The sequence below is a fragment of the Methylobacterium sp. Leaf87 genome (genome assembly GCF_001422775.1).
Taxonomy (GTDB): domain Bacteria; phylum Pseudomonadota; class Alphaproteobacteria; order Rhizobiales; family Beijerinckiaceae; genus Methylobacterium.
The window spans coordinates 1-44,249 of record NZ_LMMI01000022.1 but is presented as its reverse complement, the minus strand read 5'-3'; the positions used below and the strand labels follow the sequence as shown (position 1 = coordinate 44,249).

The window sequence follows — 44,249 nt, the reverse complement described above, 5'->3', positions numbered from 1 at the left end:
GGTGCCCGTCAACGAGACCTTCGTGCGGCTCTCGCGCGGCAACCTCACCGCCACGGTGCCGCTCACCACCGTGGTCTCCAACCCGCGCGAGAACATCTTCCTGCGCCCCAGCGACGTCCTGACCCTGGTGCGCGATCCCCAGACCTTCCTGGCGGTGGGCGCGCTCGGCAACTCCACCGAGATCCCGTTCCAGGCCGAAGGCATCACCCTCGCCCAGGCGCTCGCYAAGGCGCGCGGCCTGTCCGACTTCCAGGCSGACCCGGCCGGCACCTTCATCTTCCGGTTCGAGCCGGCCGCCGTGGTGCGCCGGCTCAAGCCCGGCAGCCCGCTGCTGGGCACGCCGCTGGTRCCCGTGGTCTACCGGATCAACATGCGCGACCCCAACAGCCTGTTCCTCACCCAGGCCTTCCGCATGCGCAACCGCGACCTCGTCTACGTCTCCAACGCCCCCTTCACCGAGGTTCAGAAGGTGCTGTCGGTCTTCTCCACCGTCACCGCGCCCGTCGCCGCCGGTGCCTCCCTCTACGCCACCGCCCGCTGAGAGGACGATGCGAGCCGGAGCGGTCTTCCACGGGGCGATGGTCCGCGGCGGGTTCGCCCGCTGCGGAGCGCGGCACGAATCCAGACTTGCGTTCTCGTGCGGCTTCCCGCACGGGTCGGGCGGTCCAAGGGGTGCGAGCCCCGCATTGTCTTCGGTAGATCCGCTGAAACCTTCCTGAGGTCGAACGAGGCGTGAGACGGGGCGAGACGAGGTTCAGACGCGCGACCCGGCGCCTCGGGCTCGATGGGCGGTGGGCGGCCGGCCTCCTGCTGTTGAGCCTCGTGCCGGTGAGCCTCCTGCCGGCCGGGGCCGCGCGGGCGGACGTCGTCATCGGCGTCGCCGTGCCGCGCTCGGGCGCCTACGTGGCGGTGGGCGAGCAGGTTCTGCGCGGCGTCCAGGCTGCGGCCCGCGATGCCAACGCGAAGGGCGGCCTCGACGGCCAGACCATCGTCCTCGACGTGCAGGACGACGCCTGCGATTCCAACAAGGCCGTGGCGGTGGCCAACCACTACGCCGCGCAGGGCGTGCGCCTCGTGGTCGGCCATGTCTGTTCCAACGCCTCGCTCGCCGCTTCGGAAGTCTACGCCGCCAACGGCACCCTGATGATCACGGCGGCGTCCGTGGCCGCCAAGCTCACCGATCGCGGCCTGCCGACGATCTTTCGGGTCTGCGGGCGCGACGACGACCAGGCCAAGCTGTCGGCGACGATCCTGGCCGAGCGCTTCCGCGAAAAGAAGATCGCCATCCTCAACGACCTCACGCCGGGCTCGCGCAACCTCGCCGCCGCGACGAAGGAGAACCTCAACCGCATCGGCATCAACGAGGCCCTCGCCACGGCCTTCGCCTCCAGCGACGCCGACGACGCGGCGCTGGCCGACCGCCTCAAGGAAGCCGGCATCGCGGTGGCGTATTACGGCGGGGACGCCCGCGAGATGGGCCGTCTGGTGCGGATCGCGGCCGAGCGGGGCTACAGGCCGCAATGGTTCGGCACCTCGGCCATCGCCACCCAGGAATTCGCCACCATCGCGGGACCGGCCAGCAACGGCGTGCTGATGACCTTCTACCTCGACCCGCGCCGCAAGCCCGAGGCGGCAGCCGTGGTCGCCGCCTTCAAGGCCGAGGGCGTCGAGCCCGAGGGCTCGACGATCTACGGCTACGCCGCCCTCCAGGCCCTGGTGGCGGCGGGCAACTTCGCCCACAGCCAGGATTCCAAGCGCCTCGCCGCGACCCTGCATGCCGAGCGCTTCGACCTCGTGCTCGGTTCCGTCGGCTTCGATGCCAAGGGCGACGTCACGGCGCAGGGCTACGTTCTCTACGTCTGGAACGACGGGACCTTCGCTTACGCCAAATGATCCCGGCCCCGATGATTCTTCGCCAAATGACCCGGTACGGGATCGTTTCGGGCGCGTCCCCGTTCGTGAACCGATGGCCGGACGGGCCGCCCGCGCCGATTCTCCGGTGCGTGGATCGATTGTGAAGCGAGGCGTCATGCCCCCACCCCTCTCCGGACGCGCCCTCCCCCGGCGCGCCCTCCTCGCCGCCGGTCTCGGCGGTGCGGCGGCCGTCGCCGCGCCCGCCCTCGCGCAAGGGGCGCCGGAGCTGCGCTGGCGCCTCGCCAGCGCGTACCCCAAGGGCCTCGATATCCTGTACGGCGCTGCCGAGACCCTGGGCCGCCTCGTGGCCGAGGCGACCGACGGCCGTTTCCAGATTCAGGTTCAGGGACCGGGCGAGCCGGTGCCGGGGGACGGAATCCTCGATGCCGTCGCGGCCCGCACCGTCGAGATGGGCTATGCGCCCGCGACGCAAGGGGTGGCGAAGGACCAGACCTTCGCCCTCGCCACCGCCATCCCCTTCGGCCTCAACGCCCGGGGCCAGTCCGCGTGGTGGCTCGACGGCGGCGCCGCCGACCTGTTCGCCGAGATCTTCTCCCGCAACGGCCTCGTGGCCCTGCCGGGCGGCAACACCGGCGCGCAGATGGGAGGCTGGTTCCGCAAGGAGGTGAAGGCAACGGCCGATCTCCAGGGCCTCAAGCTGCGCATCGCCGGCCTCGGTGGCCAGGTCCTGGCCAAGCTCGGCGCCGTGCCGCAGGCGACGCCCGGTCCGGAGATCTACGGCGCCCTCGAAGCCAAGACCCTCGATGCCGCCGAATGGATCGGCCCCTACGACGACGAGAAGCTCGGCCTCCAGAAGGTGGCGCCGATCTACCATTATCCGGGCTTCTGGGAGGGCGGCGCTCTCATCCACGTCTGGTTCAACGCCGAAGCGTGGAAGGCCCTGCCGAAGGCGTATCAGACGATCCTGCGGTCTGCGGCCGCGCAGGTCCACGCCGAGGTTCAGGCCCGGTACGATGCGCGCAATCCCAAGGCCCTGCGCCGCCTCGTCGCCGCCGGGGCGCAGCTGCGTCCGTTCCCCCAGGAGGTGATGGAAGCCGCCTTGAAGGCGTCGACGGATGTCTACAACGAGATCGCGGGCAAGAATCCGGACTTCAAGCGCATCTACGAAGCGATGCGGACCTTCCGGAACGAGGAATACCTCTGGTTCCAGGTCGCCGAGTACACCTACGACAACTTCATGATCCGCGCCCGCGCGCGGGGATGACTTCACGATCCGCGCCCGCGCGGGGGGACCTGCATCGCGCCGAAAAAAAGGCCGCTCCGAAGAGCGGCCCGAAGTCTAGGGAGGAAACGCCCAAGAAGGGCAACGGGAGCGCGACGCCATCGCGTTCCCGCAATGCACAATCTGATCCTCCCGCTCGGAAATGCAAGGCCGTTGGGGCAGCACCCCTGTCGCTTTTCGTGCAACCCGACGCGTTGTAATCCGCCTGTCTCCAAAATGTCGCAGGCCCCCGGTGGCGTCCCTGCAACTTCGCCGAGCCTCATCGAGACGGGCGGGGCCAGCGTCAACGCCATGATACCAAGGGGTTTTTCGAGCGCGACAAAGACCGGTCCGCGGTGCGGATCTGGCCGAAGGCCGTGCTGATCCGCCGCCGCCGCGCGTGTCGCCGAGGCTCTACATTTTCAGCACCACACGGGACGCGGCGGGCACGATGACGATACAGGCAGGGCGAATCAGGGTGTTGAACGATGTGGAACCCCGCGCGGACGGGGCCTACGTCGTCTACCTGCTGCAGCAGGCGAATCGCGCCCATTTCAACCCGGCGCTGGAATACGCCGTCGCGGAGGCCAACCGCCTCGGCGTGCCGGTCGTCGCGTGCTTCGGCCTCCTCGACGGGGCCAACGGCTTTCCCGAGGCCAACGCCCGGCACTATGCCTTCCTGCTGCAGGGCCTCGCCGACGCCAGGGCCGGGTTCGACCGGCGCGGGATCGGCTTCTGCCTGCGCAAGGCCTCCCCCGCCGAGATCGCCATCGACCTCGCCCGCGACGCCGCCCTGCTCGTCCTCGACCGCGGCTATCTCGCCATCCAGAAGCGCTGGTACGAGGAGATCGTGGCGGCGGTGAAGACCCGCATCGTCCAGGTCGAGGGCGATGTCGTCGTTCCCGTCGAGGTGGCCTCGACCAAGCACGAATACGCCGCCCGCACCCTGCGGCCGAAGCTCAACCGCCTGTTCGACGACTATATCCTCGGCCTGTCCGAGCGCACCGTGAAGCACAGGGCCGGACGCGGCCTGCCGAAGGCCGAGATCGACATCGCCGACCCGGACGCGGTGCTGGCCGGCATGACCCTCGACCGGGACGTTCCCCCGGTCAAACGCTTCACGGGCGGCGAGACGGAAGCGCGGCGGCGCCTCAAGGCCTACCTCGCCGGCCCGTTCGCCACTTACGGGGCCGAGCGCAACAAGCCCGAGGCGGGCGCGGCCTCGCACATGAGCCCCTACCTGCATTTCGGCCAGATCTCGCCCGTGGAGATCGCGCTCGCCGTGCGCGCCGCCAGGACCGGCGGGGACGACGACAAGACCGCCTATCTCGAGGAGCTCATCGTGCGGCGCGAGCTCGCCATGAACCACGTCCACTACACGAAGGGCTACGAGTCCTACGCCGACGCGGTGCCCGAATGGGCGCGCAAGACCCTGGCCGAGCACGCCGACGATCCGCGTCCGCACACCTACACCGAGGCCGAACTCGCCGCGGGCGAGACCCACGACGTCCACTGGAACGCGGCCCAGGCCGAGATGCGCGAGACCGGCTACATGCACAACCACCTGCGCATGTACTGGGGCAAGAAGATCCTCGACTGGTCGCCCTCCCCCGAGGAAGGATTCAGGCGCACCCTGCGCCTCAACAACCGCTACTTCCTCGACGGCCGCGACGCCAATTCGTTCACCAACGTCGCCTGGGTCTACGGCCTGCACGACCGCCCCTGGGCCCGGCGCAAGGTCTTCGGGACCGTGCGCTACCAGAGCGAGAATTCCTTGAAGAAATTCGACGCCAAGGCCTACCTGAAGACCGTCGCGGAGCTGTGCGTGGCGGAAGGCGTGAAGGCGTGATGCAAGGCGTGATTCGAGAGGGGTGATGCAAGGCGGGCCGGCGCCGGGTATGCGCCTTGCCTGAGGCGCCGTGCGCCGCAACGCCGGATCCCCCACCCATGCCGTCCCGTTCCCGCATCCGCCCCGCCATCACACGTTTGCGCAGTGGGGCCGTCGATGCCTTCGCGGTCTGGCGGCGGCGGCTGCTGTTCCTCCTCGGCGGCATCGGCGTCGGCCTCGCCGCCGTCTTGATGGCCAAGCTCGCCGATGCGGCGCAGGAGGGATTCCGGATGATCCTGTCCCTGTCGCCCTGGATGGCCCTCGCGGTCACGCCCGTGGGGTTCGGCCTGTGCACCTACCTCGCCCGCACGGTGTTCCCGAATTCACAGGGCTCGGGCATTCCCCAGGTGATCGCGGCGCGCCACACGGCGACGGCGTCCCTGCGGCGGGCCCTGGTCTCCCTGCGCACGGCCGCGGGGAAGATCGTCGTGATGGCGCTCGGGCTGCTGTTCGGCGCCTCCACGGGACGCGAGGGCCCGACCGTCCAGGTCGGCGCGGCGATCATGGCCGCCGTCGGCCACCTCACCCCCAATCGCCAGCCCGGTCTCATCCTCGCCGGTGGGGCCGCCGGGGTTGCCGCGGCCTTCAACACGCCCATCGCCGGCATCGTCTTCGGGATCGAGGAACTCGGACGCGCCTACGAGGCCCGGACCGGCGGACTGATCGTGGCGGCCATCGTGGCGGCCGGCCTCACCGCCCTGGCGATCACCGGCAACTACACCTATTTCGGCACCACCGACGCGGCCCTCCCGTTCGGCCCCGGCTGGATCGCCGTGCCGGTGATCGGCGTCCTCGGCGGGCTGACGGGCGGCGTGTTCGCCCGCGTCGTCATCCTGTTCGCCCGCGGATTGCCCGGGCGTCCCGGCGCCGTCATCGCGCGCCGGCCCATCGTGTTCGCGGTGGCCTGTGGCCTCGGTGTCGCCCTGTGCGGCCTCGCCTCGGGCGGCGCCGTCTACGGCACCGGCTACGAGGAGGCCCGCACCCTCCTCCATGGCGCCGGTGGCGGCGCCCTCGATTTCGCGCCCCTGAAGTTCCTCGCGACCCTGTTCTCGGCCATCAGCGGCATTCCGGGCGGTCTGTTCGCGCCCTCCCTCAGCGTCGGGGCCGGCCTCGGCGCCGTGTTCCAGGGCGCCTTCCCGGGGGTGCCCGTGGCGGCCCTCGTCCTCGTCGGCATGGTGGCCTACCTCACCGGCGTGCTCCAGGCGCCCATCACGGCCTTCGTCATCGTCACCGAGATGACCCAGGGCCACGCCCTGATGATCCCCCTCATGATCGCCGCCCTCATCAGCGACGCCGTCTCGAAATCCATCTGCCCGGAGGGGCTCTACCATGCCCTGGCCGCGGGCCTGCTGGCGCGGGCGGAGAACCGTTAGGCCGGCTGATGCGGCCCGACGACCGGGCCGACCCCGGACGCCCGACCGAATCCGCGAGCTTGGCGGGAACGGAAGCGTGACCGCAGGGTTATCGCTCGTTCCCGCGTGCTGGAGTGCTGCGCATGACCCTGTTGAAATGGGCCCTCATCTGTTTCCTGATCTCCCTCGTGGCGGGTGGTCTCGGCTTCACCGGCATCGCCTCGGGCGCGGGCTCCCTGGCGCGCATCCTGTTCGGGCTGTTCCTCGTGGTGGCGATCGTCATCGTGGTCGTGGCCTTCGCCGTCGGGCAGGCGGTCTTCTGATCCCGTGGCGGGCGGCATGACCGGCGCGGCGCCGATGCGGGACCGGATCTGCCTCGTCACGGGCGCGACCTCCGGCATCGGCTTCGAGACGGCCCTCGGCCTCGCCCGAAGGGGCGCCCGGGTCGGCCTCGTCGGTCGCGATGCCGCCCGCACCCGTGACGCGGTCGGGACGATCCAGGCGGCGGTCCCGGGTGCACAGGTCGATGCCTTCGTGGCGGACCTCTCCGCACAGGCTGAGATCCGGCGTCTCGCCGGCGAAGTCCGGGCGCTTTATCCGCGCCTCGACGTGCTCGTGAACAACGCCGGCGCGATCTTCGACAGCCATCGGCTCACGGAGGACGGGATCGAGCGCACCTGGGCGCTCGATCATCTCGCCTATGTGTGCCTCACCCTCGAACTTCTCGACCTGCTGAAGGCGAGCGCGCCGTCGCGCATCGTCAACGTCGCCTCGGCGGCGCATACCCGCGGGCGCATCGCCTTCGACGACATCGGCCATGCGCGCGGCTTCTCCGCCATGACGGTGTATTCCCAGGCCAAGCTCGGGAACGTGCTGTTCACCAAGGCCCTCGCCCGCCGCCTCGACGGCACGGGCGTGACGGTGAACGCCCTGCATCCCGGGGTCATCGCCAGCGGGTTCGCCGGCGGCACCGGGGGCTGGTTCGGTTTCGGCTGGCGCCTGATCCGCCCGTTCATGGCTTCGCCGGTCGACGGCGCGGCCACGTCGATCCACGTGGCGAGCGCACCGGAGCTCGCGGGTGTGACGGGACTCTACTTCGCGCGCTCGCGTCCGGTGGCGACCTCGCGCCGGGCCGCCGATCCCGATCTGCAGGAACGGATCTGGCACCTGAGCCTCGACCAGCTCGGTCTGCCTTCGACGGCCGCGTCATCCGGAGCGGCGGGGACCGGACGGGTCTGAATGCATTCCGCGCATACCCATCCCCCCATTCGGGGGCGTTGTAGGGTGCAGTGCAAAATGGCATCTCAGTCACATGCACCGCAGCGATGGCGTCGCCGCGGTGTGCCCTTCTTGGGCGTTTCCTCCCTAGACTTCGGGCCGCTCCCTCACCGGGGCGGCCTTTTTTTGTCTTCGGTGGAGCGGCTTCTAGCCTCCCGGCCCCCTGGCGACAAGCACAATGATGCGCCGGCCGCCGAAGGGGTGGTGTTTTGTTGCGCAATTCTTCGTGCGGGCAGCCGATTCATGCTTCCGTGGGCACGAAGGCCCCCGACAGGGCCTCCGCGATGAGCGCCCGCGTCTCGGCCACGCCGTAGAGGGCGACGAACGAACCGAAGCGGGGGCCGCGCGCCTCGCCGAACAGCACGTTGTAGATGGTGGTGAACCAGGCCTGCGACACGCCGGGCCGTCCGTCCGGGCTCTTCGCCTTGCCCGAGAGGTCGGGAAAGTGCCGCCGCCCGACCTCGTACACGATGGCCTGGAGCCCTTCCGGATCGGTCGAGCCCTCATGCGCCGCCAGGGTCTCGGACAGGTCCGAGAGGGCGGCCGCTTCCGCCTCCGTCGCCGCCCGGTAGGTCTTCTGCGGCCGCACCACGTCCCGGAAATACGCGAGTGCGTGGCCGACCAGCCGGGCGAGGACCGGATGGGTCTGCGGGCCGACATCCGGATCGTAGCGGCGGATGAAGCCCCACAGCACTGCCGGATCTTCGGTGTTGGCCACCGCCGCGAGGTTGAGGAGCATGGCGAAGTTGAGCGCACCGCCCTTGCCGACCGCCTCGGCCGCCGGCGGCCGGCCGGCGTGCAGGTGCCAGACCGGGTTGCCGAGCTGCTGCGCGGGTTCCTGGCCGGGAAACTTCTCGAGGAAGCCGAGATAGTCGTCGACCTGGCGCGGGATCATCTCCACGAACAGGCGCTTGGCCTCGCGGGGCTTGTTGTACATGAACAGCGCCAGGCTGTCGGCGGTGCCGTAGACGAGCCAGTCGTCGATGGACAGGCCGTTGCCCTTCGACTTCGAGATCTTGCGGCCTTCACGATCGAGGAAGAGCTCGTAGTTGAAGCCCTCCGGCGGTTCGCCGCCGAGGGCGCGGGCGATCTCGCCCGACAGCTTCACCGAATCGATCAGATCCTTGCCGGCCATCTCGTAGTCAATGCCCAGCGCCACCCAGCGCATGGCCCAGTCGGGCTTCCATTGAAGCTTGGCATGGCCGCCGGTCACGGGGGTCTCGTAGGCCTCCCCCGTCTTCGGGTCGCGCCACACCAGGGTGCCGGCGCCAGACCGCACCTCGTCGATGGCCACCTGCATCACCTCCCCGGTCACAGGGTGGATCGGCAGGAACGGCGAGTAGCTCGCCGAGCGCTCGGCGCGCAGGGACGGCAGCATGATCGCCATCACGGCCTCGTAGCGGTCGAGCACCGTCAGCAGGGCCGTGTCGAACAGCCCGGCCTTGTAGCATTCGGTCGCCGAGCGGAACTCGTAGTCGAAGCCGAACGCGTCGAGGAAGCGGCGCAGCTCGGCGTTGTTGTGCGCGCCGAAGCTCTCGTGGGTGCCGAACGGGTCCGGCACCTTGGTGAGGGGCTGGTTGAGGGCCGCGATGAGCATCGGCTTGTTCGGCACGTTGTCCGGCACCTTGCGCAGGCCGTCCATGTCGTCCGAGAACGCGATGAGCCGCGTCGGCACGCTGTCCTTCGTCAGCACCCGAAAGGCGTGACGCACCATGGAGGTGCGGGCGACTTCGCCGAAGGTGCCGATATGCGGCAGGCCCGAGGGGCCGTAGCCGGTCTCGAACAGCACTTCGCTTTTTGGGTTTCGCTCGAGCCGTGCCAACAGCTTGCGCGCCTCCTCGAACGGCCACGCGGTGGCGGAGACGGCGGCCTCTATGAGGGCGGGGTCGAGGGCGAGCGGGGACGAAGTCGAGGACGACATGAGGCCGGGGTTCGGTTCCAGTGAGCGCCTTGGCGGAAGGGCGTCACCCTAAGCGGGATTGCGCCGGCAGGCCAACGCAATCCCGTCATCGAACCCCTGAAGCGTGCGGACCGGTTCCGGCGGCGGGCGCTTCAGCCGTTCTGCTGACGCGTGAGGCTGCTCGCGTCGCCGGACGTATCGGTCATGGGGCTCGTGGATCCGCTGACGTTGTCGCCGCCCGTGGCCGCGGCGCCCACGTCGTCGGCCAGGCGGTTGCCGACGTGGTCCTGATACTGCTCGGTCTGGACGTTCTTGCTGTCGAGGCCGCGCTCGTCGCTGTGCTGGGCCTTGTCGCGATTGCTCAGGACCATGTTTTCCGGGAGGATGCCCTCCGGGAGATCGGTCATCGCGCCCGTTCCGGAGCTCTTGCCTTGGGTGCCGGGCCCCATCTTGTGCTTGTTCGCGTTCGCCATGCTGCGCTCACTCTCTCATTCGGCTTCGCCCCGGGACGAATCCGCGCCGGGGCAGATCGCGTTGGGGGAACGATGTCAGTGCGACCGGGCGGGACTGTTGCCGTCCGCGTCGTGGGCGTGGTGACGGTCACGTTCTCCGCCGCCGCCCGAGACGTGGGACTTGGCATCGCTGGTCGGGCTGCCGGGATTCGAGCCGTCACGCGTCTCCGCTTGCGGCTTGCTCGCGTCCTGGTGACTGCTGCCGGGGCCGCCGTGATGCCGGTCGGCGGCAGGTGTCTTCTTCGAGGTGCTCATTACCGATCCTGCTGATGGCCCTGATGGGTGGTGTTCACCTTGGAATTGCCGGCCTGACCGATCGTGTCGGGGTTCCGGGTCTGGCCCGAACCCTTGGGCCCGGTGGCGAGGGGGGCGTCGGGTGCGCTTCCGGGCCCCTTGTCGGACTGGTTGGCCGGGGGGACGGGCGGTGCCTTGGTGGTCATGCGGCCTCCTCTGGGCATCGAACGGGTGATGAGGACTCAACCGGACTGTCGCGCGCCGGTTCCGGATGCACTGGTCTTCGCGGTCGCGCCGCAAGACTTCGCGGCGAACGGCGAAGGACCGGCTCCGCTGGCGATGCATCGCCTTCCGACAAGGCTGTTATGGCGAAGCTATGGTCCGGTAGAAGTTGCGGACCTGATCGCGCCTTGTCGGGCGATGACGTAATGTCGGCCGGTGTGAGCTTGCTGTAAGTCGTCGTTTTGAGGTGCGATACGCATCGGATGCGCGCGATACCCTTGGGATGCGCGCGATACCCTTGCCGGGAGCGAGTTCCCCGGGCAGAACGGTGCCGTTCGCGGAACGCCCTAGAACGGACTGACGGGGAAGAACCTGAGGTAGAGTTCGGCGTACTTGCCGTCGTCCCACACCCGTTGCAGGGCGTCGTCGAGGGCGCGGGCCAAGGCCGCGTCGTCGGGTCGGGTGACGAGGCCGATGCCCTCGCCGAAATAGCGGTTCTCGAGGTAGTCGCCGCCGACGAGGGCGCAGCACTGCGCCGATTCGATGCCGCCGACCCACAGGGCGAGGTTGAGGCCGTCGGCGAAGACGTACTCCACTTCGCCGCGCCGCAGGGCGCCCTCGGCGGCGGCGAGATCGTTGAAGTCGCGCGCCTGCGCCTTGGGGAAGAACGCCTTGAGGTAGGCCGCGTGGGCGCTGCCCGCGACCACGCCGACGCTGCGGCCGGCGAGGGCCGTGGCGGAGGGGACGGGCAGCGCCTTGTCCGTGCGCGCCGCGAACCGGCCCGGCCAGCGAAAGTACGGCCGGGTGGCCAGGAACCGCGCCCGCAGGGCTGGCGTGAGCGGGATGGCGGCGGCGACCACGTCGCCCTGCTTGTCGGCCAGCGCATCGAGCAGCGTGTCGAAGCGCCGGGCCTGGACCGTGCAGGTCAGGGCGAGTTTCTCGCAGACCGCGCGGGCGAGCTCCACCGAGAAGCCCGTGGGCGTGCCGTCCGGCCCGGGGAAGTGCAGGGGCGGGAACTCGTCGTCCGTGAGGAAGCGGACCGTGCGGCTCGTCTGGGGCGCGTCGATGCGCTCCTGGCGCGCGCGCGGGTTCCAGAAGTTCGGGATGGCGACCCCCTGTCCCGGCGCGGGAGGCGTCTGCGCGTCTGCGCGTCCCACCAGCAGGGCCATCGCCACGGCGAGGACCGCCGGAGAAATCCAGCGCGTCCTTGACCTCGGGGTTGTATTCGTGGTGCGCTGGTTGTGCGCGGACGCGGTCTGGCTCACGCCGTCTCCCTAGCACGTTCTCGAGCCGCCGGGAGACGCTCCCGTTGTCGATCCTCGGTTTACCCTTCGTGTCGCAGGCCGGCGTCTCGCCCCTGCCGCCCGACCTCGCCTTCCTCCTGGATCACGGTGTCGATCCGGCAGCCCTGGCCAAGGCCGCCGACCGCGCCCGCGCCTGGGGCACCGACGGAGCCTCCGCCCTTCTCGCGTCGGGCACCGTCACGGAGGAGGCCTATTACCGGGCGCTCGCGGCCGAACTCGGCACCCCCTTCCTCGCCGGCGCGATCCCCCTGGGGCCCGGCGCACGCTACCCCGAGAGCGTGGTCGCCGGCGTCGCCCCCCTGCTGCCGGGCGCGCCGGCCGCCTTCGTCCTGGCGCCGCGCGGCGCCGCCATCGCGGAAGTGCTGGGCGGGCGCAGCCCCATGGGTCGGATGCCGGCGCTGACCACGCCGCGCGCCCTGCGCGAAGCCGTCTTCAGCGCCAACCCCGCCGGCATCGCCGCCGCCGCGGCGGATTCCCTTCAGGTCCACCGGCCCGACTGGGCGCTGAAGGCCCGTCCCATGGGACCGACCCTCGCCATCGCCGGCCTGATCGCCGGACTCGCGGTGGTTGCCATGGTCGAACTTCCGCCCACCCTGGTCGTGGGCCTCTGGACCGCCGTCCAACTCGTGCTCCTCGCCATGGTGACCCTGCGGGTCGCCGCCGTCAGCGTCGAGGCGGAGGGCGTGGCGGCGGACGCGTGCCTGGCCGATGCCGACCTCCCCGTCTACACGGTGTTCGTCGCCCTCCACCGGGAGGCGGCCGTGGTCCCACGCCTCACCGCGGCCCTCTCGGCCTTCGACTATCCGGCGGCCAAGCTCGACATCAAGTTCGTGATCGAGGCGCACGATGCCGAGACGGCCGCCGCCCTCGCCGCCGCAGCCCTGCCGCCCGGGGCGGAGATCGTGGTGGTGCCGCCCGGCCTGCCGCGCACGAAGCCGCGTGCCCTCAACTGCGCCCTGCCCCTCGCCCGCGGTACCTGCCTCGTGGTCTACGACGCCGAGGACGTGCCCGATCCGGGCCAGCTCCGCGCCGCCGCCGCGCTGTTCGCCCGCAGCGACCCGAGGACGGCCTGTCTCCAGGGGCGCCTCGTCATCGACAACCAGCGCGACGGCCCGCTGCCGAAATGCTTCGCCCTCGAATACGCCGCCCTGTTCGATGTACTGATCCCGGCGCTCGCCGCCTGGAACGTACCGATTCCGCTCGGGGGCACGTCGACGCATTTCCGGACCCACATCCTCCGGGCCGTCCACGGCTGGGATGCGTGGAATGTCACCGAGGATGCCGATCTGGGCCTACGCCTCGCGCGGGCGGGCTACCGGGTCGGCGACCTGCCGAGCAGCACCTTCGAGGAGGCTCCGGCGCGGCCCGGCGCATGGCTGCACCAGCGCGCCCGCTGGATGAAGGGCTTCATCCAGACGAGCTTCACCCACGGCCGTCAGCCGCGCGAGACGTTCCGCCAACTCGGGGCGTTCGGGACCCTGGCCGCCATCGCCCTGGTGCCCGGTACCGTCGTCTGCGCCCTCGCCTACCCGTTCCTGATGGGGCACGCCGCCTACCGGTTCGTGTTCGCCGGGGTCGAACCCGTCGCGGGATTCTGGAGCAACCTGCCCACCGGCACGGCGGTGACGGTGTTCGTGTCCGGCCTCCTCGCCATGCTGCTGCCGGCCGCCCTCGGCTGCGTGCGCCGGGGCTGGTGGGACCTCCTGCCCTACGTGCCCCTGATGCCGGCCTACTTCCTCCTCGTCAGCGCCGGTGCCTGGCTCGGGCTCGTCGAACTCGTCCTCGCCCCCGACCGCTGGAACAAGACCGAGCACGGCCTGTCGCGCAGCTCCCGCAGCGGGGCGCTGCACCGAACCTGACCCTCAGCCCCAAAAGTGAACGCCGGTTTTCGGGAGAAGCCGATGCGGAGACAGAGCGCTCACAGCATCTTGGCGAGGTCGGCGGCGGCGGCCTCGGGCGGCTTGGTCAGGTTGAGGGCGTTGAGGAAGCGGTTCTGGCCATCCATCACGTAGACCAGGGCCGTGTGCTCCATGGTGTAGTCGCCGTCCTTGGTCGGCACCTTGCGGACATAGGCGCGGTAGCCCTTCACCGCCGCGGCGATCTCCTCCGGCGTGCCCGTCAGTCCGACGATGCGCGGGTCGAAGCTCGCCAGATAGGCTTTCAGGGCAGCGGGCGTGTCGCGCTCGGGGTCGACGGCGATGAACAGGGCCTTGGTGTCCTGGCCCTTCGGTCCCAGTGCACGGAGCACGTCGCCGATCTGCTGCAGGGTCGTCGGGCACACGTCCGGACAATGGGTGAAGCCGAAGAACACGAGATGGGTCCGGCCGGTGAAATCACGCTCGGTGACGCGGCGCCCGTTCTGATCCGTGAGGGTGAACGGTCCGCCGACGGTGCTGGTGGCGACGACGTTGGCCTGGGGCACCAGAACGAACACGGCGGCGACGCCCAGGGCGACGAGGCCGACGGCGAAAAAGATGAGCGGCAGAGCGCGACGCATGGGACACCTTGGCGGGGGATTCTCTGGGCGACCCTCGAGACCGATCCGGAACCCGAAGCCGCGAATCCCGAATCCGGAATTCTCAGGTCTGCAAGACCACGCGACCGGGATTCGGGCAACCGGCCCCGGCGTCGCGCGCGATATGAACGGGCTCGCTCCGGTCCCGACGCCGCGGATCTCCACAGGGTCACCACCGGAGCAGAAGGGCCCTGTGGGCGATGGTTCTTGGGGACGATGGGTTCTCGGGGACGATAGCTTCTTGGGTCGCGGTGCTTCACGTCTCCGCTGGCGGGGACTTCGCGATCATGGGGAATGCGGTTCGGAGCCCGATACGTTCGCCGTGGCCGAACTGAACGCCGCGCCGCAACTGGGCGCCCGTCAGATCGCGAGCTTGTCCGGCTCGGCCATCGCGGGGGCGGCCTGCGCACTCGTCCGACGCAGCGCCTCGCCGACCATGAGGAGCGCCGGCCCCTCGTGGCCCGAGGCCTCGACGCGGTCGGCGAGGTCGATGGCGCTGGCTTCCACCACTGTCTGGTTCGGCCGGGTGGCGTTGAACACGAGAAGCGCCGGGGTGCCGGGGGCGAGGCCCTCGGTCATGGCGCGCTCCAGCAGCACGCGCAGGGTCTTCTTCGGCATGTAGACCACCGTGGTCACGCTCGGATCGGCGAGGGCGCCCCAGTTCAGGTCCTCGGGCAGCGCCCCGCGCCGGTCGTGGCCAGTGACGTATTGCAGGCGCCGCGCCGCGTCGCGGTTGGTGAGCGAGATGCAGAGGGAGGCGGCCGCTCCCTGCGCCGCCGAGACGCCGGGCACGATGGAAACGGGGATGCCGGCCTCGCGGCAGGCGTCGATCTCCTCGCCGGCCCGACCGAACACCAGGGGGTCGCCGGATTTCAGGCGCACCACCTGCTTGCCGGACTTGGCGAGCTGCACCATCAGGGCGTTGATGTCGTCTTGGCGGCAGGAGGGGCCGTGCCCGGTCTTGCCCACCAGCATGGTGCGGGCCTCGCGGCGCGCGTAGTCGAGGATCTCGGGCGCCACGAGGTCGTCGTAGAGGATCACGTCGGCATTGCGCAGCGCCCTGAGCGCCTTGAGGGTGAGGAGTTCGGCGTCGCCCGGTCCGGCACCCACCAGCGTGACGGCCCCGCCCTTCGGCGTGGCCTCGGTCTCGCCCAGCAACTCGGCGAGATCGGTTGCGGTCGGCGCCCGGTCCGGCTCGGCGAAGGCGCGGTCGGTGAACCGCTCCCAGAAGGCGCGGCGGTCCGAAAAACCGTGGAAGCGGCCGGTGACTTCCTCGCGCCAGTCGCGGGCGGCGCCGATCCAGGCCTTGAAGCCGCGCGGCAGCATGCCCTCGATGCGGGCGCGCACGGTCTGGCCGAAGACCGGGGCGGCGCCCTCCGTCGAGATGCCCACCACCATGGGCGAGCGGTTGACGATGGCGCCGAACTTCACGTCGCAGAGATGCGGGCGGTCGACGGCGTTGACGATGGCGCCCGCTCGGCGTCCGGCGGCAACGAAGGCGATGCAGTCGGCCTCGTCCTCCATGGCGCCGATGACGAAGGCCGCGCCCTGGAGGTCGGCCTCCGCCCACTGACGCGCGTGCAGGGTAACGGAGCCGGCGACGATTTCGCCCGGCACGGCGCGAAGTTCCTCGCTCGGCTCGGGGGCGTAGACGTCCACGTCCGCCCCGGCGGCGGCCAGCAGCTTCACCTTCCAGGGCGCGCCGCCGTTGGAGCCGGCCAGCACCGCGCGTTTGCCCTGCAACGGCACGAAGACCGGCAGGACGGCCAGGGGCTCGAGGCCGGCGGCATTGGCGCCGCGGGCGGATTCGGGACTGGCGGGGCGGGTTTCGCGGGGCTGGCGAGGTGTGCTCATGGATCTCGGATCGGGGTCCTTCGTACCCACAAAGTGAGCCTATGCTGCGTTGCGCGCAAGCGCCTGCGGCAGCAGCTTGCGGATCTCGGGGATGCACGAGCCGCAATTCGTTCCGGCCTTGCAGGCGACGCCGACGGCTTCGACGGAGCCGGCGCCGGCCGCGATCACGCCCGCGATCACGTCGAGGCCGACGCCGTGGCAGGCGCAGATCGTCGGACCGGCCGAGGCCGTCTCGGCCCGGCCCGAGAGCAGGGCGCGGCGGGCGGCGGGCTCGATCTCCTCGGCGGCGAAATACGCCTTGGCCGCCTCCCAGCTCGGTCGGGCCTCGCTCGGGGCGAGCGCCAGGCAGGCGACCAAGCGAACTCCGTCATAGACGGCGCAGCGGTAATGCCCCCGCGCGTGGTCGGCGTACTCGGCGAGTTCCAGGCCCTGGAACAGGCCGCGCATCATCAGGGCGACGGCGCGCGAGCTCTCCTGGGTGGCGAAGTGCAGGCCGGACCCGCCCTCCACCGTGGCGCGCGCCCACCACCAGCCGGCGGGCGGGGTATGCGCCTCGCGGATGAGCAGGAAGCCGCGATTGCGGTAGGGCGCTGGGCTCAACGCGGCCGGCGTCGCCTTGAGTTCGGGCTGGCCCGAGACCGGGTCCGGCACGCCGCGCACCAGGGCACCGACGCGGGCATCCGACGCGGTGGCGTCGCTCCAATGGAAGGCGGCGAAGAGATCGCCCCGGCGCACGCCCTCCGTGACCATCGCCTCGAGGATCGCGGTGCCGTGGGGCGTGGAGACGCGGGCGAGATCGCCCTCCGCGACGCCGAGCCGCGCGGCGTCGTCGGGGTGGATCTCGACGAAGGGCACGGCGCGGTGGGCCGAGAGGCGCTGGCTCTTTCCCGTGCGCGTCATGGTGTGCCAGTGGTCGCGCACCCGGCCGGTGTTGAGGACGAAGGGGTGTTCCTCCGTGACGGGCTGGGCCAGGGCGGGCGCCTGCACGGCGACGAAGCGGGCACGCTTGTCGAAGGTGTAGAACTGGCCGTCGGCGAACAGGCGGGCCCGGCCCTTGCCGCGCTTCGGCAGGGGCCATTGCAGGGGGGGCGTTCCCGCATAGGTCGCATCGGGCATGTCCGCGAGGGCGCCGATGTCGAAATCGCGGGTGCCGTTGTTCTCGTAGGCCGACAGGGCCGCGTGCTCGCGGAAGATCGCGGCCGCGTTGGGATAGGCGAAGGCCTCGCCGTGGCCGAGGCGCTTGGCCACGTCCGCGATGATCTGCCAGTCGGCCCGCGCCTCGCCGGGCGCCTTGAGGAAAGCGCGCTGGCGCGAGACCCGGCGCTCGGAATTCGTCACCGTGCCGTCCTTCTCGCCCCAGGCCAAGGCCGGCAGCAGCACGGTCTTCTTCCCCGTCGCCCGGGCGGTGTCACTGTCGGCCACGGCCTCGGAGACCACGTAGAGGTCGAGGCCCTTCAGGCTCTCGCGGATGGCGTCGGCCCGGGGCATGGAGACGACGGGATTGGTGCCCATCACCCACAGGGCCTTGATCTTGCCGCGCGCCACCGCCTCGAACAGGGCCACCGCCTTCATGCCCTCGCCGGTGATGATGTTGGGCGCCTTCCAGAACCGGCGGACGCGGTCCACCTCCTCGGGGGCGAAGTGCATGTGGGCGGCGAGCATGTTCGCGAGCCCTCCGACCTCGCGCCCGCCCATGGCGTTGGGCTGGCCGGTGAGGGAGAACGGCCCCGCGCCGGGCCGACCGATGCGACCGGTGGCGAGATGGCAGTTGATGATGGCGTTGCCCTTGTCGGTGCCCTGCGCCGACTGGTTCGCCCCTTGCGAGAAGGCCGTGACCACGCGCTTCGTACCGGCGAACAGGGCGAAGAACCGGGCGACATCGGCCTCGGCGAGGCCCGTCGCGGCGGCGGTGGCGGCGACGCTCGGGGCGATGGCGGCGGCGCGCTCCAGGGCGCCGTCGAAGCCGCTGGTATGGTCGGCGACATAGGCCGCATCGACGGCGCCGGTGGCGGCGAGATGCACGAGCAGGCCCGAGAACAGGGCGGTGTCGGAGCCGGGCGCGAGGCCGAGGAACAGGTCGGCCTCCTCCCCCGTCTGGGTGCGGCGGGGATCGACCACCACGAGCTTGGTGCCGCGCTTGGCGCGTGCGTCGATCATCCGGCGGAACAGGATCGGGTGGCACCAGGCGGTGTTGGAGCCGACGAGCACGATGACGTCGGCCTCGTCGAGGTCCTCGTAGCAGCCCGGCACGGTGTCCGAGCCGAAGGCGCGCCGATGGGCGGCCACGGCGCTCGACATGCACAGGCGCGAGTTGGTGTCGACGTGGGGGGTGCCGAGGAAGCCCTTCGCGAGCTTGTTGGCGACGTAGTAATCCTCCGTGAGGAGCTGGCCCGACAGGTAGAAGGCGATGGATTCCGGCCCGTGCTGCGCGGCGATCTTCTGCAGGGACCCCGCGACGGTGCCGAGCGCCGATTCCCAGCTCGCGCGCGCGCCGTCGACCTGCGGATGGAGCAGGCGGCCGTCCAGGGAGACGGTCTCGCCCAAAGCCGAGCCCTTGGAGCAGAGGCGGCCGAAATTGGCCGGATGCGCGGTGTCCCCGGCGATGCCGACCCCGCCCTGCCCGTCCGGCGTCGCGAGTACGCCGCAGCCGACGCCGCAATACGGGCAGGTGGTTTTGACGGGGGCGGGCGCCTGGACGTGCGCGTTCATGGCGTGATCCTCGGCGGGGTTTTTTGTCAGCATGGATGGGAGCAAGAGTCGGGCCTGAAGCGCCGGCCAGCCCTCCTCCCCCTTGTGGGGAGGAGTTGGAGGTGGGGGGGTCGGGTGCCCCTCATGCTGCGGGGTCTGGCGGAACCGCCCCCACTCCTAACCTCTCCCCACAAGGGAGAGAGGGACGCGCCCGTTCTGAAGAGCGCCAGATATGCGGAGTTCGATAGCCCACGGCGCCGGGAGGGTTTTGCCTCTCAGTACACGTCGGCCTGATACCGCCCGGTCTTCTTCAGATGGGCGAGGTAGGCCACGGCCTCGTCGGGGTTCTTGCCCCCGTGTTGGCTGGCGACGTCGATGATCGCCCGCTCCACATCCTTGGCCATGCGCTTGGCGTCGCCGCAGACGTAGAAATGGGCACCGCCCTCGAACCACTTCCAGAGTTCGGCGCCGTTCTCGCGCATGCGGTCCTGCACGTAGGTCTTTTCGCCGCCGTCGCGGGACCAGGCCAGGGACAGGCGGGTGAGCAGCTTCTTGTCCTTCAGGGCGTTGAGCTCGTCCCTGTAGAAGAAGTCGCTCGCTTGGCGTTGGTGGCCGTAGAACAGCCAGTTGCGGCCCGGCGCCTGCGTGGCGTCGCGCTCGCGCAGGAAGGCGCGGAACGGCGCGATGCCGGTGCCGGGGCCGACCATGATCACGTCCTTCGACCGGTCGTCGGGCAGGGCGAAGCCATGCGCCTTCTGGAGGTAGACCTTGACCTTCATGCCCTCGGGGATGCGCTCGCCGAGATGGGTCGAGGCCACGCCCAGCCGCAGGCGCGAGCGGTGGCTGTAGCGGACCGCGTCCACCGTGAGGGAGACCCGGCCGGGATCGGCCTTCGGCGAGGACGAGATCGAGTAGAGCCGGGGCTGCAACTCGTCGAGGGCTTCGAGGAACACCTCGGCGTCGGGCCGCGCGCCGGGGAACTTGTGGAGCGCGCCGAGCACATCGAGATGGGCGGCGTCGCCGTCCGGATCCTCGCCGGCGGCGAGCGCCTGGGTCTTCTTGCGCGCCTCGCCCGAGGTGAGGAGGGAGAGGAGCTGGTAGAGCCCGTCGGGCGCGCCGCCCAGCGCATAGTCCGTGAGCAGGCAATCCCGCAGGGTCTTGCGTCCGATCCTGCGCTCGGGACGGGCCCCGAGCTCGGCGATGACCGCGTCGACCAGGGCCGGGGCGTTGGCGGGAAACAGCCCGAGGGAGTCGCCGACCACGTACTCAATGGGCGTGTCGGTCAGATCGATCTCGACGTGCCAGGTTTCCTTCTCGCCCCCAGGCGCGTTCAAGCGGAGCCGAGACAGGAACGTCGCCTCCACGGGGTTCTCGCGGCAGAAGCCGAGGGGGCCGAGGGTCGGTTCGGCCTTGGGCGCGGCGTCGCCGGCGGTCTTCGGGGCGGCCCCGCCGCCGGCGCCGAACTCCTCGTCGAGCTTCTTCAGCATCCGGAGCGTGTCCTTGCCGCCGGGCTGGCACAGGTTCAGGCGCTCCTCGCTCTTGAGGAAGATGGCGTTGGCGTAGTCGGCGCAGTTGTAGCCGCACTGGCCGCAATCCTGCTGCGCCATGGCGGCCATGAGCTTCTGCGCCTCGGGCCGTTCACGCGCGAGCTCCATCCGGTCGGGCAGGGGCATCGACGGGTCGTGCCACGGCGCGTCGTCGTTGTCGGCGAGCTTTTGGCCGCCGCCCATGTCGCCGGGGGCCAGCGCCGTGGCGCCCTCGACGGCGGGGCCCAGAAGGGCGGCGAAGTAGCCCGACAGCCACGAGCGCTGGTCGGGGTTGAACGGGGCGTTCTCGGGGATGAGAACCAGCGGGGGCGTGACGTGCTCGCTCATGCGGCTGCCTTCAGGACGGGTTGCTCTTCGGCACTGTGGCGCAGGGATTCGGGACCGGTGCGCAGGGTGAAGGCCTGGAAGCTCTCCTGCGGGCCCTCGCGGCTGCCGAGGTAGCTGCGTAGGAGCGCCTCGATCCGGGCCGGGCAATCCTCGGCCTTCACGGCCTTCCAGATCTCGGTGCCGATCTTTGGGCTGTCGCCGAAGCCGCCGCCGACGACGATGTCGTAGCCCTCGACGGTGTCGCCCTCCTCCGAGACCACCACCTTGGCGCCGATGAGCCCGATGTCGCCGATGTAGTGCTGGGCGCAGCTATGGTGGCAGCCCGTGAGGTGCACGTTCACCGGCACGTCGAGTTCCTTGAGGTTGGCCTCGATGTAGTCGGCGATGACGAGGGCGTGGCCCTTGGTGTCAGAGGCGGCGAACTTGCAGCCCCGGTTGCCCGTGCAGGCGACGAGACCGGCGCGGATGCTCGACGCCTCCGTGGTGAGGCCCAAGGCGGCGACCCGTGCCTGGACCTCGGCCACCTTCGCGTCGGGAACCCCGGAAAACAGGAAGTTCTGCCAGACGGTCATGCGGATGGCGCCGTCGCCGCATTCGGTCGCGATGCTGGCCAGATCCCGCATCTGGTCGGTGGTGAGCTTGCCGACGGGCAGGATCACGCCGATCCAGTTGAGGCCGGGCTGCACCTGGGCGTGCACGCCCACATGTGCGAAGCGGTCCATGGGGCCGCGCGGGGCGACATGGGCGGGATCGACGCGGTCGAGTTTGCGGCCGAGTTCGTCTTCGACGGCGGCGAGGTACTTGTCGAAGCCCCAGGCGTCGAGGACGTACTTCATCCGGCTCTTGTTGCGGTTGGTGCGGTCGCCGTTCTTGATGAAGACTCGCAGGATGGCGTCCGCCACCCGGTTGCAATCCTCGGGCTTCAGCACGACGCCGGTGTCGCGGGCGAGATCGCGGTGGCCCGAGATGCCGCCGAGCACGAGGCGCATCCAGATGCCGGGCGCCACGGCGGCGCCGTCGAGAACCCGGATGGCCTGGAAGCCGATGTCGTTGGTCTCCTCCAGCACCGGCATGACCCCGCCGCCGTCGAAGGCGACGTTGAACTTGCGCGGCAGGCCGAACAGCGAGCGGTCGTTGAGGATGTGGTTGTGCCAGGATTTGGCCAGCGGCCGGGTGTCGAGCAGTTCCTGGGCGTCGATGCCGGCGACCGGCGAGCCGGTGACGTTGCGGATGTTGTCGGCGCCCGCGCCGCGCGCGGTCAGGCCGAGGTCGATGAGGCCGTCGAGGAAGGGCTGGCCGTGCTCGGGCGTGATCTCGCGGACCTGGAGGTTCGCCCGGGTGGTGACGTGGCTGTAGCCGCCGCCATGGGCGTCGGCGAGATCCGCGATGCCGGCGAACTGCCAGTGCTGCAGGATGCCGTTGGGGATGCGCAGGCGGCACATGTATGAGTTCTGGGCCGGGGCCACCCAGAACAGGCCGTGATAGCGCCAGCGGAAATTGTCCTCCGGTTTCGGGGCCTTGCCGGTGGCGGCCTCCGCGATGAGGCGGTTGTGGCCGTCGAAGGCGTTCTCGGCGCGCTTCCACTTCTCCTGGTCGCAGAGCTTGCCGCCGGCCTTCACCGTGGCGTCCTGGGCCTTGATGTGGATGGCGTCGGGCCCAGTGGGTTCGGCCGGGGGGGCGCTTGCCTGCCCGAGGGCGAGGCCGCCGGTGAGGCGGGCCGCGGAGATGCCGGAGGCGAAACCTTCGAGGTAGCGCTTCTGCTCGGCGTTGAAATCGTCAGCCATGAAAGCCTCCGTCAGGCTGCGAGGGGTTGGGGGGCGGTTCGCCCGAACATCAGGTCGTCGCGATGCGCCGCGACGGAGGCGCCGGTGCGGATGAGGTCCTTGCACCAGCCCTGCTCGGCGATGTCGCCGACGAACACGGCGCCGAGCAGCCGGTCGTCGGCGACGATGAGCTTGCGGTAGAGACCGAGGCCGGGATCGCTCATGAGGATCGTCTCGGAGCCCTCCGGCGCCTCGATGGCGCCGGCCGAGAACACCGGCAGGCCCGAGACCTTGAGGCTGGTGGCGAGCGACGTGCCCGCATAGGCCGCCTCCTCGCCGACGAGGTGGCGGCTCAAGGTCTCGGCCTGCTCGTAGGCGGGCTCGACGAGGCCGTAGATCTGGCCGCGATGCTCGGCGCATTCGCCGAGCGCGAAGATGCGGGGATCGGACGACTGCATCCGGTCGTCGACCTTGATGCCGCGGCCCACCGCGATCCCGGCATTCTGGGCCAGGGCCACGTTGGGACGCACCCCCACGGACATCACCACGAGGTCGGCGGGCAGCACGGTGCCGTCCGACAGGATCAGGCGCTCGACTTTTCCGTCACCCTCGACGGTGGCGGTGTCGGCCTTGAGCAGCACCTTGACGCCCCGCGCCTCCATGGCGCGCTTCACCAAGCCGGCGGCGGCGTGGTCGAGCTGGCGCTCCATCAGCCGGTCCATGACGTGGAGAAGCGTGGTGTCGACGCCCAGGCGCGCGAGGCCGACGGCGGCCTCGAGCCCCAGGAGGCCGCCGCCGATGACGATGGCGCGGGCGTGCTCCACGGCCGCCTTGCGGATGGCCGTCACGTCCGCGAGATCGCGGAACGTGAGGACGCCGGGCAGGTCCATGCCGGGCTTCGGCAGCCGGATCGGCACGGAGCCGACCGCGAACACGAGCCTGTCGAAGGGCAGGACGTGGGTCTCGCCGACCATGACGAGGGCGTTCTCGCGGTCGACCTGCGTCACGGGGGCGCCGGTGATGAGGCGGATGCCGTGGCTCTCGTACCAGTCGAGGCCCCGGAACGCGCAACCGGCCTCGTCGACTTCGCCGCCCAGCAGCGACGACAGCAGGACGCGGTTGTAGGCCGCCTGCGGTTCGGCGCCGACGACGGAGACGTCGTAGCGCCCCGGCGCCCGCTCGGTGAGGCGCTCCAGAAACCGCAACGACGCCATGCCGTTGCCGATGACGACCAGCCGATCCTTCATCGCCGCGTCTCAGGCCGCCATGGCCGGCTTGGCGTGCCGGGCATAGAGGAACTCGAGGACGGCGGCGCGGGCGTGGGTGTAGGTGGCGTCCTCCACGAGATCGAGGCGGCGGCGCGGCCGCTCGAGATCGACGGTCAGGATCTCGCCCACCGTGGCGGAGGGGCCGTTGGTCATCATCACGATGCGGTCCGAGAGCAGCACCGCCTCGTCGACATCGTGGGTGATCATGATCACGGCGTTCTTCAGCCGCGCATGGATGTCCATGAGCGAGTCCTGGAGATGCGCCCGGGTGAGCGCGTCGAGGGCCCCGAACGGCTCGTCGAGGAGCAGGACCTTCGGCTCCATGGCCAGCGCCCGGGCGATGCCGACGCGCTGCTTCATGCCGCCCGAGATCTCGCTCGGGCGCCGGTCGGCGGCGTGGGTCATGTTCACCAGCGCCAGGTTGTGGTCGATCCAGGCCCCACGCTCGGCCCGCGATTTCTTGCCCTTGAAGACCTTGTCGACGGCGAGCGCCACGTTCTCCCGCACCGTCAGCCAGGGCAGGAGCGAGTGGTTCTGGAACACCACGGCGCGGTCGGGGCCGGGGCTGTTCACTTCCTTGTCCTCGAGCAGCACGCCGCCGGTCGAGGCCTTGAGCAGGCCGGCGACGATGTTGAGGACCGTCGACTTGCCGCAGCCGGAGTGGCCGATGAGCGAGACGAACTCGCCCTTGTCGATCTTCACGCTGACGTCGCGGAGGACCTCGTTGGTGCGGCCGCCGCGGGTGAAGGAGATGCCGACGTTCTCGATGCTGAGATAGGTCATGGGATGATCCTCAGGCCGTCGCGGTGCCGCGGGTGACGAGATTGCCGACGAAGGCGACGAAGCGGTCGAGGATGAAGCCGATGATGCCGACATAGACGAGGGCGACGATGATCTCGGAGATGTGGGAGGAGTTCCACGCGTCCCAGATGAAGAAGCCGATGCCGACGCCGCCGATGAGCATCTCGGCCGCCACGATGGCGAGCCAGGACAGGCCGACGCCGATGCGCAGGCCGGTGAAGATGTACGGCGCCGCCGAGGGCAGCATGATCTTGGAGAAGAACTCCAGCGGGTTGAGGCGCAGCACCGCCGAGACGTTGCGGTAATCCTGCGGGATGTTGCGGATGCCGACCGCCGTGTTGATGATGATCGGCCAGATCGAGGTGATGAAGATCACGAAGATCGCCGACGGCTGGCCGTCCCGGAAGGCGGCGAGCGAGAGCGGCAGCCAGGCGAGCGGCGGGATCGTGCGCAGCACCTGGAAGATCGGGTCGAGGCCGCGCATGGCCCATTCCGACTGCCCGATCAGGGTACCGACGAGGATGCCCACCACGGTGGCGAGGGCGAAGCCCAGGGCCACGCGCTGGATGCTGGCGGAGATGTGCCAGAACAGGCCCTTGTCGGTGCCGCCGTTGTCGTAGAACGGGTGGGCGATGATGTCCCACGCCTCGGTGACGACGCGCGAGGGCGGCGGCAGGCCGGCGCCGGGGCGCGAGCACAGCAGCTCCCAGATCACCAGGAAGGCGATGAGCACCACCACGGGCGGGATCAGGTTTTTCGCGATGGTGTTCAGGGTGGCCATCGTGACGAACGGCGCGCGCTTGGGCTTGGCGGCCGCCTTCGCGATGGCGGGGCTGGCGGCGATGGTGGAGGTGTTGGCCATCACGCGGTCCTCTTGATGCCGAGGCTGGACAGGTAGGCGGCGGGATCGGCCGGATCGAAGACCTTGCCGTCGAAGAACGTTTCCTTGCCGCGCGACGTGGAGGTCGGGATCGCGGCGACGCCGAGGGCCTTGGCCGCTTCGCGCCAGATGTCCTCGCGGTTCACCTTGGCGATGAGGGCCTTGGTGTCGGTCTGCGCATCGAACTTGCCCCAGCGGATGTCCTCGGTGAGGAACCACAGGTCGTGGGACTGGTACGGGTAGGAGGCGTTGTCGGCGAAGAACTTCATGATGTGCGGGCTGTTCTCGACCATGCGGCCGTCGCCGTAATCGATGGTGCCCTTCATCCGGCCGGCGACGTCGGCCACCGGGATGTTGATCCACTGGCGCTTGGCCACGATGGCGGCGAACTCGTCCCGGTTCTCGGGCTTGTCGCACCACATCTGCGCTTCGAGCACCGCCATGGTCAGGGCTTTGGCGGCGTTCGGATGCTTCTCGACCCAGGAGGCCCGCATGGCGAAGGCCTTCTCGGGGTGGTCCTTCCAGAGTTCGCCGGTGGTGAGCGCCGAGTAGCCCAGGCCCTGCTGCACGAGCTGCGCGTTCCACGGCTCGCCGACGCAGAAGCAGTCCATGGTGCCGACCTTCATGTTCGCCACCATCTGGGGCGGCGGCACGACGATGGTCTCGATGTCCTTGTCGGGGTCGATGCCGCCGGCGGCCATCCAGTAGCGGATCCAGAGGTCGTGGGTACCGCCCGGGAAGGTCATGGCCGCCTTCACGGACTTGCCCGAGGCCTTCTTCTTCTCGACGGCCGCCTTGAACACCTTGGAATCGAGCCCGACCTTCTGGTCGAGGTATTCCTTGGCCACGGAGATGCACTGGCCGTTGACGTTGAGGCGCGCCAGGATCTGCATCGGCACCGGGACGTTGTTCTGCGTCACCCGGCCGGCGGTGATGAGGTAGGGCATCGGCGAGAGGATGTGGGCGCCGTCGATGCCGTTGCCCTCGGAGCCGAGCACGAGGTTGTCGCGGGTGGTGCCCCAGCTCGCCTGCTTCAGCACCTCCACGTCGGGCATGCCGTGCTTGGCGAAGAAGCCCTTCTCCTTGGCGACGAACAGCGGACCGGCATCGGTGAGGGCGATGAAGCCGAGCTTGGCTCCCTTCACCTCCGGGCCCGCCCCCTGCGCGAAGGCGCCGCCCGGGAAGGCCGTCCGGGCGAGTGCCGCCAGGGAGAGGGTCGCGGCGGCCCCCTTCAGGACATTGCGCCGGCTGTTGCGAAAACCATCACTCATCGAAACCGGAATCCTCGCCAGGACTGCAAAGCGCCAAAACAGAAAGCCGCCGACCAAGCACATCCGTCGGACGCATAACGGTGCGTGCCTTGGGGAGACTCGGGTCAGCGGCTCTGCCGACGGATAAGGCCCGTCGTCGTTGACGGGCCTCCAGCTCCTAGCAGGAGGCGTGCCAGGACGAAGGGACGGCCTCCGTGCGTGCGTCCCGGCGATCCTGTCGGGGATCCTGCGCGCGACCTAAGCGGATGCCAGTTCTGGAATTTTTCGAGTTTGTCTCAGGCCCCTCCGTAATGGTCGGGCGAGACGGGCCCGAGCGCGACCCACGGCCTCACGGACCTGTGATTCCACGTGCCGGAACCATATCGTCCTCCAACTCGGTGGAGAGCCTCTCTCCCGCACTGCACAATCCGCGTGCAGAATGCCGGTGGCACGGGCATGTGCTCGCCCAGTGCGAGCCGCATCAATCCGGCAGAGCGTCGTCGTACAGATCCGGGCGATAGAGGGCGTGGGCGCGCTCGCTCACATCGGGCGTGGCGACGATCTGGCCGGCCTCCGTCATTCGGTCGAGGAGCCAATCGACCTGGGCGGGCCTCGGCCGCTCGGCCGTCTCGCCGAACAGGACGAAATCCGGCGCGTCCCGTCGCGTGCCGTCGGGATCCACCACCACCGTGCCGGCCAGGGCGCGGCGGACGAGGGCGGGCGCGATGGCGAGGTGGTCCGGCCGCGCGAGCAGGCGTGCGAGTTCCTCGTGGTTCTCGTGCCGCGCGCACCAGCGGCCGGCCCGGTGCACCGCCCGCACCAGGGCTCCGCAGGTCGGCGCCGCGTAGGCGGGCAGGGCCAGCACCTTCTCGGGGCAGTCCGGTGCGAGCGCACAGCCGAAGGCCGCGATCCGACCGTAGCCCTCCTCCACCGCGAGGCTGTTCCAGGGACTTCCCGCGCAGAAGCCGTCGATGTGGCCGTCCCGCAGGGCTTCGGCGATGCGCGGTGGCGGGATCACCACCATCCGCACCGTCCCATCGAGGTCGAGGCCGCCGCGCGCGGCGAACAGGCGGAGCTGATAGGTGTGGCTCGAGAACGGATGCACGGTGCCGAGGGTCAACGGAGCCCCCTGCCCCGCGCGCGCGCGGGCCACCCCGGCGAAGGCCGAGGCCACCGTGTCGAGGCCCTCGTCCCCCGGTCCGTCGCGCATCATGTCGGCCCAGAGCGGCCGCGACACCGTGATGGCGTTGCCGTTGAGGTTGAGGGCGAGGGGCACGGCGAGGCGCGTCTCGGGTCCGCTGATCCCGAGGCTGCTGGCCAGGGCCAGGGGCGCCAGCATGTGGGCGCCATCGAGGTGGCCGAGGGCCAGCCTGTCGCGCAGGGTCGCCCACGAGGGCTCGCGGACGAGATCCACCGCCAGCCCCTCGGCCGCGGTGAACCCGCGCTCCACGGCGACGATGAGTGCCGCCGCATCGACGAGGGGAACGTATCCCAGAGCGAGTCTCATCTGACCACGGCTCTCATCCGAGCAGATCCGCCGCCGTGACGATGGCGCGGGCGATGTCGGCGATCTTGCGCTTCTCGTTCATGGCTTTCCGCCGCATCAGCCGGTAGGCCTCCTCCTCGGGGAGGCCCTTGGCCGTCATCAGGATGCCCTTGGCCCGCTCGATGAGCTTGCGGTCGGCGAGTTCGCCCCGCGCCTCCAGCAGTTCGCGCTGCAGCCGCGCGAAGGCGTTGAACCGCAGGATCGCGACATCGAGGATCGAGCGGATGCGCTGCGGGTGCAGGCCGTCGACCACGTAGGCCGAGATGCCCGCATCCACCGCCGCCTGCATCATCGGCACGTCCGAGCGGTCGACGAACATCGCCACCGGCCGCTCGACGTGGCGCGACAGGCCGGACATCTGCTCGAGGATGTCGCGGCTCGGGCTCTCGACATGGATCACCACCACGTCGGGGTTCAGGGCGGCGACGCGGGCGGGAAGATCGGCGGTGTCTGGCAGGATCACCACGCGGGCGATGCCGGCCGCCGCCAGGCCCTCTTCGAGGATCGCCGCGCGCGCCGGGCTCGGGTCGATCACGGCCACGGTGAGGGACGGCTCGGTCATCGGTGTCCGAAAGCGGGGCTGGGTGTCCGAAGCGAAGGGCGCGGGGTCCGACATTGGGGGAAGGCCGCCCTTCCGCTGATCGCACGGCCTCACGATTCTCGGCAAGGCGAGGTTTTGGGCACGGGCGGTTCGTCGTGTCGGCAACGGCCTCGGCCCGAAGCAGCGGGGAGCGGGACGCATCGCGCCCGGCGTGGTTTACCTTTGCGAAAGGAAATAGCCCAGCTTCCGCCGTAAACGGCGCCGCTAATGGGGTTTCGAAGACGATGGATTGCGAGGACGCCGGCATGACGGAGCGAAGCCAGTGCGGGTGTGCCAATGACGGCCTCGCCATGGATGCGACCTCCGGCGTCACCCCGCCCCTGCTTCCCACCCTCGTTATGGCCCTCGTGCTCGGCGCGGCCTCGCTGTTCTGCCGCGAACCGGAGGTGCCCGCCCCGGCCCCCACGACCCTCGCGGCGCGGATCGCTTCGGCGCCCGCGACCCTGGTGTCCGAGGCCGTTCCCGCGACGCCCTTCGTGCCCGCCGCCCTCACCTTTCCGCGCCAGTTCCCCCTGATGGTGGCGGCGCACGTCGCCGCTCCGGCACAAGGCACTCCCCCGGCACAAGGCACCGTCGCGGCGCCCGCCGTCGCGCAGCACCGGCCCTCCGGGCCCCGTGTCGCCGCCCTGCGTCGGCCCGCCCCCGCCAAGGCCATTGCCGCCCCCGCTGCGGCGCAGCACGCCGATCCCGTCGGGACCGTGGCGCAGGCGGAGGTGCCCGTCGAGGAGGGCGGCCTCCTGCCCGATCTCGCCCTGCCCTTCGCCCCGGCGATCCGGGCCGTGGGCCGGGCTCGCGATTTCGTCGGCGTTCAGGGCGCTGCGGCGCGCACGCAGGCCTCTGCGCTGGGCGGCGCGGTGGTGGACTTCGTCGGGACCCTGCGCTGAACGCAGTCCGGTTTCACCCCGGTTTCGCCGCCCGGCTTCGGGCAATCGCCGAATGGACCCTGGACCCTGCCCCCTCGGGGGACTAGGTGGACGCCATCGATGGTGCGGCGCCACGCGGCGGGGCCCATCGAGAGGTGGCCGCGACGAGGGCGTGAATGGCGGGACGGATCGAGGATTACGCGCTCGTCGGTGACGGCCGCACCGCTGCCCTGATCGGGCGCGACGGCAGCGTCGACTGGCTGTGCTGGCCCCGGTTCGATTCCGCCGCCTGCTTCGCCGCCCTCCTGGGCACCGAGGATCACGGCTTCTGGAAGCTCGGCCCCGCCGACCCGGCGGCGAAGACCTCGCGGCAGTACCGGACCGGCAGCCTCGTCCTCGAGACCGAACACGAGACGGAGGCCGGATGCGTCCGGGTGACCGACTACATGCCGGCCAACGACGGCTCGCACCTCGTGCGCATCGTCGAGGGACTGCGCGGCGACGTCGCCATGCGGATGCATCTCGCCGTACGGTTCGATTACGGCTTGGCCGTGCCGTGGGTGTCGCACAACGAGCTCGGGGACCTGCGCGCCATCTCGGGGCCGCACAAGGTGGTCCTGCGCACCCTCGTGCCGCTCCACGGCGAGGGCCAGACTACGGCGGCCGATTTCACCGTGGCGGCGGGCGAGAGCGTCGCCTTCACCCTGAGCTACGGCCCCTCGCACGAGGACGACCCCCCGCCGGTGCAGCCGCGCAAGGTGCTGTTCGAGACCGATCGCCACTGGCGCGACTGGTCGAACCGCTGCGCCCGCGGCACGCCGTGGGACGCCATCCTGCAGCGCTCGCTGCTGACCCTGAAGGCGCTGATCTACCATCCCACCGGCGGCATCGTCGCCGCGCCCACCACCTCCCTGCCGGAGGACCTCGGCGGCGTGCGCAACTGGGATTACCGGTTCTGCTGGCTCCGCGATTCCACCTTCACCCTCATCGCGATGATGGATGGCGGCTACCTCGACGAGGCCCGCGCCTGGCGCGACTGGCTCGTGCGGGCGGTGGCCGGCAACCCCGAGCAGGCCCACATCCTCTACGGCATCGCCGGCGAGCGCATGCTGCCGGAGATCGAACTCGACTGGTTGCCCGGCTACGAGAACTCGAAGCCCGTGCGCATCGGCAACGCGGCCGTCGAGCAGTTCCAACTCGACGTGTACGGCGAGATCTTCGACGCCCTCTACCAGGCGCGCCAGCGCGGCCTGCTCGGCGATGCCGATGGCTGGCGCGTCGGCCTGGCGCTCCTGCGCCACCTCGAGAAGGTCTGGAGCACGCCGGACGAGGGCATCTGGGAGGTGCGCGGCGGGCGCCGGCACTTCGTCCATTCCAAGGTGATGGCCTGGGTGGCCTTCGACCGGGCGATCCGCTCCCAGGAAGAGGGCGAAACCCGCCCAGGGGCGCCGGTGGAGCGCTGGCGCGAGATCCGCGACCAGATCCACGCCGAGGTCTGCGAGAAGGGCTTCGACACGGAGCTGAACAGCTTCGTGCAGTCCTACGGTTCGAAGCGCCTCGACGCGAGCCTGCTGCTCATCGCCCATATGGGGTTCCTGCCCCAGCACGATCCGCGCGTCGTCGGCACCGTCGAGGCCATCGGCCGGACCCTCATGCGCGACGGCTTCGTCCTGCGCTACGACACCGAGGACCAGACCACGGACGGCCTGCCGGGCGACGAGGGCGCCTTCCTGCCGTGCAGCTTCTGGTATGCCGACAACCTCATCGGGCTCGGCCGCTGCGAGGAGGCCAGGGCCCTGATCGAGAAACTCATCGGCGTCTGCAACGACGTCGGCCTCGTCTCGGAAGAGTACGACGTGAAGGCCAAGCGCCTCGTCGGCAACTTCCCACAGGCGTTCAGCCACGTCACATTGGTGAACACCATCCTGAACTACAGCCGCGCCAACGGGCCGGCCCGGGAACGCAGCGCGGGCGCGGAGGATGGAACCGGGTCCGAGGGGGCATGCTTCCAGGGGGACGAGGCCGGCGAGGCCAAGGTCGACCAAACCAAGGTCGACGAAATCAAGGCGGTCGAGATGTCGGCCTGACGGCCGGCACTATGGGAATCGAGGTGGGCGGGTCCGGCGTCGCGTCGGCGACCCCCCACGGGACGAGGGCCGGATCCGCGGCGCGGGCGGCCCAGGCGACACGAAGGAAGACGTGAGATCATGAGCGGAGCCGACACCAAGCCGAGCGAGGCCCTGAGCCCCATCGACAAGCTCAGCATCGATACCCTGCGCACCCTCGCCATTGATGCCGTGCAGAAGGCGAATTCCGGCCATGCCGGCGCCCCGATGGCGCTCGCGCCCGTGGCCTACACCCTGTGGAACCGGTACCTGCGCTACGATCCGGCGCATCCGCACTGGCCCAACCGCGACCGCTTCGTGCTCTCGGCGGGCCACGCCTCGATGCTGCTCTACGGCCTGCTGCATCTCGCCGGCGTCGCCCAGACCGACGGCGGCAACGAGCCGGCGGTGTCCCTCGACGACATCAAGAACTTCCGCCAGCTCGACAGCAAGACGCCGGGCCACCCGGAATACCACTTCACCACCGGCGTCGAGACCACCACCGGGCCGCTCGGCCAAGGGGTCGCCAACTCCGTCGGCATGGCCATGGGCGGGCGCTTCCTCGGCGAGACCCTGAACCGGCCCGACCTGCCGCTGTTCGACTTCAACGTCTACGCGATCTGCTCGGACGGCGACCTGATGGAGGGCGTCGCTTCCGAGGCCGCCTCCATCGCCGGGCACCTGCGCCTGTCGAACCTGTGCTGGATCTACGACAACAACACCATCACGATCGAAGGGCATACGGAACTGGCCTTCTCCGAGGAGGTCGCGACACGCTTCCTCGGCTACGGCTGGCAGGTGCTGCGGGTGGCCGACGCCAACGACGTCCACGCGATCTCGGGGGCCCTGGAGACCTTCCTCCAATCCAGTGACCGGCCGACGCTCATCGTCGTCAACTCGATCATCGGCTTCGGCGCCCCGAAGAAGCAGAACACCTCCAAGGCCCATTCCGACGCGCTGGGCGAGGAGGAGGCCCGGGGAGCCAAGCGCGCCTATGGCTGGCCCGAGGACGCGCAGTTCCTCGTGCCCGAGGGGGTGCGCGAAAACTTCCAGGCCGGCATCGGCGAGCGGGGCGCGGCGCTCTTCGCCGACTGGGAACGGTTCATGGGGCAGGCCAAGGCCGCCGAGCCGGCGCTGGCCGAGGAGATCGACGCCCTGCACGCCGGCCGCCTGCCCGCGGGCTGGGACCGCGACATCCCGGTCTTCCCGGCCGACGCCAAGGGCATGGCGACGCGCGAATCGTCGGGCAAGGTCCTCAACGCCATCGCGAAGAACGTGCCCCACCTGCTCGGCGGTTCGGCCGATCTCGCCCCGTCGAACAAGACCAAGCTCGAATTCGAGGGCGCCGGCACCCTGACGCCGTTCGAGCCGGGCGGCCGCAACATCCATTTCGGCGTGCGCGAGCATGCGATGGGGTCCATCGTCAACGGCCTCGGCCTCGTCGGCCTGCGCGCCTACGGCGCCACCTTCCTGGTCTTCGCCGACTACATGCGCCCGCCCATCCGCCTCGCGGCCCTGATGGAGCTGCCGGTCTTCCACGTCTTCACCCACGATTCCATCGGGGTCGGCGAGGACGGGCCGACCCACCAGCCGGTGGAGCAGCTCCTCACCCTGCGGGCGATCCCCGGCCTCGTCACCCTGCGCCCGGCCGACGCCAACGAGGTCGCGGAAGCCTACCGGGTGATCATGGGCTTGAAGGACCAGCCGGCGGTGCTGGCCCTCTCCCGCCAGCCCCTGCCGACCCTCGACCGCTCGCAGTATGCGAGCGCCGCCGGAACCGCCAAGGGCGCCTACGTGCTCGCCGACTGTGAAGGCACGCCCGACGTGATCCTCATCGGCACCGGTTCCGAGGTGCAACTCTGCGTCGGCGCCTACGAGGCCCTCAAGGCCGAGGGCGTGAAGGCCCGCGTGGTCTCGATGCCGTCCTGGGACCTGTTCGAGCGCCAGGACGAGGCCTACCGCAACTCCGTCCTCATCCCGGACGTGCTGGCGCGGGTCGCCGTCGAGCAGGGCTCGGTCATCGGCTGGGACCGCTACGCCGGTTCCGCCGGCACGATCATCGGCATGCACACCTTCGGCTCCTCGGCGCCGATCAAGGACCTGCAGGCCAAGTTCGGCTTCACCCCCGAGAAGGTGCTTCAGGCCGCACGCGACCAGATCGCGCGGCACAAGAAGTAGGGTTCGGGGGTTTCTCGAAGGTGGGATGCGCTCCCCTCGTTGGAGGGGCGCGCATCCCGACACGATGGCTGAACGGCGCTCCCCCGCGTGAGCGCCACGCACCGCGACGGACGACGAGGAGTTTCCATGAATCCGCTCAAGGCTCTCTTCCCCGAACAGGGCCAGGCCGTGTGGCTCGACTTCGTCGCCCGCGGGTTCGTCCTCGACGGCAAGCTCAAGGCCCTGGTGGACGAGGACGGCCTGCGCGGCGTGACCTCGAACCCGTCGATCTTCGAGAAGGCCATCGGCGGCTCGCAGGAATACGATGCCGCCCTCAAATCGGTGATGGACCAGGGGGACGCCCGGGTCATCGACCTCTACGAGGGCTGCGCCATCGCCGACATCCAGGCGGCGGCCGACGTGCTTCGGCCGGTCTACGAGGCGAGCGACGGGGCCGACGGCTACGTCAGCCTCGAGGTCTCGCCCTACCTCGCCCTCGACACCGACGAGACCCTGGCCGAGGCCCGGCGGCTCCACAAGACGGTGGCGCGCGACAACCTGATGGTGAAGGTGCCGGCGACCCGTGAGGGCATCCCGGCGATCCGGGCGCTGACCGCCGACGGCATCAGCATCAACGTCACCCTGCTGTTCTCGGTGGAGACCTACGAGGCCGTGGCCCGCGCCTTCATCGACGGCCTGGAGGAATTCGGCGCCAAGGGCGGCGACGTCTCGAAGGTGGCGAGCGTCGCGAGCTTCTTCATCAGCCGCATCGATGTGGCCGTCGACAAGGCCCTCGACGACAGGATCGCCGCCACGGAAGGCGCGGATGAGAAGGCCGCGTTGGAGGCTCTCAAGGGCAAGGTCGCCATCGCCAACGCCAAGCTCGCCTACCAGCGCTACAAGGCGGTCTTCGCCGAGCCGAAATGGCAGGGCCTCGCTGCCAGGGGCGCGAAGGCGCAGCGCCTGCTGTGGGCGTCGACGGGCGTGAAGAACAAGGCCTATTCCGACGTGCTCTACGTCGAGGAGCTCATCGGCCCAGACACCGTCAACACCATGCCGCCGGCCACCATGGACGCCTTTCGCGATCACGGCACCGTGAAGGCCGCCATCGAGACCGACGTTCCTGGGGCCAAGGCCGTGATGGACGGTTTGGCCCGTGCCGGCATCGACATCGAGACGGTCGGCGACCAGCTCGTGGACGAGGGCGTGCAGCTCTTCATCGACGCCGCAGACAAGCTCCTCGGCGCGGTCGCGGGCAAGCGCATCGACTTCCTCGGGCCCAAGCTCGACGGCCAGACCCTGGTGCTCCCCGAGCCCATCGCGGCGGAAGCCAAGAAGGCCGTGGAAGCCTGGCGCGCGTCCGGCGCCATCCGCCGCCTGTGGGCCCACGACAAGACCGTGTGGTCGAATGCCGACGAGGACACCTGGCTCGGCTGGCTGCGCATCGTCGAGGACGAGCTCGCCCGCGTCTCCGACTACGCCGCCTTCGCCGACGACGTGCGCCAGACCGGCTTCACCGACGTGGTGGTGCTCGGCATGGGCGGGTCGAGCCTCGGCCCCGAGGTGCTGGCCGAGACCTACGGCACACGCGAGAGCTTCCCACGCTTACGCATCCTCGATTCCACCGACCCGGATCAGGTGCGCGAGACCGAGGCCGCGATCACCCTCGAGACGACGCTGTTCATCGTCGCCTCGAAGTCCGGCTCCACCCTGGAGCCCAACGTCTTCCGCGACTACTTCCTCGGCCGGATGAAGGCGGCGGTGGGCGAACGCGCCGGAGCGCATTTCGTCGCCGTGACCGATCCCGGCTCGGCCATGGAGGCGGCGGCCAAGGCCGACAACTTCCGCAAGATCTTCTACGGCGTGAAGCAGATCGGCGGACGCTACTCCGTGCTCTCGGCCTTCGGCCTCGTGCCAGCGGCGGCTTCCGGCATCGACGTGAAGGCATTCCTCGACACCGCCCGCACCATGGTCCGCTCCTGCGGACCGGCCGTGCCGCCGGCGCAGAACCCCGGCGTCCTCCTCGGAACGGCGCTCGGGGCCGCCGCGCTCGCAGCCGGGCGCGACAAGGTCACGTTCATCGCCTCCCCGGGGATCGACACCTTCGGCGCCTGGGCCGAGCAGCTCATCGCCGAATCCACCGGCAAGGACGGCAAGGGCCTGATCCCCATCGACGGCGAGCCCGTCGACGTGCCGGCCGTCTACGGCCTCGACCGGATCTTCGTGTACCTGCGCCTCGACAGCCGGGCCGACGCCCGTCAGGACGAGGCCGTGCGCAACCTCGAGCGCGAGGGCCATCCCGTCGTCCACATCACCCTGGCGAACGAGGAGCAGCTGCCGCAGGAGTTCTTCCGCTTCGAGATCGCCACGGCGGTGGCCGGCGCGATGCTGGGCATCAATCCGTTCGACCAGCCCGACGTGGAAGCGAGCAAGATCGAGACGAAGAAGCTGTTCGACGCCGCCGAGGCGAGCGGGTCCCTGCCCGCCGAGACGCCGCTCTTCTCCGACGACACCCTCGCGCTCTACGCCGATGCGAAGAACGCCGAAGCCCTGCCCCAGGCCGGCGAAGGTCTCGACGCGGCGTTGAAGGCGCACCTCGCCCGCACCAAGGCCGGCGATTACGTCGCCCTGCTCGCCTACGTGGCGCGCAACCCGAAGCATCACGCGATCCTGCAGGATGCCCGCGTCGCGCTGCGCGACAAGACCCGGCTCGCCACCTGCCTCGAATTCGGCCCGCGCTTCCTCCACTCCACGGGGCAGGCCTACAAGGGCGGGCCCGACACTGGCGTCTTCCTCCAGATCACCGCGGACCCGTCGGAGGACCTGTCGATCCCGGGGCGCAAGCTCGGTTTCGGCACCGTGGTGGCGGCCCAGGCGCGGGGTGATTTTGCGGTGCTCGCCGAACGGGGCCGCCGGGCCCTGCGGGTCCACATCAGGGGCGGCGACGTCGAGGCCGGCCTGAAGCGCATCGCCGCCGCGCTGAAGGCGGCTTTGGCGTAGGGCGGGCAGTTCGACGTTCCAGCGCTGCGTCATTCCGGGTCCGCCTCTGGCGCCCCGGAATGACGGCGCCGGTGATGAAGAGCCTTCTATTGGTTGTTTCGGCGCGGGGCCTCGGCGCCCCGCGTTCCTCACGCGACGGAGATCACCCATGCAACTCGGCATGATCGGCCTCGGCCGGATGGGCGGAAACATCGTCCGCCGGCTGCTGCGCGACGGGCACACGGCCGTGGTGTTCGACCAGAGTCCGGAGGCCGTGGCGGCCCTCGTCGCCGAAGGCGCTACCGGCGCGGCGAGCCTGGAAGAGTTCGTCGGCAAGCTCGATGGGCCGCGCACCGCCTGGGTGATGCTGCCGGCCGGCGCCGTCACGGAGGGCACGGTCGCCACCCTCGCCGGCCTCATGGCCGCCGACGACGTGATCATCGACGGCGGCAATTCGTTCTACAAGGACGACATCCGCCGCGCCGCCGACCTGAAGCCGAAGGGCATCCATTACGTCGATGTCGGCACCTCCGGCGGCGTCTGGGGCCTGGAGCGCGGCTATTGCATGATGATCGGCGGCGACGCCGCGGCCGTCGCGCGCCTCGATCCGATCTTCAAGACCTTGGCGCCGGGCCCCGGCACCATCCCGAAGACCCCCGGCCGCGAGGGGCGCGATGCCCGCGCCGAGGACGGCTACATCCATGCGGGCCCGAGCGGCGCCGGCCACTTCGTCAAGATGATCCACAACGGTATCGAGTACGGCCTAATGCAGGCCTATGCCGAGGGCTTCGACATCCTCAAGCATGCGAACTCGACGGACCTCCCCGAGGGCCAGCGCTTCGACCTCAACATCGGCGACATCGCCGAGGTGTGGCGCCGCGGCAGCGTCGTCTCGTCCTGGCTCCTCGACCTCACGGCCGGGGCACTCGCGGGTGACGAGAGCCTGTCGAACTTCTCGGGCTTCGTTGCCGATTCCGGTGAAGGTCGCTGGACCCTCAATGCGGCCATCGAGGAATCCGTGCCCGCCAACGTCCTCTCGGCGGCCCTCTACGCCCGCTTCCGCTCCCGCGAGGATGCGAGCTACGCCGACAAGCTGCTGTCCGCCATGCGCAAGGGGTTCGGCGGACACCAGGAGCCGAAATAGGGGCCGCACCGCATCCCCTTCGATCGACGCGCCGAGACCTTCCGAAACGAGGAGCCGCGATGATCCCCCTGCCCGACGATGCAGACCTTCTCGCCGATGCGGACGCCGTGGCACGGGCGGCGGCGGACCGGTTCGTCGCCCTCTGCGAAGCATCGCCCGAGGGGGCCATCGCCGTCTGCCTCTCGGGCGGTTCGACGCCGAAGCGCCTCTACGCCCTGTTGGCTCGCCCCGAGTATGCGGACGCCCTCCCCTGGGCGCGCCTGCACTGGTTCTTCGGGGACGACCGGCACGTGCCGTGGGACGATCCGGAGAGCAATGTCCGCGCCGCCCAGGACGCATTCGGGGATGCGCCGATCCCGCCCGGGCACCTCCATCCCATCCCCACGGGGGGTGCCTTGGAGGCCGACGCCGCCACCTATGAATCGGTACTGAAGGCGTTCTACGGAGCCGAGACCCTCGATCCCGACCGCCCCCTGTTCGACCTCGTTCTCCTCGGCCTCGGCGAGGATGGGCACACCGCTTCGCTGTTCCCGGGCAAACCGGCCGTCGAGGAAAGCGGCGCCTGGGTCGCTCCGGTGCCGGAGGCGGGCCTCGCCCCGTTCGTTCCCCGGATCACCCTGACCTTCCCGGCCCTCGCATCCGCGCGGCATGTTCTGGTGTTGGTCACGGGGGCGTCCAAGCGACGACCGCTCGAGCGCCTCGCCGATGGCGAAGACCTGCCGGCGGCCCGCATCGCCGGACCGGTGACGTGGCTCCTCGATCGCGCCGCCGCCGACGCCTGACGATCAGTTCGAGGTCGCGACGATCCACGGCGAGATGATGCGCATGGACGCCGTCTCGGCCTGGACCGGGGCGACGGCGGTCGGCGAAACCTTGCGTGCCTGGGCCGTCATCCGCCGGGCTTCCGCGGCCGGGATCGCTCCGGCGGGCATCACCATGGCGGAGAGCAACGTCCGGGTATGCCTGTCGATGAAGGCGGACCGCCCGATGCTCTCGAAATCGCGCGCCGCGTGGCGCTTGTCCGGATCGCCGGTGAACACCTTCACGCCGTCCTTCAGAACGACGATGTCGCCGGGTCGCAAGGTCGGATCCTTCATGAACGCGGCGGCGGCACCCGCGCTCATGTCCAGGGGCACTTGGCGGTCGCCGACGTGGAGCTTGAGCGGTTCTGCCTTCGGCAGGGCGGCGTAGCGCGTCATCGGGCGTGGCCGCCTGTTCAGGGCCCGGGCGGCACGGCGGACATCCGTCTGACGCGCGCCCAGGGTGTCCGGTGCGGGCACGGGTTGCACCGCCGCGGGCGGGCTCGGCTGGAACAGTCGTTGGAACAGGCCGCCCAATCCGTCATCGGCCGCGAAGGCGGGCCTCGGCAGGGCGAGGCACAGGCTGGCGAGGAGGGTGGCGGCAGCGGCGCCACGCACGAAAGGCCGGGCTCGGGTCATGGGAATTCGGCTCTCGTTGTCAATCCCCGCTGCACGCTGGGATGAGCCGTTAACGGATCCTCAATCTGAACAGTTCCCACCGATTCGTGGGGTTTGTCGCGAATGCTTAGGATCGTCTGAGGCCGATCGGGCGAATTCCTCCGGCGGGTCGGGAGGGCCGACGGCCGGACTCCGGATATAGCTCTTCCCGCCACCGATAGACCCTCGATGCATCCGTCGTGAGGCGGGAGCGCAAGGCGGCATGCAAGGCCACACCGACGACTTTTTATTGGAACATGGGAAACGATTGGCATCTGACGACTTGAACGTCCCTGTGACTCATCTCTCCCGGCGAATGGATCGCCGCGATGGGAGAGATCGCCCCGGGAGCAAGCGGTCCGTGAACGAAACCAATTCCCTTCTCTATTGCGGTGCCGCCGCCTTCGATCCCGTGACCTACGGCGTCGCCCAGGGCCTGTCCGAGATGTTTCCGCCCGTGGAGCACCCGGCGGGACTCGCCGGCGACGAAGCCATGCCGCAGGACGTAGAGGGATCGGACGCCGCATCCTGATCCGCTCGGACGCCCGCCGCCGCGCTCGGGTGCTCGGCACAGCAAAGCCACCGTATCGGGAAGGATCAGGTTCATTCGGCGGGGGACGGTTTTTCGTATCCAAGTCGGATTAGGCCCGATCGCTACGGTGAGCCGGCGAACGACGTCCGGTCAAGCGCATGCATCGTAGCGATCAAGACTGACCCAATCGCTTTGCAAGCGGAACGATTGGGCGATCCCGTTGATTGATTGGGTCCTCAGCTCAAGGAGAATACCGTGAACCGGACCCTGCAAACCCTCGCTATCCTGACGGTCCTCGGCGCCGGCCCGGCCTTGGCCCAGACCACCGTGACCGGAACTCCCGCCCCCGACGCCAAGTCCAGCGCCACGTCCGGCGGCCAGGAGGCCGTGACCCGGCCGAACACCGACAAGCCCGATGCCACCAAGCCCGGAACGGCCCACGCCGCCACGGGTGCGAAGCTCGAAGAGGGCGCGAACAGCTTCACCGAGGCCCAGACGCATCACCGCCTCACGGAAGCCGGGTACAAGGACGTCAAAGGTCTGACCAAGGACGAGAAGGGCATCTGGCGCGCCAACGCGATGCTCGACGGCAAGCCCGTCAAGGTCGGCGTCGATTTCAAGGGCAACGTCGCCGCGCAGTAAGCGCGACCTCGACCAATCCTTCACGATCCGAACAGGAGTCCACCATGGCACACCAGACCATCACGGCCCTCTACGACAATTACGATGATGCGAGCGCCGCCGTCGCCAAGCTCGAAGCGCAGGGCATTCCCCACAGCGACATCAGCATCGTCGGCAGCAACGAGGGCGATCGCCACAGCGGACGCGTCGGTACGCACGCGACCACGACCGGCCACACCGACACGACGGAGAGCGCGGCCACCGGCGCCGGTACCGGCGCGACCGTCGGTACGGTCCTGGGCGGTGCCGCCGGCCTCCTCACCGGTCTCGGTCTGCTCGCCATACCGGGCGTCGGCCCCGTCGTCGCGGCCGGCTGGCTCGTCGCCACCCTCACGGGTGCCGGAATAGGCGCGGCAGCGGGCGGTCTGGCCGGTGGTCTCACCGGTGCGGGCCTGAGCGAGACGGATGCGCACACCTATTCCGAGGGCGTGCGCCGCGGCGGCACCCTCGTGACGGTGCGCGCGGACGAGACCCGCTCGGCGACCGTCATGGACGTTCTCGAGGAGCATGGCTCCATCGACATCGACGAGCGCGCTCAGGGCTGGCGCGCCGAGGGTTGGACGGCACCGCAAGCCGCTTCCGCCGCGCATCCGAGCGCACTTCCGAGCGCTGCCGACGGACGGACCCGCGTTCGGGCATACCCGTCGAACCCCGTCTAAGGTTCGCGCCGCTTCGGTGAAAGACAACGCCCCGCGATCCGTCGCGGGGCGTTTTTCGTGACCGAACCCCCGGTCGCGCCACGCACGCGAAAGAACCGCACCGCACTTCGTGCGATCCGGATGCTGACAGGGCTGCAAGGAGAAAGATGGGTCCCGGAGCCGAAGCCCCGGGTTCTGTTTCGACGGTTACCCTACCGCAAGATGCTTACGCCGCGAGGCGGGCATCCATGACAACGTTATCGTTGGCATTTAGAGTTTTGGTCAGATGCCTGGAATAGGGGTTACCTACGCCAAACCGGTCGAAACCTTACCGACAGTCGCATCGTATCCCACCGAAGTGAGACTGAACTCGCGATCCCTTTACCGCCCAGTCGATCCTATTTCGCCCCCATCAGAAGCCCAACGCTACCCGGATGTCCCGCGATGGGCTTTTGGTGGAGGCGCCGGAGTACTGCCCTCCGGGTCCTGAAACGTTATTATGAACCGGTCATCAACCGCACTTGGAATATAGGTGATGCCTCGCCCCGGGTCCAGTCCGGGCTGCACCAAAACGATGCCCGCGGTCCGCTCCCGCCCTATGCCGTCTCATCTTGGCCGGCGTACCAGTCCGCGTAAGGCGTGTTGCGCGCGAGGCGGCGGTTGAGATCCGGCGCCCCATCCGTCCACCAGACCGGCCCACGCTCGCCGAGACCTCGCTTGGCGCGATCGACGGCCGCTCGGGCGTCCGCGACGGCGGCCGCGTCGTCGCCCTTTCGGCCGGCCTTCACCGCACGCCGGGCATCCATGAGACCGTGCACGAGACGATCGCGGACATCTGCGGGCAGATCCGGCCGGGCCCGCCGCCAAAGCCGTCCCCGCACGACGATGTAGCGACCGTCCGGCGTCTCCAGGACCCGACGGTCAGGCGCGGGCGTGACGCTGTTCATCGATGAGCGCCTCGACGGCCGCGATGGTATTCTCCAGATCGGCGATCCGGCGCAACATGCTGTCGGGTGGCAACATGGCGACTTTCGCAGCGTCCAGGATGAGATCGCGCTGAGCATTCTTCAGGCGGTCGAGAAGAGCTTCCAAGTCTGACATGGGCTCGCCTTACGGCATCGCTCGGCAAAGTGGAATCCGATTCTGGCGAAAGCCGACCCGGCCAACGACTGCCTGCGGACTTGTCCGCAACGTCGTTCGCCGATCCGGTTCATCGGACGACGTTTCGCCGGAAGCGTCGAAGCCAGTCTCGGAAAGCGCTCGGAATTCGCATCGGTCGGAAACAGAGATCAGAGGTCGCAAGGCTCGGGGGACCGTTCGATGAGGACCGCAATCGCATCGAGCAGCGCCGTGTCCTCGCCGGCCATCGCGTCCATGGCTCTCATGCGGCGTAGGACCGTACCGGCGATGGCTTCCTCCACCGTGGCTTCCGCGAACGCGTAGTAGATCGTCGCCTGCTCCCCGTCGCGATGGCAGCGGCCCTCGATCTGTGCGACCTGGATCGCGCTGTGGCGCATGTCGTGGATGACGAGGGCACGCACCGCCTCGCCCCCCGCCATCTCGTTGCGGTGGAGCGAGATCGATTCCGTGACGGTGAAGACCATGACGTCGCGTGCGCCGGACTGGAATGCCACCCGTTCGCTCTCGTTCGTCCCGGCGTCCCGCGTTCCGTCGATGCTGCCCACACGCCAGCCGCGTCGGGCTAGAATTTCGTTGAGGGCGGCGCCCGTTTCCAGGAAGGCGACGGAGATCGCCACAGCCTGGCCGGCTTCGAGCAAGGTCTCGACGAAATCCGCCGTGCCGTCGACGCGCAGAAGGCTGGCCTTCTGCCGAAAGCGCAGATCGGCCGCCCACCCGGCCGGGCGGCGGCCGCTCCCGCCGAGCAGGCCCCAGGCCCGGCGAAACTCCCGCCAGTTGGCATCGTAGAGCCGGCGCGCCGCTGGATCGAGGGCGGTGGCGGCGAGCTCACGCTGCACCTCGGGCCAACCGGCGATGTCGCCCGGACGCCGGCGCAGGCCGATGGCCTTCGATCCCCCATAGAGAAGATCCGCCATCACGGCGCAGTCGCGCGCATTGGCGGTCCAGCTCCAATTGACCCACCGGCCCTTCGCCCCACCGATGCCGAGGCTTCGCAGGAGGATGCGGAAGTCGGCCAGGGTCTCGCAGGGCGAGCCGGCGGCAGCCCCGAGGAGTCGGCCGAGATAGGACAGTTCGTGCGGCGCCTGACCCGCGGTGGCACTGAGATAGACCGTGAAGGTGGCAGCTTCCGCGATCTGGCGGCAGACCAGGCTCTGTTGGGCCGTCGGATTGCGCAGGCGGTGGCTCTCGTCGAAGACGACGAGGGGCCAGGTCCGTTTCAGGACCCCGCGTTTGGCGAGTTCGTTGTTCTTCGCCCGTGTCGACCGTTTCGTGCTCGTGGCCGGGGGAGCCATGAGCGATTTGGTGCGCTCGTAATTGATGAGCGTCACGGCCTTTGGCGCCAGGCCCGCCTGCGCGATGGTCCGCCGCCATTGCGGCATGGCGCCCTTCGGGCAGACGATGAGGATCTCGGATTCAGGCATGCGCGCCAGGGCGCTCCACACCGACAGGGTCTTTCCCAGCCCCGTCATGTCTCCGAGCAGGAAACCGGGTTTCCTGTCGGCCCGCGCCTCTAGGATGGTCCGAGCCGCCTCCTCCTGATGCGGACGAGGAACGAGGAGGTCTGGCGACTCGGCAATGGGACGGGCTCCTTGGCACAGCGAAAAGCCCCCGACCGTGAGGTTGGGGGCTTTTGGTTTGTTGTTGTGATGTTGGTTGCGGGGACAGGATTTGAACCTGTGACCTTCAG

36 protein-coding genes, 1 other RNA gene and 1 pseudogene are annotated in these 44,249 nt (G+C 69.8%); 18 read left to right on the top strand and 20 right to left on the bottom strand.

The genetic code is table 11. The annotated features are described in order from the left end of the window. From ASF22_RS12405 to ASF22_RS12375, 7 genes and pseudogenes are all read left to right on the top strand, one after another. A pseudogene (locus tag ASF22_RS12405) lies at nt 1–541 on the top strand (sugar transporter); the annotation flags it as partial. Nucleotides 542–807: 266 nt separating this feature from the next. Further along, nucleotides 808–1,893, top strand: a complete 1,086-nt coding sequence (locus ASF22_RS12400; protein WP_056264711.1) for a branched-chain amino acid ABC transporter substrate-binding protein — start codon at nt 808–810, stop codon at nt 1,891–1,893. 136 nt (nt 1,894–2,029) lie between these two features. After that, complete coding sequence (dctP, locus tag ASF22_RS12395; protein ID WP_056264708.1) at nt 2,030–3,139, top strand: TRAP transporter substrate-binding protein DctP; 1,110 nt, start codon at nt 2,030–2,032, stop codon at nt 3,137–3,139. Nucleotides 3,140–3,587: 448 nt separating this feature from the next. Then, nucleotides 3,588–4,985: a deoxyribodipyrimidine photo-lyase gene (locus ASF22_RS12390; RefSeq protein WP_056264704.1), complete on the top strand. Its 1,398-nt coding sequence runs from the start codon at nt 3,588–3,590 to the stop codon at nt 4,983–4,985. A gap of 98 nt (nt 4,986–5,083) precedes the next feature. Further along, a complete protein-coding gene (locus ASF22_RS12385) occupies nt 5,084–6,397 on the top strand; it encodes a chloride channel protein (RefSeq protein WP_056264691.1) in 1,314 nt (437 codons plus the stop codon). Between the two features lie 122 nt (nt 6,398–6,519). Beyond that, nucleotides 6,520–6,699, top strand: a complete 180-nt coding sequence (locus ASF22_RS12380; protein ID WP_056168587.1) for a DUF1328 domain-containing protein — start codon at nt 6,520–6,522, stop codon at nt 6,697–6,699. A 34-nt stretch (nt 6,700–6,733) separates the two neighbouring features. Continuing rightward, complete coding sequence (locus tag ASF22_RS12375) at nt 6,734–7,615, top strand: SDR family oxidoreductase (protein WP_056264701.1); 882 nt, start codon at nt 6,734–6,736, stop codon at nt 7,613–7,615. 280 nt (nt 7,616–7,895) lie between these two features. Here ASF22_RS12375 and ASF22_RS12370 read toward each other — a convergent pair whose 3' ends face one another. From ASF22_RS12370 to ASF22_RS12350, 5 genes are all read right to left on the bottom strand, one after another. Beyond that, nucleotides 7,896–9,575: a lysine--tRNA ligase gene (locus tag ASF22_RS12370; protein WP_056264688.1), complete on the bottom strand. Its 1,680-nt coding sequence runs from the start codon at nt 9,573–9,575 to the stop codon at nt 7,896–7,898. 131 nt (nt 9,576–9,706) lie between these two features. Then, nucleotides 9,707–10,027 carry a hypothetical protein gene (locus ASF22_RS12365; RefSeq protein WP_056264685.1) on the bottom strand — a complete coding sequence of 107 codons (321 nt, stop codon included), beginning with the start codon at nt 10,025–10,027 and terminating at the stop codon, nt 9,707–9,709. Between the two features lie 75 nt (nt 10,028–10,102). Beyond that, nucleotides 10,103–10,321 (bottom strand): hypothetical protein, encoded by a 219-nt coding sequence (locus tag ASF22_RS12360; RefSeq protein ID WP_056168577.1) that lies wholly within the window; start codon nt 10,319–10,321, stop codon nt 10,103–10,105. Next, nucleotides 10,321–10,506, bottom strand: a complete 186-nt coding sequence (locus ASF22_RS12355; protein WP_056168573.1) for a hypothetical protein — start codon at nt 10,504–10,506, stop codon at nt 10,321–10,323. The genes ASF22_RS12360 and ASF22_RS12355 overlap by 1 nt, the downstream gene beginning before the upstream one ends. Nucleotides 10,507–10,869: 363 nt before the next feature. Continuing rightward, nucleotides 10,870–11,691: a transporter substrate-binding domain-containing protein gene (locus tag ASF22_RS12350; RefSeq protein WP_082483679.1), complete on the bottom strand. Its 822-nt coding sequence runs from the start codon at nt 11,689–11,691 to the stop codon at nt 10,870–10,872. Between the two features lie 140 nt (nt 11,692–11,831). Here ASF22_RS12350 and ASF22_RS12345 point away from each other — a divergent pair, with 140 nt between their 5' ends. Beyond that, nucleotides 11,832–13,685, top strand: coding sequence for a glycosyltransferase family 2 protein (locus ASF22_RS12345; RefSeq protein ID WP_082483678.1), 1,854 nt, complete (start codon nt 11,832–11,834; stop codon nt 13,683–13,685). Nucleotides 13,686–13,744: 59 nt separating this feature from the next. Here ASF22_RS12345 and ASF22_RS12340 read toward each other — a convergent pair whose 3' ends face one another. The 11 genes from ASF22_RS12340 to ASF22_RS12290 all read right to left on the bottom strand — a co-directional run bounded on the left by ASF22_RS12340 (nt 13,745) and on the right by ASF22_RS12290 (nt 28,827). After that, nucleotides 13,745–14,323 (bottom strand): SCO family protein, encoded by a 579-nt coding sequence (locus tag ASF22_RS12340; protein ID WP_056168470.1) that lies wholly within the window; start codon nt 14,321–14,323, stop codon nt 13,745–13,747. A 378-nt stretch (nt 14,324–14,701) separates the two neighbouring features. Continuing rightward, nucleotides 14,702–16,195 (bottom strand): siroheme synthase CysG, encoded by a 1,494-nt coding sequence (gene cysG, locus ASF22_RS12335; RefSeq protein ID WP_056264681.1) that lies wholly within the window; start codon nt 16,193–16,195, stop codon nt 14,702–14,704. Between the two features lie 39 nt (nt 16,196–16,234). Further along, nucleotides 16,235–18,904, bottom strand: a complete 2,670-nt coding sequence (locus tag ASF22_RS12330; protein ID WP_056264678.1) for a nitrate reductase — start codon at nt 18,902–18,904, stop codon at nt 16,235–16,237. A 254-nt stretch (nt 18,905–19,158) separates the two neighbouring features. After that, the gene (locus ASF22_RS12325) at nt 19,159–20,757 is read right to left on the bottom strand and encodes a sulfite reductase subunit alpha (RefSeq protein ID WP_056264675.1); all 1,599 of its coding nucleotides are present in this window, start codon (nt 20,755–20,757) and stop codon (nt 19,159–19,161) included. After that, the gene (locus ASF22_RS12320; RefSeq protein ID WP_056264672.1) at nt 20,754–22,541 is read right to left on the bottom strand and encodes a NirA family protein; all 1,788 of its coding nucleotides are present in this window, start codon (nt 22,539–22,541) and stop codon (nt 20,754–20,756) included. The genes ASF22_RS12325 and ASF22_RS12320 overlap by 4 nt, the downstream gene beginning before the upstream one ends. Nucleotides 22,542–22,552: 11 nt before the next feature. Next, nucleotides 22,553–23,767: an FAD-dependent oxidoreductase gene (locus ASF22_RS12315; RefSeq protein ID WP_056264669.1), complete on the bottom strand. Its 1,215-nt coding sequence runs from the start codon at nt 23,765–23,767 to the stop codon at nt 22,553–22,555. 9 nt (nt 23,768–23,776) lie between these two features. Beyond that, a complete protein-coding gene (locus tag ASF22_RS12310) occupies nt 23,777–24,571 on the bottom strand; it encodes an ABC transporter ATP-binding protein (protein WP_056168452.1) in 795 nt (264 codons plus the stop codon). 10 nt (nt 24,572–24,581) lie between these two features. Further along, on the bottom strand, nt 24,582–25,451 hold the full coding sequence (ntrB, locus tag ASF22_RS12305; RefSeq protein WP_056168449.1) for a nitrate ABC transporter permease: 870 nt from the start codon (nt 25,449–25,451) through the stop codon (nt 24,582–24,584). Beyond that, the gene (locus ASF22_RS12300; RefSeq protein WP_056168446.1) at nt 25,451–26,740 is read right to left on the bottom strand and encodes a CmpA/NrtA family ABC transporter substrate-binding protein; all 1,290 of its coding nucleotides are present in this window, start codon (nt 26,738–26,740) and stop codon (nt 25,451–25,453) included. Before ASF22_RS12300 ends, ntrB begins: the two co-directional genes overlap by 1 nt. Nucleotides 26,741–27,200: 460 nt before the next feature. Beyond that, nucleotides 27,201–28,226, bottom strand: coding sequence for a CmpA/NrtA family ABC transporter substrate-binding protein (locus tag ASF22_RS12295; protein ID WP_056264666.1), 1,026 nt, complete (start codon nt 28,224–28,226; stop codon nt 27,201–27,203). 13 nt (nt 28,227–28,239) lie between these two features. Then, nucleotides 28,240–28,827, bottom strand: a complete 588-nt coding sequence (locus ASF22_RS12290) for an ANTAR domain-containing protein (protein ID WP_056168611.1) — start codon at nt 28,825–28,827, stop codon at nt 28,240–28,242. Nucleotides 28,828–29,111: 284 nt separating this feature from the next. On the opposite strand from ASF22_RS12290, the gene ASF22_RS12285 reads away from it, so the two are divergent. The 6 genes from ASF22_RS12285 (at nt 29,112) to pgl (ending at nt 38,896) form a co-directional block, all read left to right on the top strand. Further along, nucleotides 29,112–29,750: a hypothetical protein gene (locus ASF22_RS12285; RefSeq protein ID WP_156647690.1), complete on the top strand. Its 639-nt coding sequence runs from the start codon at nt 29,112–29,114 to the stop codon at nt 29,748–29,750. A gap of 155 nt (nt 29,751–29,905) precedes the next feature. Next, nucleotides 29,906–31,816 carry a glycoside hydrolase family 15 protein gene (locus tag ASF22_RS12280; RefSeq protein WP_082483677.1) on the top strand — a complete coding sequence of 637 codons (1,911 nt, stop codon included), beginning with the start codon at nt 29,906–29,908 and terminating at the stop codon, nt 31,814–31,816. Nucleotides 31,817–31,936: 120 nt separating this feature from the next. Then, nucleotides 31,937–34,012, top strand: a complete 2,076-nt coding sequence (gene tkt / locus ASF22_RS12275) for a transketolase (protein WP_056168438.1) — start codon at nt 31,937–31,939, stop codon at nt 34,010–34,012. 126 nt (nt 34,013–34,138) lie between these two features. Continuing rightward, entirely contained in the window at nt 34,139–36,991 is a 2,853-nt protein-coding gene (locus ASF22_RS12270; protein WP_056264660.1) for a bifunctional transaldolase/phosoglucose isomerase, read from the top strand. Between the two features lie 148 nt (nt 36,992–37,139). After that, complete coding sequence (gnd, locus tag ASF22_RS12265; protein WP_056264657.1) at nt 37,140–38,114, top strand: phosphogluconate dehydrogenase (NAD(+)-dependent, decarboxylating); 975 nt, start codon at nt 37,140–37,142, stop codon at nt 38,112–38,114. Nucleotides 38,115–38,173: 59 nt separating this feature from the next. Then, entirely contained in the window at nt 38,174–38,896 is a 723-nt protein-coding gene (gene pgl, locus ASF22_RS12260) for a 6-phosphogluconolactonase (protein ID WP_056264648.1), read from the top strand. Nucleotides 38,897–38,899: 3 nt separating this feature from the next. Here pgl and ASF22_RS12255 read toward each other — a convergent pair whose 3' ends face one another. Next, on the bottom strand, nt 38,900–39,553 hold the full coding sequence (locus tag ASF22_RS12255; protein WP_082483676.1) for a hypothetical protein: 654 nt from the start codon (nt 39,551–39,553) through the stop codon (nt 38,900–38,902). A 379-nt stretch (nt 39,554–39,932) separates the two neighbouring features. Between ASF22_RS12255 and ASF22_RS23820 the strand changes: the two genes are divergently transcribed. The 3 genes from ASF22_RS23820 (at nt 39,933) to ASF22_RS12245 (ending at nt 41,443) form a co-directional block, all read left to right on the top strand. Beyond that, nucleotides 39,933–40,103: a hypothetical protein gene (locus ASF22_RS23820; protein ID WP_156647689.1), complete on the top strand. Its 171-nt coding sequence runs from the start codon at nt 39,933–39,935 to the stop codon at nt 40,101–40,103. A 255-nt stretch (nt 40,104–40,358) separates the two neighbouring features. Beyond that, the gene (locus ASF22_RS12250) at nt 40,359–40,745 is read left to right on the top strand and encodes a hypothetical protein (RefSeq protein WP_056168604.1); all 387 of its coding nucleotides are present in this window, start codon (nt 40,359–40,361) and stop codon (nt 40,743–40,745) included. Between the two features lie 44 nt (nt 40,746–40,789). Further along, on the top strand, nt 40,790–41,443 hold the full coding sequence (locus ASF22_RS12245; RefSeq protein ID WP_056168426.1) for a general stress protein: 654 nt from the start codon (nt 40,790–40,792) through the stop codon (nt 41,441–41,443). 163 nt (nt 41,444–41,606) lie between these two features. On the opposite strand, the gene ssrA is transcribed toward ASF22_RS12245, so the two are convergent. Both ssrA and ASF22_RS12240 read right to left on the bottom strand, forming a co-directional pair. Beyond that, nucleotides 41,607–41,980, bottom strand: a transfer-messenger RNA (tmRNA) gene (gene ssrA / locus ASF22_RS23090). A gap of 38 nt (nt 41,981–42,018) precedes the next feature. Then, nucleotides 42,019–42,369 (bottom strand): hypothetical protein, encoded by a 351-nt coding sequence (locus ASF22_RS12240; protein ID WP_056264645.1) that lies wholly within the window; start codon nt 42,367–42,369, stop codon nt 42,019–42,021. Here ASF22_RS12240 and ASF22_RS23815 point away from each other — a divergent pair. Next, nucleotides 42,356–42,520: a hypothetical protein gene (locus ASF22_RS23815; protein WP_156398795.1), complete on the top strand. Its 165-nt coding sequence runs from the start codon at nt 42,356–42,358 to the stop codon at nt 42,518–42,520. The genes ASF22_RS12240 and ASF22_RS23815 overlap by 14 nt on opposite strands. Nucleotides 42,521–42,711: 191 nt before the next feature. Here the strand turns inward: ASF22_RS23815 and ASF22_RS12230 are convergent, their stop codons facing one another. Next, nucleotides 42,712–44,139 carry a DEAD/DEAH box helicase family protein gene (locus tag ASF22_RS12230; protein ID WP_056264643.1) on the bottom strand — a complete coding sequence of 476 codons (1,428 nt, stop codon included), beginning with the start codon at nt 44,137–44,139 and terminating at the stop codon, nt 42,712–42,714. Nucleotides 44,140–44,249 lie beyond the last annotated feature (110 nt).

Coding starts and splice junctions, on each gene's coding strand:
- ASF22_RS12285 (WP_156647690.1), top strand. CDS start 29,112: ATGACGGAGCGAAGCCAGTGCGGGTGTGCCAATGACGGCCTCGCCATG.
- ASF22_RS12290 (WP_056168611.1), bottom strand. CDS start 28,827: ATGACCGAGCCGTCCCTCACCGTGGCCGTGATCGACCCGAGCCCGGCG.
- ASF22_RS12245 (WP_056168426.1), top strand. CDS start 40,790: ATGGCACACCAGACCATCACGGCCCTCTACGACAATTACGATGATGCG.
- ASF22_RS12380 (WP_056168587.1), top strand. CDS start 6,520: ATGACCCTGTTGAAATGGGCCCTCATCTGTTTCCTGATCTCCCTCGTG.
- ASF22_RS12310 (WP_056168452.1), bottom strand. CDS start 24,571: ATGACCTATCTCAGCATCGAGAACGTCGGCATCTCCTTCACCCGCGGC.
- ASF22_RS12385 (WP_056264691.1), top strand. CDS start 5,084: ATGCCGTCCCGTTCCCGCATCCGCCCCGCCATCACACGTTTGCGCAGT.
- ASF22_RS12360 (WP_056168577.1), bottom strand. CDS start 10,321: ATGAGCACCTCGAAGAAGACACCTGCCGCCGACCGGCATCACGGCGGC.
- ASF22_RS12295 (WP_056264666.1), bottom strand. CDS start 28,226: ATGAGACTCGCTCTGGGATACGTTCCCCTCGTCGATGCGGCGGCACTC.
- ASF22_RS12240 (WP_056264645.1), bottom strand. CDS start 42,369: ATGAACAGCGTCACGCCCGCGCCTGACCGTCGGGTCCTGGAGACGCCG.
- ASF22_RS12255 (WP_082483676.1), bottom strand. CDS start 39,553: ATGACCCGAGCCCGGCCTTTCGTGCGTGGCGCCGCTGCCGCCACCCTC.
- ASF22_RS12325 (WP_056264675.1), bottom strand. CDS start 20,757: ATGAGCGAGCACGTCACGCCCCCGCTGGTTCTCATCCCCGAGAACGCC.
- ASF22_RS12280 (WP_082483677.1), top strand. CDS start 29,906: ATGGCGGGACGGATCGAGGATTACGCGCTCGTCGGTGACGGCCGCACC.
- ASF22_RS12340 (WP_056168470.1), bottom strand. CDS start 14,323: ATGCGTCGCGCTCTGCCGCTCATCTTTTTCGCCGTCGGCCTCGTCGCC.
- ASF22_RS12355 (WP_056168573.1), bottom strand. CDS start 10,506: ATGACCACCAAGGCACCGCCCGTCCCCCCGGCCAACCAGTCCGACAAG.
- ASF22_RS12350 (WP_082483679.1), bottom strand. CDS start 11,691: ATGGCCCTGCTGGTGGGACGCGCAGACGCGCAGACGCCTCCCGCGCCG.
- cysG (WP_056264681.1), bottom strand. CDS start 16,195: ATGAGCACACCTCGCCAGCCCCGCGAAACCCGCCCCGCCAGTCCCGAA.
- ASF22_RS12320 (WP_056264672.1), bottom strand. CDS start 22,541: ATGGCTGACGATTTCAACGCCGAGCAGAAGCGCTACCTCGAAGGTTTC.
- ASF22_RS12370 (WP_056264688.1), bottom strand. CDS start 9,575: ATGTCGTCCTCGACTTCGTCCCCGCTCGCCCTCGACCCCGCCCTCATA.
- pgl (WP_056264648.1), top strand. CDS start 38,174: ATGATCCCCCTGCCCGACGATGCAGACCTTCTCGCCGATGCGGACGCC.
- dctP (WP_056264708.1), top strand. CDS start 2,030: ATGCCCCCACCCCTCTCCGGACGCGCCCTCCCCCGGCGCGCCCTCCTC.
- gnd (WP_056264657.1), top strand. CDS start 37,140: ATGCAACTCGGCATGATCGGCCTCGGCCGGATGGGCGGAAACATCGTC.
- ASF22_RS12300 (WP_056168446.1), bottom strand. CDS start 26,740: ATGAGTGATGGTTTTCGCAACAGCCGGCGCAATGTCCTGAAGGGGGCC.
- ASF22_RS12330 (WP_056264678.1), bottom strand. CDS start 18,904: ATGAACGCGCACGTCCAGGCGCCCGCCCCCGTCAAAACCACCTGCCCG.
- ASF22_RS12375 (WP_056264701.1), top strand. CDS start 6,734: ATGCGGGACCGGATCTGCCTCGTCACGGGCGCGACCTCCGGCATCGGC.
- tkt (WP_056168438.1), top strand. CDS start 31,937: ATGAGCGGAGCCGACACCAAGCCGAGCGAGGCCCTGAGCCCCATCGAC.
- ASF22_RS12270 (WP_056264660.1), top strand. CDS start 34,139: ATGAATCCGCTCAAGGCTCTCTTCCCCGAACAGGGCCAGGCCGTGTGG.
- ASF22_RS12365 (WP_056264685.1), bottom strand. CDS start 10,027: ATGGCGAACGCGAACAAGCACAAGATGGGGCCCGGCACCCAAGGCAAG.
- ASF22_RS12390 (WP_056264704.1), top strand. CDS start 3,588: ATGACGATACAGGCAGGGCGAATCAGGGTGTTGAACGATGTGGAACCC.
- ASF22_RS12315 (WP_056264669.1), bottom strand. CDS start 23,767: ATGAAGGATCGGCTGGTCGTCATCGGCAACGGCATGGCGTCGTTGCGG.
- ntrB (WP_056168449.1), bottom strand. CDS start 25,451: ATGGCCAACACCTCCACCATCGCCGCCAGCCCCGCCATCGCGAAGGCG.